Source organism: Planctomycetota bacterium (assembly GCA_021414025.1).
In the GTDB taxonomy this organism is placed as follows: domain Bacteria; phylum Planctomycetota; class Phycisphaerae; order Phycisphaerales; family SM1A02; genus SYAC01.
Genome location: JAIOPG010000002.1, coordinates 744527 through 801157, shown reverse-complemented (window position 1 = coordinate 801157; position 56631 = coordinate 744527). Strand labels below are relative to the sequence as shown.

Here is a 56631-nt window from a genome sequence, read left to right as displayed (position 1 = left end):
TTGGAATCGGGCCCTCAACAACCGGAATATTACGCAAAAGTCTAATGTTGTCCTTTTTGAAAAACCGTATTACAAGCGCGGAGGCTCTCGCCTTGTCGCAAGATGCGATCGAACAACTACAGAAAACAGAACCGAACCAGTTAAAGTACCTCCCAGACATTTTTGCCATAGTAAGCCGAATCAGCAGTAGCGATAGCTCTCTTTGAATGGGTCAACGTGCGCATGGCCAAGTTGTGGCGCGGTCGTAAGGCTGTCACAGAGCGAGATCGCGTTCATCAGGGCGTGCCGGCGAATCACAGTTAGGCTGATCCGCATAAAACTTCACCCTCATCCATGAAGTAGGTGCATGCCAAGTCATGGCAAGCGGTTGCATGTGTGAGCGATTGAATCTTGAAGTGTGTTAGACTGACATGCGATCGGGTTCTGCGGCGTAGGCGGATAGGTCTAATCATTGTCGGGCACCACGAAGGGGATTGCTGTGAAAGACATGAAAGATGAGTTGCGGACTATCTATGCGCAGTGGCAAGAGGCGAGAGAGGTCACGGAAGTGCTTCGCGAAACCTGTGCCGCGATGATTCGTGGAAAGCGTTTGTATTTGCAAGCGGCATCGCTCGTAGGTGTAAAGAGTCAGCAGGCCAATACTCTGCATAGTGAGTTGGTGGTCGCAGCACAGAAGGAGTACTTTGACGCCTTCACGCGCGAGTGCGAACTGTCCGATACGTATACGGCATTAAAGATAGGCATTCCGGTTCCTCCCAATAGGACTAGACGGTAGTGGTGCCCAACAAGGAGCTCCAGAGGACAAGCCTTCGCAGCGGTCACGGTCCGCTGCCGCGTATTGCGCGGCATCGTGAAATGGCTAGCGGATTCATGAAGCGATTGATTGACCTATCCAACGAGGAGGCACGTGCCCACTTCTTGAAGGGCAGCAGCTACTTCAACGGGGATCTACCTAGGTACATTAGTTTCGAACCGATATTGAGTGATGTTGCGACCGTGCTTGATGGGCGTAACTACGCTCAATTTCAGAAGACCAACCCCAGCGATCTTCCGAATGTCAACTATAACTTTATTGCTAACAAGGATGGAAAGTTCGCCTGGCGCCCTTACGAGCTGATGCATCCGGCCATTTATGTCTCTTTGGTAAATGTCATTTGTGAGGAAGAAAACTGGGACAGCATAGGAACACGACTCCGAGCATTTGAAGGTGGAGTAGTCGATTGTTGTAGTGCCCCGGTGATGTCGGTCGATGATCAATCAGATGTTGCTGCGCAGATAAAAAGCTGGTGGCAAAGCGTCGAGCAACGTTCACTGACATATTCTTTAGAGTTCAGCCATCTTCTTCATACCGATGTAACCGACTGCTATGGTTCCCTGTACACGCACAGCATTGCCTGGGCGCTTCACGGCCTAGAAGAGTCCAAGAGGAACAAACGTAACAACTCCCTTCTCGGCAACATAATTGATTCACATATCCAAGCTAGTCGCTACGGCCAAACCAATGGCATCTCGCAAGGTTCAGTTCTCATGGACTTCGTGGCAGAGCTTGTCCTTGGATTTGTAGACGAACAGATCAATGACGCGATCAAGGCTAGCAGGGACATTCGAATACTCCGATACAGGGATGACTATAGGATTTTTGCAAATAGCGACGAGCGCGCAGAAGCAGTTTTAAAAATCGTGAGCGACAAGTTGCGATTAGTGGGCATGAAGCTCGGAGTATCAAAAACTTTTGTTTGTAGAAACGTTGTCGAAGGGTCTATTAAGCCGGATAAGCTGGCTGGCATCGAGCTTCAAGACCTGGGAAGTGCCAATGCCAAAACTATTCAAAAACAGCTCCTGAGGTTGCACTCTTTTGGTCAACGCTTCCCGAATAGCGGTGCTCTCCGGAGGCTAGTGGGCGAGTTCCACACCAGGATTTCTAAACAGAATGACGCTCCAGAAGATCTAGAAGTACAGGTCGCTATTGCAACTGATATTGCATCTGTTTCGCCGGCAACGTTTCCAGCTGTTGCAGGTATCTTGAGTCATTTGATTTCACTTGCGCCAAGTCAAGAGAAAGTGCGCCTATGGACGAAAGTGCGTGGAAAGATGGCTCGCGTTCCCTACAACGGCTATCTTGAAATCTGGTTACAGCGAGTCATACAGCCTAAGGCTGTCGGCATCATGTTCGAAAGCGATGAACCCATTTGCCAGATAGTGAACAGGGGATCGCCGCAGTTGTGGGAATCTTGTTGGATTTTCAACGATGCGCTGAAAAAATCTTTGGAGGTTACGAAGATTGTAGTATCAGATGCGAGCGAAGTTGAGGAAGTAGTTCAGCCTAAAGAAGTGGAATTGTTCAAACAGAATGCATTGGCGTACTAAATCACTCGAAAGTACTCGCCAGTGCTATTGACGCCGAACAAAGCGTTACAGGTGACAAGACTCATGCAGATCCACTACCTGGAAATAGTGACCCGGTATGTCGACGCAGTGTGCGTGGCCTTTGGCAACTTTAGTTCCGCCCACGCGACAGCCGCCACTTCTCGAACTTCTTCCATGGCCACGCGTTGACGCAGCCCTCCGGCGGCAAGCCCGCGCGCCGCGCCGTCAGGATTCCGTACCTCAGAAAATCAAAGTGCTCGCTCGCGTGGGCGTCGGTGTTGATCGAGATCATCGCGCCGCCTTCATGCGCCGCCCGCACCATCGCGTCGCGCAGGTCCAGCCGCGCCGGGTTTGAGTTGATCTCAAGAGCCACCTTGGCCTTGGCCGCCGCCGCGATGACCTGCTTCATGTGCGGCTCGAGACCCGGCCGCCCATTGATGATCCGCCCCGTCGGATGTCCGATCACATGCACGTATGGATTGGCGATGGCCTTGAGAAGGCGTTCCGTGGCCGCATCCGGCGTCTGCTTGAGAGCAGTATGCGGACTGGCGACCACCCAATCCAGCTCCGCGAGCACTTCGTCGGGATAGTCCAGATGCCCGTCGGCCAGGATGTCCACCTCGCTGCCGACCAGCACGTGGATGTCCTTTGCCTTCTTCGCGGCCTTGCGGATGGCCGCCGCATGCTCGCGCAGCCGCTCGATCGACAGCCCGTTGGCCTGGGCGCTGGACCTGCTGTGATCGGTGATGGCGATGCAATCAAAGCCGCGGCTCCTGGCCTCCTCGATCAGCTCCTCGATGGAGAGCCCGCCGTCGCTGGCCGTGGTGTGGGCGTGCAGCTCGCGGCGGATGTCCTTGATGTCGATCAGCCGCGAGGTGAGATTCTTCTCGCACTCGTCGCGGCCCTGGCGCAGCTCGGGGGCGATCCACTCCAGCCCGAGCTTGGCGTAGATCTCCTCCTCGCTCTTGCTCGCGACCGCCTTCACGCCGCGCTGCTGCGGCGGAGTCTCGTTACCGTCGTCGGGGAAGAGGCCATATTCGTTGAGGCGCATTTTCTGCGCGATCGCCCTTTCGCGCAGGATCACGTTGTGGTCCTTGCTGCCCGTGAAGTAGAGCAAGGCCGCGCCCCAATCAGCGGGGGGGATGGCGCGAAGATCGACCTGCATGCCGTTGTGCAGGCGCACGCTGGACTTGGTTTCACCCGAGGCCAGCACCTTGGCGACCTGCGGGTGCTTGCAGAGGAACTCCATCGCGGCGGCGGGCTTGAGCGTGGCCGCCAGCAGGTCGATGTCGCCGATGGTTTCCTGCCCTCGCCGCAGGCTTCCCGCGTAGTCCGCCTGCTTGACCCCCGGCACTTTCCGCAGCTCCTGCACAAAGGCCTCGGCGATCGGCAGGGCGTCGCCCAGTCTCGCCCGCTCTCCGGCCGTCTCGAGAAACGCAAGATTCTCCGCGATGTTCTTGAGGGTCTTCTCGCCCATGCGCGGCAGCTTGGCCAGCGCGCCGCTTGCAAGCTGCTTCTTGAGCGTGGCAAGATTCGTGACACCGCCCTGTTCCCAGAGCAGCTTGACCGTCTTGGGCCCCAGCCCCGGCACGCGCAGCACGTCGATCAGCCCGGGCGGCAGCTTCGCCAGCAGCTCGTCGTGTCCCTTGATCTTTCCGGTCTTGACGAACTCCTCGATTTTCTGCACTGTCGCCGCGCCGAAGCCCTCGATGGCACGCAGCTTCTCCGGATCGCCCTTGACCAGATCCGCGACATCGTCGGCCAGGTCTTCCAGCACCCGCGCCGCCTTGCGGTGGGCCAGCACCTTGAAGGGGTTCTCGCCCAGCACTTCGAGGGCGTCGGCCATCTGGAAGAAGAGTTTGGCAATCTCGGCGTTGACGCTCATCGGACTTCCTCAGCTGTGTCCGCCGGATTCACGCGGTGAAAGAAAGCGCGGCTGGCAGGACTCGAACCTGCAACCCCAAGCTTCGTAGGCTTGTGCTCTATCCAATTGAGCTACAGCCGCGTGGGCGAAGAGTGTAGCGGAAGTTTCACCTTGGGCTTGGCCGTGGTGAGCGGGCGGGCCGGGTCGCCGCCGGCACTGCTGGCCAGGATCCGCGACGAGAAGATCGGCAGGACAATCACCAGCACGGCCGCCACTGCTGCGGCGAAGCGCGGCCATGAGCTGGGTCCCTTGAGCACGCCCTCGGAAGATGTGCCCGGCGGCGAGAGGATCGGCACGCCGACCAGCCGCAGGTAGTACCAGACGCTGATGGCGCTGTTGAGCGCGGCGATGATCACCAGCGGCGTGTGGCCCGCCTCGATGCCCGCCATGAAGAGCATCAGCTTCGCCCAGAACCCCACCAGCGGGGGCATGCCCATGAGCGAGCCGCTTCCGATGGCCAGCCACGACGCGAGCCCTGGGTAGCGCCGCCCGATGCCGCTGAGTTCCTCGAAGCTTTCGACGTCCTCGCCGCGCTTCTGCAGCCCGGAGAGGGCGCCGAAGATGGCGAGGTTGGTGACGCCGTAGGAGATCATGTAGAAGAGCAGCGACTGGAAGCCCAGGCCGGGTCCCGCGATGATCGCCAGCACCATGTAGCCCGAGTGGGAGATCGAGCTGTAGGCCAGCATGCGCTTGACCGACTTCTGCAGCAGCGCGCCGATGTTGCCCAGCGTCATCGTGAGCGCACAGATCATCCAGAGCGTGGCCAGGATCGGCGCCGGCAGACCGGCGATCACCTGTCCATTGGTGGAGAGTCCGGCGTGGCCCGCCCATCCCACCGTGCTCAGCAGCACCGCCAGCGCGGAGAAGCCCGCCATCTTGGGAATAAAGGAGAGGAATCCGGTGACGGGGTTCGCGGCACCTTCGTACACGTCCGGCGCGTAGAAGTGCATCGGCGCCGCGGCCAGCTTGAAGCAGAAGCCCAGGATGCAGAAGATCAATCCCGTGATGCCCAGCGCGTCGATGCCGCCGCGGGCGGTCTGGTCGGCGAAGACCTCGCGGATGGTGGAGAGCTGCAGCGAGCCGGTGCTGCCGTAGATCAGGGCGAAGCCATACAGGAAGATCGCCGTGCTCATGGCGCCGAGGAAGAAGTACTTCACCGCGGCTTCCTGCGCGCGGCGCGTGCCGCGGCTCATGGCCACCATGATGTAGGTGGGCAGGCTGGTCAGCTCCAGGGCCAGGAAGAACCACACCAGATCGGGGCTGCCCGGGATCAGCATCGCGCCGCAGATGCTCAGCAGCATGAAGGCGTGGAACTCGCCGCGCACCACGCGGATCGGATCAAAGGCGGTGACGCCGCGGGCGACGGCGTCCTCCATGCGGCGATCGACGTGGCCGACCGCGATGGCCACCAGGCCCAGTCCGACCACAAGGATTATGACCTTGATGATCTTGTTGAAGCCGGGCATCAGCACGCCCGCCTGCTCAGCGGCCTCGTTGGAGTAGCCGGTGGCCAGTGCGGCCAAGGCGGCCAAGAGCGTGAAGGCGGCGATCATCGGAACGCTTTTGCGGATCGTGCGGCTCTTGCTCAGGCCCAGGATGCTGACCACAACGCTGCCGCCGAAGACGATGATCTCCGGCATCAGCACCGCGATCTTCGGGCCCATGGGAAGGAAGGCGCTCATCGCGGGGCCTCCGCGTGCACGGTGGGCTTGTTCGGGTTGGGCGTGCCCAGCTTGGCGTTGTGGGCGTCGATCACCTTGGGGAAGCTCGCCAGGGTTTCCTTCACGTTGGGCTCGACCGCGTTGAGAATCGGCTGCGGATAGAGGCCGATGGCCAGGCAGACCAGCGCGATCGGCGCCAGGATGGCGATCTCGCGGAAGTTGAGGTCGCGCGGCAGTTCGCTGGCGGCGTGCTCGCCGTGGTGGCCCGCGTGTCCGTCGCCGTGCGGTTCACGAAGTGGACCCCAGACGATCTTGCCCAGCATGATGAGCAGGTACATCGCGCCAAGAATCAGTCCGATGGCCGCGATAACCGCATACCAGGGGCCGAGCACGCCGGGATAGCCCGCGGGCTGGTCATGCTCGGCTACGAAGGCGCCCATCAGACAGAGGAACTCGCCGATGAATCCGTTGAGGCCCGGCAGGCCAACGCTGGAAAGCGTGAAGACGATCATGAAGAAGCTCCACACCGGCATCCGCGCCACCAGTCCGCCCAGTTGCTCCATGTCCTTGGTGTGGTATCGCTCGTAGATCATGCCGATGCAGAGGAACAAGGCGCCGGTGCTCAGGCCGTGGTTGACCATGTACATCACCGCGCCCTGCAGGCCGATTGGGTTGAGCGCGAAGAGTCCCAGCACCACGAAACCCATGTGGCTGACCGATGAGTAGGCGATCAGCTTCTTGATGTCGGTCTGCACCCAGCAGACCAGGCTCATGTAGAGGATGGCGATGATGCCCAGGATCGCGAAGAAGGTGGAGCACTCCACCGCGCCGATCGGCGACATCGGCAGCGCGAAGCGGAAGACGCCGTAGGTGCCCAGCTTCAGCAGCACGCCGGCCAGGATCACGCTGCCGCCGGTGGGGGCCTGGTCGTGGGCCAGTGGCAGCCACGAATGGGTCGGGAAGAAGGGGGTCTTGATGGCGAAGCCCACGATCAATCCCACGAAGACCCAGAATTGCTCGCGGTCGCTCAGCTGCGTGCTGGAGAACTTGACCAGCTCCTCGATGCCGAAGGTCCAGGTGCCGGCGCTCTCAAAGTGGCGCACCGCGACGAAGATGACCGCGGTGAGCGTGAAGACGCTGCCCAGGAAAGTGAAGATGAAGAACTTGATCGCCGCCGGCCCGCGCATCGGGCCGCCCCAGATGCTGATGAGGAAGAACATCGGGATCAGCGTGAACTCGTAGCCGATGTAGAAGAAGATCAGATCGCGGCTCATGAAGGCCAGCAGCATGCTGGTCTCCAGCACCATGAACCAGGCGTAGTACTCGCGCTGCCGCGTGCGGATGGCGCTGAAGCTGCCGGCGATCGAAAGCGGCGTGAGGAAGACCGTCAGCAGCACCAGCAGCATGCTGACCGAGTCCACGCCGATCTTCAGATCCACGCCGAAGCTGCCAAGGATTGAAGTGCTGCCCTCGTTGGGCCAGAAGCCGCCGGTGCTCCAGTTGGGGAATTGCACCGCGAAGACCGCGCCCGCGATGAACGTCGCGGTGGAGCCGGCGAAGGCGATCCACTTCGCGGAATGCTGCGAGCTGAACGCAATGGCGGCCGCGGTGAGGATTGGCAGGATGAGGAGGAGGTGATGGATCAAGTCGCGCCTCCGCTGATCCAGCGATAGACGATCCAGGCGATGACCAGGGCCGCGCCGCCGGCCATTGTGGTGGCATAGCCCTGCAGCACGCCGTTGTAGAGCGGCTGGAAGAGTCGGCCAAAGGCGGCGGGAATGCGGCCGAAGCCGTTGACCAGCAGTCCGTCCACCACATGCTTGTCGGTGAAGTGCAGGATGTGTCCGGTGATCCACGCGGGACCGCGGAAGAGCGCGTGATAGATCTCATCCACGTACCACTTGTTCTCCATGGCCACCGGGATCCAGCGCACGGAGTTGTGGGCCAGCAGCCAGGCGCGAAGGCGATCAGCGGCCCGTCGCTGCAGCAGATGGAAGTACATGGCCACGCCGATGCCGCCAAGCGCCGCGATGGTGCCGAAGACCTCGACCAGCTTGTGCGGATTCATGCCAAAGCAGACCGCGTCGTGGACATGGGCTTCGACGCTGCCCGCGACGGCGGAGGAGTGCGCGATCATGACCTGCGCCCAGTTCTCATGTCCTTGCAGCGCCATGTAGCCGGGAATGCCGGTGGCGAAGGCGCCAAGCATGATCAGGATCAGGACGCCATTGATGGCCAGGCGCGGCGCGTGGGGATGGAATTCGTGCGAAGCGTGCTTGTCGTGCGCCCCGTGATGGTGGTCGTCGTGATTGTCGTGATCGTCGTGGCCTTCGTCGCCGGGCATGTAGAAGACCGGCCCCGCGCAGACGCGGAACCAGACGCGGAAGGAGTAGTAGGCGGTCAAGGCCGCGGTGATCAGGCCGATCCAGCCCAGCCAGAAGAATCCGTGATCGGTCCCACCGATCGCCTGCACCAGGATCAGATCCTTGCTGAGCATGCCCGCGGTGAAGGGGAAGGCGCTGAGCCAGAGGCAGCCGATGAGCATGGTCCAGCTGACGATCGCGAAGCCGGGCACGCGGCGCAAGCCTGAGAGTTTGCGAAGATCAAGCTGCCCCGCGAAGCCATGCATGACGGCTCCGGCGGTGAGGAACAAAAGGGCCTTGAAGAAGGCGTGCGTCAGCGTGTGATAGGCGGCGCCGAAGGTGGTGCCCACGCCCAGCCCCATGAACATGTAGCCGAGCTGACTGATGGTGCTGTAGGCGAAGACGCGCTTGAAGTCATATTGCGCCATGCCGATGGTGGCGGAGAAGATCGCGGTCAGCCCGCCGACCCAGGCCACGGTGGCCAGCGCGTCGGGATGCAGCGCGAAGAGCGGATACATGCGGGCGATCAGGTAGACGCCCGCGGTCACCATAGTCGCGGCGTGGATCAGCGCCGACACCGGGGTCGGTCCTTCCATCGCGTCGGGCAACCAGACGTAGAGAGGAAGCTGCGCACTCTTGCCGAAGGCGCCCAGCATCAGGCAGAAGGGAATCAACGCGCGGTCGAAGCCGCCCACGCCGCGCGCGGTGTCGTTCCACACCTGGAAAAGCGTGCTGTACTCGATCGAGCCATAGTTCACCCAGATCAGCCAGATGCCCACGGCCAGGCCGAGGTCGCCGACGCGGTTGACGATGAAGGCCTTCTTGCCCGCGGCCACGGCGGAAGGCTTCTTGTAGAAGTAACCGATGAGCAGATAGCTGGCCAGACCGACGCCCTCCCAGCCCAGATAGAGCAGCAGCAGGTTGTCGGCCAGCACCAGCGTGCACATCGCCAGAATGAAGATGCTCACGCCGTTGAAGAATCGCGCGTAGCCCTTGCCGACGTCGGCTTCCATGTACTCGGTGGCGTAGAGCGCGATCAGCGTTCCCAGGCCGGTCACGAAGAGCATCCAGAAGAGTGTGAGTCCGTCGAGGTAGATGCTGACATCCGCTTGAAGCGAGTGCCACTTTGATTGATCGCCCCAGCGGAAGTTCATCCAATCCCAGAGGTGGATCGTGACCGGATCGCCCGCCTCGCCGCGCAGGAAGTAGAGCTTGAGCACCAGCGCGAAGGAGCCCGCCAGCGCCAGCACCGTGATCCAGCCGGGCAGCTTGTTCTTCACCCGAAGCGCGGCGCAAAGGCCGGTGAGCACCACGGAGATCGCAGGCAGCAGCAGGATCCAACCCGCCCAGCGCAGGTCGGGCATGGCGACGGCCTTTGCGACCGCCGTGACGGCGGCGTGAGCGGGGGCCTCATGTTGTGCCAGAAGCATCATCATTCGTGCAGCTCCGACCACGCTTCGCTGTTGAGGGTTTCCTTGCGGCGGAAGAGCAGCACGACAAGACCGAGGGCCAGAGCAGCTTCAGCTGCCGCGACCGTCAGGATGAAGATCACAAAGATCTGCCCGCCGGTGTCCATGCGCATCCGCCCGAAGGCGATGAAGGCCAGGGCCGCGGCCTGGAACATGATCTCGGTGGAGAGGAACATCAGGATCATGTTGCGCCGCACCAGGAATCCGACCAGACCCGTGACAAAGAGCAGCGCGCTCAAGGCGAGCGTGACGGTGACGGCGTGCGAGGCGCCGAACTGAGTCGAAGCCAGCAGGTGCGTCATGCGCCACCTCCCGGAGCAGCACGCTCGTGATCCGGTACGTCCAGCACGATGCGGCGCAGGCCCGCGGCGTCGCGCGCCGAGTCCTCGCCAAACTCGATCTGGCGGCGGGCCAGCACCACGGCGCCGAACATGGCCATCAGCAGAATCACGCCTGCCAGCTCAAGGCTCGCGGGGTAGCGCGCCACCAAGTCCAGGCCGACCATCTGCGTGTTGTCGATCTTTCCGGCGGCATCAATCGGAATGGTCTTCGTCGTGCCGTCGGCGTTGGTGACCTGTGCCTGCACCACGCTGCCCTGGATTCCGGCGTTGGGGGCGACCGTCACGGTCACCGCGGCGGGATCGACGCGCTTGACGAACTCCATCAGGCGCTTGGGCATCATCACCAGGGCTTCGGCCTGCTGCTTCGCCACTTTCTGATCCAGGTAGGACTCGGCAAGCACGGAGGTGCTCGGCACGCGCTCCACCACCGAGGCAAGCGTGGCGAGCAGGATGAAGCCCACCAGCACCGCGGCCAGCGGCTCGCGCGGAATCTTGTCGTAGTCATCTTCGTCCAGGTGGCCGATCGCTTCGCGCGGACCCTGGTCGGCGAGCATCAGCACAAACATGTAGGTGATCAGGATGGCGCCGGCATAGACGATGATCAGGGCGAAGGCCATGAATTCAGCCTGCAACAGCAGGAAAATGACCGCCGAGGAGATGACGGTGACGATGAAGTAGAGCGCCGCGAAGACCGGCCGCGGATGGGTGATGACCCGGACCGCCGCATAGAGGCCGATGCCCGCCAGGGCGACCAGCAGCGGAATCGGCACGCCGCCGGAGGGCGGTCCGGCGAGTCGAAGCGCTTCGCTGATGAACAATCCCGATCCGGCCAGAGCCAGGATCGCGCCGCCGCGCCGCCATGTTTTTCGCCCCGGGCGCAGCACAAAGAGGAGTCCGACGGCTGCTACGGCACTGGCGATATAGAAAGGAAGAAGCGGCATTGCGTGGGACTTGGGATTCGCGATCAGTGCGTTCGAGATTCGGAAATCGTGAGGTGCAGGACTCCTTCCTGCAACGGGCGCAGGAGAATAAGCGGCGATTGTGCGGCTCGCAACCCGAGCAAATGTGGATTCCGCAGGCGATTCGCCGCAGGATTTTCCGCGGCTCGGACGCCTCTGCGAGAGTCCGTTACAGTGCCTCAATGAACTCCGAGTGGTGGCGATTGCTGCCCAATGCAATCACTTCGGCGAGGCTGGTTCTTGCCGCCGCGATGCTTGCGCTCTTGGAAGTCCTCGGCCGAACGCCGCTTACGGAGCGCGGCGCGCTGGGCTGGTGGGTGAGCATCATGTTCGTCACCGCGGCGCTCTCGGATGTGCTCGACGGATGGCTCGCACGGCGCTGGAATGTCGTCACCCCGTACGGGCGCGTGATGGATCCCTTCGTGGACAAGGTGCTGGTCCTGGGGACTTTTATTTTCCTCGCCTCGTCCGGGCTTTCGACGGGAGCGCCGGAGCTTCACATCACCGGTAGCGGCGTCGCGGCGTGGATGGTGGTGGTCATGGTGGCCCGCGAGCTGCTGGTGACCAGCCTGCGCGGCGTCATGGAAGGCATGGGAAAGCCTTTCCCCGCGGACCGCTTTGGAAAAGCGAAAATGCTGATGCAATGCATCGCCATTCCCTGGTGCGTCTTCGCGGCGAGCGAGACCTGGCTCCCGCAGACCGATTGGTGCCGCATCGGCCACCCGATCGTGCTCTGGTCGGCGGTGGTGCTGACGGTGCTCAGCGGCATTCCGGCGCTGCTGCGGGCGGGATCGCTTCTGGCGGGCCCCGGCTCACCGAAAAAGAGTGATTCCAACTCATGAATTCTGCCTTGCTGCGTCCTGCCCTCGGGTCCATGCGCTGGTGCGGCGTGACTGCGTGCGGCCTGGGTCACATGCGACCGGCGTCGGGCACGTGGGGAAGCTTGCCGCCCGTGGTGCTGGCAGGCGTGCTCGCCTTCATCGGCGTCTCGCAACCGGTGTGGATCATCACGATGGTGATCGTGGCCGCGGCGGCGTCCTGGATGTGCGTGCGGTGGGGGACCGCCGCCGAGCAGGCGATCGGCCGGAAGGATCCCTCCGAAGTGGTGATCGACGAAGTGGCGGGTCAGGCCGTGGCATTGGCGATGGTCTGGGATGCGGCGCTCGCCCCGGGCGGCGTCGGCGCGTTTGAACACTCCATTGTCGTGGGCGGCACCGCGTTTGTGTTGTTCCGCATTTTCGACATTGTGAAGCCATGGCCCATCGGCGGATTGCAGCGATTCCACGGCGGCACGGGCATTGTCCTGGACGACCTCGCAGCGGGATTCGCCGCGGGTTTGACTCAGCTGCTGCTGAGATACCTCTTCAGTTTCTGTTGAGATCCCGCAGCGGCGTCCCCGCATTCTCCGCCTGGTCGATGGTCTGCTCCTCGGAAATTTTCTTCGGGCGAATCAGGATCATGGTCACGAAGACGTAGATGCTGGTCACCGCCATCATGGCGGAGAGGGTGACCTGCGTTCCCTGCTTGCCGGTCTCGTAGAGGTCGTAGGCGCGCATCGCCAGCAGCACGGCGCTGATGACCGGCATGACGAGGGCAAGGTGAATGCCGATCATGCCCACCTTGTAGTTGCGCTTGATCATCACCGACATGATCGACAGGGCCAGAGTGAGAATGGCCAGCGACAGGGGCAGAAAGGCGGCGCCCCATCCGGTTTCGTTCTGCGTGGTGAGCTTGAACCCAAGCAGGGTGGTTCCAAAGAGAAGAATGGAGTAGCTGAGGCTGACGAGGGCGAACCAGATGGTGCGAAGTGGGGGCATGGATTCCTTCCGCGGCTAGAGCGGCCGCTCTTTTCTCATATCGACTTTTGCCTCGAGGACCGTTCGAAGATTGCACATGTACCAACGCCAGCTCTCGGCGTCGTTGGCGGCCACAAGGATGGAATCGGCGTTGTCCCGGAAGGGACCGTGACGGTGGATGACGCGGGCGCCTTCCTCAGGCTCCGGCGTGACGACCCATTCAATGGGCACGGCTTCGTCGTCCAGGCCGACCGGCCACGCCCAGGTGACCTTGCCGCCCGCGTCGTAGTCGAGAATGGGCACTTCAAAGGAGCGGCGAAACTTGGCGTCCCATCCCAGCTTCATGGTGCCGCCCTTGCGAAGATCGACCTCCGCGGCGAGCGTGAGCCAGCGCGTCAGGCCGTCGGCGGTGGTGAAGCAGGCGAAGACATCCTCGTAGTGCGCGGCGATGGTCTCCTTCAGCGTGACCCAGATGCCGTCGTTCTCTTTTCGTACCACGGCGGAATGGTAGCGAATCGAAGCGGCGAATCGCGCGCGGAGACACGGAGCTCTCTGTGCATTGCGCGTATCTCTCGCCGCACGCGGCCTTACGGCGCTTCCTTCACCTCGGGGATTTTCCAGGAACCGTCGAGGATCGAGGGCGGCTTCTCCTTGGGCCAGTACAGCCGCATCATCAGGACGAACTCGCCCTCAGGCGCGGGCAGCCAGTTTGATTCCTTCTCCTTGCCGGGTGAGTTGTGCTGGATGTAGAGATCGATCGAGCCGTCGGCATTGGCCGCGAGCGCATTGCGCTGGCTCAGCGTGTAGCGGTTGAGCGGATTCTCCACGAAGAAGTACTCGGCGTTGTACATCGTGAGCGACCAGAAGCCGTCGACTGGCGGCAGATCGCCCTTGGCGAAGTGCATGACATACTTTGTCGCGCCGCTGTACTTCTTCAGGACATCCGGTCCCTCCGAGGTCGGATAGACGGCGTCCTGCGGCCGGTTGGCGCCAAGGCCGATCGCGGTGATGAGCGCGCTGCAGGTATGAAGTGCCGTAGAGGCCGGTCTTGGTGGTGAAGAGCCAGCCGTTCTCCAACTTCACGTCGCCGGCCACGATGCCCGCCTTGAGCCAACTCATGATCAGCTCCTGCGCGGGCTTGGGCGCCGCGGCGATCCCCTTGGCGATTGCCGGCTCGATTTTGGTTGCATCAAAATCCTTTCCAGGGACGATGCCGATCTTGGCGAGCCGCGCCAGCATCGGCGCATCCTCAGCCGCGGGCGGATTCGTCTTCAGCAGTTCGGCGAAGAGCTTGAAGTAGGACGCGGCATCCATGGCGTGGACCTGCGTGCGGACCGGTGTCTTCATGTCGATGGTCGGATCGACGCGTCCGGGCTTCGGCGTGTAGGGCTTGCCGTAGGAGGAGAGCGGCACGATCGACACCTCGTCCTGCACGGCGTGCACGGCCTTGTAGTCCTCGGGCGTGCCCGTGCAGTAGATGCGACCCAGGATCCAGACCATGCCGGTCGGCGATTTGCACTCGGTCACGCCGGTGGGCAGTGTTCCCGACCAGCCTGGCCCGGTGATCGCATATTTCTGAGCGCCCGTACCCGTGGTGCGCTTGCCGGGAACCTGGAAGACCGAGGTCCATCCATCGAGCATCGGGAAGAGGAAATAGCGGCCCTTCATGTCGGGGATGGAGAGGATCCAGGGCTCCTTCGAAACATCGATCCATGAGATCGTGTAGAGCGTGTCGGCGTTGGGCGCGGTGACATCACGGAACGACGCGTCGGGATAGGTCCGGGCCCGCATGAACTGACCCATCGGCGCGTGCGTCCCCTCGGGGCTTGCGACATTGGTCATGACCCGCCGGGTCATCTCCATCGTGACCAGCGGATAGGCGTAGATGTAGCCCTCCACGGCGATCGCCAGCGACTCGGCTTCCTTCGCGTCGGCCACGGCGAGCGACTTGACATGCGCGGCAACCCGTTCGATGAGCGTCTCTTGTTGCGCGGGGCGCGCCGCGATCAGCGTGAGCATGAGTCCTGCAGCCGCGATCGCTCCGAAAGTTCTCCGTGATTTCATGTGATCAGTCTCTCCTAAATGGGGGTGTCAAAATGCGGGGCGGATATTACACCACGCACTGTGAGCGGGAAGCAACGAGGATTGCTGCTGCATCCCGATGGCCGAGTTCGCTGCAGCGCCGCGCTAGGCGGCGCGTGCGAGTCGGAGCTTGGCACCGAGCAGCGCCGCCACCAGCTTGGTGCCGAAGGAGATCGCGAACAAAACGGCGACGCCAAACGTCAGGCCTACCGCGAGCAGGATGAGCAAATCGATCGTGGCGTACGCCACCCAGACGACCCAAGCCGGCCGCATGCCGAGCGCCCGCCGCCACCATCCTGTCACCCACCAACCTGCGGCAAACATCAGCGGGATGCCGGCCACGATGCTGCAATACGGCCCGGCAACCTGAATGTAATTGTGGTAGTGCTGCGGATCGTGTCCAGGGTCGATGATCAGGCTGTAGACGAACATGTACAAAATGCTCGCGGTGACATTGGCCACCAACACCAGCACGGCCACACCGCACAGCAATGCCACGCGGCCGAGTGTCATGCGTCCTGCCTCGGGATCGCCGAACCATTGCGAATGAGTCTGTGCCACGTGCGCCTGCCGCAGTGCGGACACTTCATGTAGGAGAAGGTGAAGGACCGGCTTGCCTTCCAACGGATTCCGCCCATCTCCCAGATGGACCGCGAGACGCCGCAGGAACACCGCATCATCCACATGCGAGAATCCGCCTCCATGCTCGCGGCCCAGCTGCGAGGCAGCAACCAGACAAAGAATTTTTGAAGTGGTGACATCATTGGGGCACGCCGCCACTCATCCCGCACCCTTGCCCGCGTGACCCGCCGGCGCGCCCGCGGAGGCCGCCGCGGGCGCGGACTTCGGCTTGTGCGAAGAGAATAGTTGCACGAAGAATCCCACGAAGCTCAGCACCGTGGTCGCGAAGGCCCACGCCGAGAGGCGCGGCGAACCATCGCCCCAGATCCCCGAGAGTCCCCACGCGATCAGCAGGCTTCCCGCCGTGGCGGTGACGGCCATCTCGGCGCTTCGGTGCATGAAGAATCCCAGGAACAATCCGGCCATGCCCGCGGCGATGATCGAGGCTCCGAAAAGCGTGCGCTCCGGCGGATCCAGCGTGCTCCAGAAGCGGTTGTAGGCATCCATGGTCTGCTCCTGCAGCGTGGCCGCGTCGGAGTCGGCGGGAGTCCAGACCGCCTTGAGTGCCTCGGTGAATCCGCCCGCGCGGGTCTCGGCAATCGCCCGCGCCTGGTCGGAGGCGATCAGCCCGCGGTCGATGACGGCGGCGGAGATGATTCCCGCGGCCAGCATCGCCACAATCGCGACCGTGATCGCCAATGCGAATCGGTAGGCGAGCAGTGCCAGCAGCAGGCCCGCGAAGGCGCCGATGATTGCATTGGCCCAGGGGGGAAGCGTCTCGATCCCCATCGCCTGGCTCAGCAGCACGCCGGCGGGAATGCCGCACACGAATCCCGCCACCGCCACCGCGCGGTGAACGATGCGCCCGCCGAAGGCCCACAGCACGCCTCCGCAGCCGATCGACAGGCAGGATCCAATCCATGAGAGGGCCAGCAGCGGGATGAACACGCTTGATCTATCGGCTCGCGGCTATGCTCGTCGCCACTTCCATGAGCAATTCCAAGCCTGAATCAAGCCCGCGGCCGCCGGAAACGCCGCTGCAGGGATTGCGCGAGCGAATCGACTCCCTGGACGACCAGCTTCTGAAGCTGCTGCAGGAGCGGGCCCGGATCGTGATCGAGGTGGGCAACGCCAAGCGCGCCGAGGGCGTGGCGATCTACTCGCCGCACCGCGAGAAGGAAGTGCTGGACCGCCTGCTGGCGCGGCGCGACGGGCCGCTGCCGCCGCGCACCATCGAGGCGATCTGGCGCGAGTTGATGAGCGGCTCGTTCGGCCTGGAGCTGCCGCTGCGCGTCGGATTCCTCGGACCCAAGGGCACCTTCAGCCACATCGCCACTCTGCGGCATTTCGGTTCCAGCGTGGAGCTGGCGGAATTGGAAAGCATTGAAAGCGTCTTCGAGGAGGTCGAGCGCGGCCGCTGCCACCACGGGCTGGTGCCCTATGAAAATGCGATCGGCGGCGGCATTGTGGAGACGCTCGACGCTTTTCAGGATCACGAGGTGCGCATCTGCGCCGAGGCGATGGTGCTGGTGAATCAGTGCCTGCTTTCGGTGGGCTCGCCTGCGGAGGTCAAGCGAATCTGCTCGCGCGGCGAGGTCTTCGCGCAGTGCCGCAAGTGGATCGCCCAGCGATTTCCCGGCGCGAAGCTGGTGCCCGTGGCCAGCACCGCCGCGGCCGCCATGGAGGCCGCCAACGATCCATCGACCGCGGCGATCGGCTCATCGATGGCGGGGCAGATGTTCGGATTGAACGCGCTCTTCGAGGGGATCGAGGACCATCACAACAACATCACGCGCTTCCTGGTGCTGGGCCGCGAAAGCGCCAAGCCCACCGGCGAGGATCGCACCACGATCATGTTCGCCACCGCCAATCGCCCCGGCGCCCTGGTGGATGTGCTGGATTCCTTCCGCAAGCATGGCGTGAACCTGAGCCACATCGACAAGCGGCCCAGCGGACAGGAGAACTGGACCTACACCTTCTTCATCGACGCCGACGCGCATGAGAGCGATGCGGCGCTGCAGGCGGCCTTGGCCACCGCGAAGCCTTCGGTGTCGACGATGCGCGTGCTGGGCAGCTATCCCCGGGCGACGCGAACGCTCTGATGAAGCCGACTTCGCCATCGAAGGCGCATGGGCCCAAAGGCGAGCCGAATCTTCTGGCCGGCGAGACGAGTCCCTATCTGCTGCAGCACGCCTTCAATCCGGTGCCTTGGCACCCCTGGTCGGAGGCGGCGATCGCGGAAGCGCGTCAGCGCGACGTGCCGCTGCTGGTGAGCACCGGCTACAGCACCTGCTATTGGTGCCATGTGATGGAGCGCGAGTGCTTCGAGGATGAGGAGATCGCGCGCCTGATGGGGAAGCACTTCGTCTGCGTGAAGGTGGACCGCGAGCAGCGGCCTGACCTGGATGCCTTGTGGATGACCGCATGCCAGGTCTTCACCTCGATCACCGAGGGGCATGCGAGCGGGGGATGGCCGCTGCACGTTTTCCTGGAGCCGAAGTCGTTGCGGCCATTCTTCGCCGGCACCTACTTCCCGCCGCGGCCGATGCATGGGCGGAGCAGCTTTCCCGAATTGCTGGGGAAAATATCTGGCGCATGGTTCAGCATGCGGAGCGACATCGAGGCTCAGGCCGCTGAGCTATCGCGGCTGGTGGAATCGCAACTGAAGCTGAGGGCGCAGCGACGACCGCTGGACGATGCGCTGCAAGCAAGCACGGCGCAGGCCCTGCTTTCCTATCACGACTCGATCAATGGCGGATTTGGCGGAGCGCCAAAGTTTCCGCAACCATCGCTTTCGCTCTTCCTGCAGACAGTGGGAGGCGATCGCGCCGATGCGGCCTTGGCCCGCACGCTCGACGGCATGGCTCTTGGCGGCGTGCGCGACCAACTCGACGGGGGCTTCCATCGTTATGCCGTCGACGCCACGTGGACCGTGCCGCACTTTGAGAAGATGCTCTACGACCAGGGGCAATTGCTGCAGCTCTATGCGCGGCAGGCCGGCCGCAGCGGCGATCCATTCCTCGCGCAAGTCACGCGCGAGCTGGCGGAGTTTCTGATCGGTGTGATGCAGACCAAGAGCGGGGGCTTCATGGCGGCGATCGACGCCGAGGTCGATGGCCGCGAGGGGCTCAATTACATCTGGAGCAGGCAGGAGATCCAGCGCACGCTTGAGCTCGCCGGATTGAAGAGCGAAGTGGCGCTGGCCGTCGACGCCTTCGCGATGGAGGGCTCGCCAAACTTCCGAGATCCGCACCATCCGGAGGACGAGCCGAAATTCGTGTTGCAATTGCGGGCGCGGCCGGAGAAGTTGGCAAAGGAACTGAAGGTGGATTTGGATCAGTGGTCTTCGCGATTCGACACCTTGCGTAAGGCACTTCTTGCCGAGCGATCGCGCCGTCCATCGCCGCGTCAGGACGCCACGCTGATCGCCTCGTGGAATGGCCTGGCCATCGAGGGCTTGGCCGAAGCGGGGCGATTGATGAAGGAGCCGCGCTGGGTCGAAGCGGCAACGCGTGCGGCGGACGATGTGATGAAGCAACTTGCTCCCACGGACGGTCTTGTGCATCGTTCGGTGAAGGATGGCAAACTCAGCGGCCCCGGCTACCTCGAGGATTACGCCTGCCTCGCCGCCGGATTGCTGGCGCTCTCGCAGGCCACGAAGAATCCGCGCTGGCTTGAGCGTGCAAGCGAGATCGTGGATGCCGCGTGGACAAAGTTCTGGAATTCCGAACTCGGATGGGTCGAGGCTCTGGCCGACGAGAGCGGTCGTATCGCCTCGATCAGCGCGATCGACGACGGAGCGACTCCATCGGGCGCCGGTGTAATCACCCAATGTCTGGTCGCGCTGGCGAAGTTGACGGGGAACACCAAGTGGGCTGAGCGCGCCTGGACCACTCTTGATCGCGCCAGCGGCGACATCGCCGAGAAGCCGACTTCCGCGGTGCGATCGCTGATCGCGGCGGGGGAACTCGGCGCGATTCTGCCGGGGCGTGTTCCCGGCGGATCGGCGAAGTCGCCGGTGAACATCTCTCTGGTACCGCTGAATCATTCCTTCGATCAGTTCGCGCTGCGTCTGGACATCGACCGCGGCCATCATGTCTTGAGCGACTTCGACATCTCCGCTCGCGACCAAGGCGTGAACCTGGAGTGCCGCTATCCAACCGCGATTCGCTGCACCGACGGCTCGCTCGGCTACGAGGGCCAAGTGGAAGTCGCCGTTGTCGTGACGCGGCCGCGCCCCACGCCGCGGCCGTTGCGCCTGAGCGTGCGCCTGCAAGTCTGCACCGACCGCGAATGTCTGGCGTCCGAGGAGCGCCTGGTCGAGGGCTGATGCGCCGTGCCGACTGCGAAAACTTTCTATCCTCGCGACATGAAGCGCATCGCACTGATTTCCACCGGCGGCACAATCGAGAAGACCTACGAGGAGCTCGGCGGCACGCTGAAGAACCATGTCAGCGTGCTCGATGTCATGCTCTCGCACCTCGAGCTGCGCGGAATTGAATCCGTCACGCGCGTCGCGCTGATGAACAAGGACAGCCTGGACATGGCCGAGGCCGATCACGACCTCATCGCCGAGGAAGTGGTGGCGCGATGCCAGGACCACGATGGCGTGGTGGTGGTGCACGGCACCGATCGACTGGCCCAGAGCGGCGAGCGATCGCTGGCCCGCTTTCGCTCCGCCAAAAAGCCCATGAAACCCGTGGTCTTCACCGGGGCCATGCGCCCGTGGGAGCTGCGCAAGACCGACGCCACGCAGAACCTCACCGAGGCGCTGCTGGCGGTGCAGATCCTGGCGCCGGGGGTCTACGTGGTGATGCACAACCACGTGCTGCAATTCCCCGGCGTGACCAAGGACCTCAAGAGCATGACCTTCGTCAAGGCGGGGGAGTAGCGCCCGCGCGGGCGCGCCCATGTGACTCGGGTCGGCGCGGTGCAGCGGACGCGCGGTGCACCTCCGCGCAAAGTTCTTTACACTTCCTTGACCATGGCCAGCAAATATCGAACCGTCCCCACCGACACCGACAAGATGCCCGGGGGAATCCCCTTCATCGTCGGCAACGAAGCCGCCGAGCGATTCTCCTTCTATGGCATGAAGACCATCCTGGTGGTCTTCATGACGCAGTACCTGCTCTCGGCCAAGGCGATCCCCAACTACATGACCGACACCGAGGCCCGCGAGTGGATGCACCTCTTCGTCGCCAGCGCCTACTTCTTCCCGGTGATCGGCGCCATCATCGCCGACGCCTTCCTGGGCAAGTACGTCACCATCATGTCGCTCTCGATCGTCTATTGCCTGGGCCACTTGTGCCTTTCACTGATCGATCTTCCGCCGGCGGCGCTTGAGGCCTCGATGGAGCCCAAGAGCTGGATGGTGGCGGGCCTGCTGCTGATCGCGATCGGCTCCGGCGGCATCAAGCCCTGCGTCTCCGCCAATGTCGGCGACCAGTTCGGCCATCGCAACAAGCATCTGCTCGAGAAGGTCTACGGCTGGTTCTACTTCTCCATCAACTTCGGATCGTTCTTCTCGACGCTGCTCACGCCGTGGCTGCTGAAGAACCACGGACCGGGCTGGGCCTTCGGCGTCCCCGGCATCCTGATGGCCATCGCCACCATCGTCTTCTTCATGGGGCGCAAGCGCTTCACGCACATCCAGCCGCGCGGCATGCGCTACTTCGGCGAGACCTTCGGGCTCTCCGGGTTGAAGGCCATTTTCAAGCTGGTGCCCATCTACATCTTCGTGGCGATGTTCTGGTCGCTCTATGACCAGAGCGGCGGCGCGTGGGTGCAGCAGGCCCAGCAGATGAACCTGAATTTCATGGGCATCGTCTGGCTGGAGAGCCAGGTGCAGGCGATCAATCCGCTGCTGATCCTGATCTACATCCCGCTCTTCGCCTACGTCATTTATCCGGTGATGGGCAAACTTTTCAAACTCACACCGCTGCGCAAGATCCTGATGGGATTCGCCCTGACCGTGCTGGCCTTTGGAATCACCGGCTACGCCCAGGGGCTGATCGACAAGGAGGAGGCGCACTTTCGCGAGGTCGTCACTCCCGCGTGCCTCGCCGGCAAGATCGACGTCGTGGCGACCTGCAAGGCCATGCGCGAGGGTGAGCAGAACGCGACCGCGGTCGACCTGGAGAAGATCGCGGCCACTCCCTCGGCGAAGCAGCTCGAAGAGATCGTCAATCCCATCGTGACCGCCGGCGTGGCAGTGATGAAGGATGGATCCACGCAGCGGGCCAACTGGCCGACCGTCGGCTGGCAGCTGCTGGCCTACGTGGTGATCACCGCGGCGGAAGTGCTGGTCTCCATCACCTGCCTTGAGTTCAGCTACACGCAGGCGCCGACCCAGATGAAGTCGCTCATCATGAGCTTCTATTTGCTCTCGGTTTCGCTGGGCAACCTGTTCACGGCCGCGGTCAATCGCTTCACCATGGACGCCAACGGCAACTCCACGCTCATTGGAGCCGACTACTACTGGTTCTTCACCAAGCTCATGATCGGCGCCACCGTGCTCTTTGTCTTTGTGGTGCTGCTCTACAAGCCGAAGGAGTATCTGCAGGACGATCCCGACGCCGTCGCGCGGGCGTGACCCGGCCCGCCCACGCGCCTTGTCCAAGCCGCCGCCATCAACGGGCACATCGCAGCGGCTGATCTGGCTGCGCCGGCCGCCGCGCATCGTGGTGGTGGAGGAGCCTTTCAACGCGACGTGCGAAGCGCGGTCAATCGACGACGCCTGGCGGCAACTCTGCCAGGGCAATCCGAAACTGGTCGACGGTCCGGTCTTCCACGTGATTGGCGTCCATCGCGACGGCCACGGCGGCGCCACCATCCACGTGGCGCGAACCACCTACCGCATGAACGCGGTGCGGGCGGCCGGCCTCAAGAGCGGCTTCACGGGTCTGGGCACGCGGGCGGTCGCGCACTGGCAGGGCAAGTGCCTGGTTGGGCTGCGCAGCCAACGCTGCGCCAGCTATCCGAACGAATGGGAATTTGCTCCCGCCGGCAGCGTGGAGCCGGGCGAGGATCCCGCGATCGGCATCGAGCGTGAATTGCTGGAAGAGTGCGGCGTGCAATCCCAGAGCAGAGCCGTCGCGCACGCGCTCTTTCATGATCCGGTCGTCTCGACGTGGGAGATCGTTCACGAGCTCCGAATGGTCCAGCCGCCCGACGCGCCGCCCAACTGGGAGTATCAGAGCATGGAATTGGTGCCCGCCACGGACGTGCCGGAGCCCATGTCCGCCTGCACGCGGCAAATGCTTGAGATCGCCCAGCGCATCCTGGGAAATGTCAGCGGTCCGTCGAAGCCAGATTGAGGTTCGCCGGCGGCGCCGCGTCCACCCAGCGCACCACGCCCAGCTTGTTGGAGATGATCTGGCTCGCGGTGCGCCGCAAGCGGACTGAAGCCTGCTCGTTCATGCTCGCATCGACGGAGCCCAGCATCTCGCCGGGGCTCAACAGGTCGACGAAACCCTTGGTCTTGGCCAGCAGCGAAAGGTTGCTGCCGGTGATCTGAAGCTGCATGTCCGTCTCGCCGGGCGTTCCCTTGGGCCAGGCGAAACCGCCGCCGCCGTAGAGGCCCGCCTCGCCATTTGAAAAAACCAGCAGACGGATCGCCAGATTGGTGGTGGTGGGATCCAGCGGCGTGTAGCCGGGCTTGGGCTCCCAGAGCAGTTCGATGTTGATCACCTGGCCGGTCAGAAACTCGGCATCTTCGAACTCATCCGGTGCCAGGTCGCTCAGGAAGAACGAGGTATGAGCAGGCTCGACCGAGTAAAAGCATTGCTTGGGATCGAAGGGAAGCTTGATCGGATTCTCCGCCAGGCCCGCCGTGATCAAATTCGTGCCCGAGGACCAGGGCCACTGGAAGCTGTAGCAGCCCGCGACAAGGCAGCCGATCAGGGAGATCGCGACGAGCAGCAGGGTTGGTCGGAGCAATTTCATGGGTGGAGTTCTTCGAATGCGCGGAATGAAATTCTCAAAGCAGTGTTTCAGGAATGTCGGAAGCGAGGTCCTTGGGCGCCAGCAGCGGCGGATTCACGCCCAGCGTCTTGAAGATATTCCTTTCCGTGATTCCCCGCAGAGAGGCAGGGCTCAGGCGCGGACCGGCCTCGTTGGCCCAGCGATTCACCGTCAGAATCGTCTGCAGCGCCGCGCTGGGCGAAAGAAAGGGGAATCCGCTGCCGGGAAGGACCTGCTCCAGCACTCCAAGGGATTCGGCGTCGGCCAAAGTCGGCAGCAATCGCCAGGGGCGCCGCACCAGCAGCGACGTTTCGGTGAAGAGTTGCGGGTGGCGCACCAGCATCGCCAGGCACTCGTCGATCCAGGGCCAGCCGAAGCCGCCGATGACGATCTTCAACTTTGGAAACTGCCGCGCGGGTTCATCCCACGCGGTCGGATGGCCAAACTCAATTGGCGTCGAGCCGCTGGCGGAACCCAGCGGCAGCGAGATCACAGGGCGGCCTTCCGCCTCGCACTTCGCCCAGAGTTTCATCGCCTCGGGATGTGTGGGGTGCACGCCCTGCGCCGCGGGGCAGACGCAGACGCCATGCAGGCTCAATTTGCGCGCTGCGGCGAGCTGCTTGATCCAATCACCGGACAGCGGATCGATGCCCGCGAAGCCGATGAGGCGGAAGGGATCCTGCGCGACGGCCTGGGCGATGTCGGCGTGCGGCACGCGCACGCCAAGGATTTCGGAATGGATGCCGCAGACGATGGCGCCGGTCAGCGGCTTCACGGCCTCGGTGAGATGGTCGAAGCTGGTGTCCAGGCGGCTCCAGCCCGAATGCGAATCGGCGGCGAAGCGGCCCTCAAGCGCGGGGCGGAGCAGTTCCGAGTGATTCCACGCGTAGGTCAGCGAGTCGAATGGCATTGCTCGCGGCCATCATAGGGCGGGGCGGCTGGCCAGCGTGAGGGCGCAGGTGCCGAAGGTGAGCGAGTGGTGCTCGATGCGCTCGAAGCCGGAGGCCGCCGCCAGATGCGCAATTCCCTGCGGAGTCAGAAAGGTGCTCACGCTGCGCGGCAGGTACTTGTACGCTCCGGAGCGGTCGCGGGCGATCGCGGTCGCGGTGAGCGGCATGATGCGCTGCGTGTAGAAATTGTGGACGAAGCGCACGAGGCGCGATGAGGGCTGGTCGAATTCGAGAATCGCCATCACGCCGCCGGGCCGCAGCACGCGGAAGAATTCGGCGATCGCCTTGGCGGGGTCGGAGACATTGCGCAGGCCGAAGGCGATGGTGACCGCGTCAAAAGTGGAGGTGTGGAAGGGGAGTTGCGTCGCGTCGGCCTCGACGAAGAGAATGCGAGGGTCCGCGCCGTCGTGCCGGGCGGATTTCGCGCGGGCGATCTCCAGCATCGCCGGCGTGTAGTCGCCGCCGGTGGCCAGAGCGCCAGCCTTGCGGAAGAGCTCAGTGAGGTCGCCGGTGCCGCAGGCCATGTCGAGAACTTTTTTATCCAGCAGCGGCTTAAGTCGCTTGGCCGCATCGCCAGCGGTGCGATGATCCGGCGAGGCGAGACGCTTGGCCACCTCGCGCACGGTGCGCCGTCGCCACGCCTGATCCAGACCGAACGAGTGAATGCGATTGTTCAGGTCGTAGGTGGGGGCGATCGCGGTGAACATGCTCTGCACGCGCTCCGCCTTCGCGGGGTCGGAGTGCGGGTCGGCCTGCAATTGATCGGGGGTCCACGATGGGCCGGCGCTGCTCATGGCGTGATCCTATTTGATCGGACCCGTCAGCGATTCTTCATCTGCGTTTCCAGAGAGTTGGCCAGGGAAAAACTTCCGCCCAAGCCACAGCGACACGCTCACCAAGCCAATCAGCACCGGCACCTCCACCAACGGGCCGATGACAGTGGCAAAGGCCATGCCCGACGTGATCCCAAAGACCGAGATTGCCACCGCAATGGCCAGCTCGAAGTTGTTCCCGCTTGCGGTCAAGGCGAGCGTGGCCGATCGCTCATAGTCCGCGCCCACGCGGCGGGCCATGAAGAACGACGCAAAGAACATGATGACAAAGTAGAGCACCAGCGGCACGGCGATCCGCAGGATGTCCATCGGCGCTGCAACGATGCGGTCACCTTGCAAACTGAACATCACCACGATGGTGAAGAGCAGCGCGACCAGCGTGATGGGCGAGATGCGGGGAAGAAATTTCCGCGTATACCACGCGTCGCCCTTGATCGCCCGGAGGATCATCCGCGTGAACATTCCGGCAATGAAGGGAATGCCCAGGTACAGGAGCACGCTCTTAAAGATGCTCGCCATGCTCACGTCCACGGCCACTCCATGCAGCCCCACCAAAGGCGGCAGCCACGTCATGTACACCCACGCGTAGACGCCGAAAAAAAGTACTTGAAAGATGCTGTTGAAAGCCACTAATCCAACGGCGTATTCCGGGCTTCCCTTGGCCAGGTCATTCCACACCAGCACCATCGCGATGCAAGGCGCCAGACCCACCAGAATCAGGCCAAGCATGTACTCGGGCTTGTCATGTAGAAAGATCGCCGCGAGCGCGAACATGAGCGTTGGGGCGACGATCCAGGTTTGGAAGAGCGATAGCGCGAGGATCTTCCAGTCGCCGAATATCTTCGGAAGTTCCTCGTACCGCACCTTGGCCAGTGGTGGAAACATCATCAGGATGAGCCCGATGGCGATGGGGATGTTGGTGGTGCCGACAGTCACGCAGTCGACGGCGGCTTTCACGCCGGGAACGAATCGCCCGAGCAGCACTCCCGCGGTCATCGCGAGGAAGATCCACAGCGTGAGATACCGGTCGAGGAAGCGCAATCGCGCGGAATGGATGGGCATGCACTGCTCACAAGCCAGCGTGTCTGCCGTCGGTGTCATGAGTTTGCGGCTCCGATCAACTCGTGCGGAGTCGCCGCGCCTGCCGGGGACTCAGCCTGCAATTGATCGGGGGTCCACGATGGGCCGGCGCTGCTCATGGCGTGATCCTATGGGGATTCAGTTAGCAAAGAACTTCAACGCGTGATGTTGCAGGAGCCATCGTGCGCTTTTTCTGTTGTCCCACCAGATTGTTGGACATGCGGCTCATTATCACGCATGCGTAGACGATCAGCAGGACAAGGATCACAAGAATCGTGAGAGTCACGAGGATCTCGGTCAGTGAGAAACCGCGGCGGCTGGGGCTCATGACGAAAGATTACATGGTAAATCGGGGAGGCCGTTACTTCTGATGTCCCGCACCTTCGTAAATCAAAGACTCCAGTGGTACGCGGACCGATAGATCTTTAGGTCGCCCTGTGCTTTCCAGACTAGTTCCTCCCACATGTTCTTGGTCCCGTCCGGTGTCACCTTCACGCTGCCTTTCATGCCGTCGTAGACGCTTCCGGTTATCCAGGTGGCGTAAAATCCGTTTCGCAGTGTGCAGAGCTTGGCTGCGTAATTTGCTGCACGTCCTACCCATACGAGGTCGTTGGAGCCGCGGATGCCAGTGCGGGCGACTAGGACCTTGCTGGTATCAACTCCCACCGAATGGCTCACCTCGTAATCCCCGATCTTCTCCTTATAGTGGTCCTTGAAAGCGGGATTGATGATCTTGACGACCGCGTGATTGATTGCGAGCGCCGACCGCACAGCTGAGGTGTTCTTTGTGTCTCCGATGAAAACAGCCATTACCCGATCGCCATCGAACGCTGTAATCACGCCGCCTTGGCTACCGATGATCCGGCACGCGCAATTTAGGTAACACTTATACACCTCTGCGGCTATCTGCGGATGGAGGGTGTTGACGAGCTTCGTGCTTTCAGCAAGGTCCGCGTACAGGCATGTGGCATCGAGCGTCACGCCTTTGTTGCCGAGTTCGATATTCTCGGCTTCAGGAACAACGCGGCCTTCCGTTGTGGACCAAGTTTCCTTGATGATTTTATTGACTTCGGCACTAAGGTCTTGTGTCATTCCCATCGAAAACCTCTTAGTAGCAGGGGCTCGTGTCCATGTCGCCGCCGCTGCCACGCACGTTTATTGCTGTGATGTATGAGTTGCAACTTCGGATTGAAAATGGTGTCGTTGGGCCGAGTGGAGACGAATTTGTGCCTAGATATAACAGCAGACATGTGAGAACCCCCCATATGGGGATGGCCCACCACATCATTCCCAAGCCGATTTTCAGATGCCCATGCTTTGCCGAAGCGATTTGGCTGTTGCGGTGAACCTGATTCAACAGATCCTCCTGATAGACAACATCGTCGGCATTGGCAGCATCTTTCACAAAGTCTTCGAGCGTTTTCTGGCAGATTTCACCATAGTAGATCAATGATGTTTTTTTTGCGTTGTTATGAGGGATGGTGGTGTGGAGACACCACATCATTTGGAAGACAGGTAACGCGATCGCGGCAAAGGCAATGATCAACATATTGGAATTTCGATACTCCGGCGCTGGAATGCATAGCAACGTAGCGCCAACCATCGCGGTTGCTACCGCCACGAGAATCCCCGTCTTGGTGTCGGCTGCGCGGATTGCCTCCTGGGTTCGATCTAGCACTTTTTCATTTCGATCAATAACTTTGGATATCGGGTTCAATAGTTCTGACATTTACTTTGCTCCTTGTCGCTTCCGAGCGATGTTGTTTGCGCGGCATTGTCGCTGTTCCGACTTGTATTCGATTACGCCCTTAGCCCCATGGCCCCAAAAATCCCATTCAGGCTGCCACTCCTTCAGTCCGCGGAGTTCAGCGTCATAGTGCTTCGCAACCAAAGCAGAAACATTGTTTCGCATCCAATTCCACCCCTCCGACATGATCGATGCGACGGACTTTTGGCGACGCGTCATGCAATCCCGCCAAAGATTTGGCAGCGTCCAGCATAAGGGTGGTCCGTTGTGCCAGTCAGGGCCGGACTTCATCCACGGTTCTAGGCAGAAGATTGTGGGCGGCAGACGCTTTACCTGCTGGAACCGCCATGGCACTTCGATCTTAATACCGACAAGGATGGGACCAATGTCCAGCCTGCCGCTTACGACAAATCCAGCGCCCCTCACCGTCTCAACGGTTCCCTCGCGCAGATCGCGTGCGATGAGATGTGCAAAGGCATAACACCTGTTCATTTGAAGTAGGGTTTTGTCGACACAGGAACCGACGAACGACCCGGGATGCTGATTATTGTTGGGACACCGACCGTAGCAAGCCGAACGCGTTCTGACTGCAGCGCGGCAGTCCGCGCCTGTCGGAACAAAGAAGACTGTGTGCCGTGAGCAGTTGTAGCCTTGTCAAAGGTCTTTTTGTATCCCTCGTCCAGCCGCGCCCAGTCCGGTTCATAGATGACAATCATCCCAGCTTTTGGGTTGACATCACCGAAGGCTTGGGCGCTGCGCCCGAATCCTTCGCCCGCTCCGAGCAGGAAACGGCGTCCTCCCGCTTCGGCTGTAGCGATGTACATGTTTCCGCCCGCGTTACCGTGTACTTCTCCACCGGCGACGCCGTACGCCCATCCGCCGAATCCCACCGCCTTTGCCTGTGTCGCCAATTCTTTCTCGAAGTCAAGGACGAGTTCCGTCAGGCGACGGGGAGCTGAGCGGTCATATTCATCCTTGGAGCCGTAAATTGCACCAACCGTGAAGTTATCGCCGGCCCACGGCAGTTGGGCCAGCGTTTCTTTGTGAGCCATAGTGAAACTCGCAGTGGCTTCCATCAACAACAAAAAATCCGAGGCGAGCTTGGTCAGTCTTGCATCATCGTCGAAGCACTCCTCGACTCGGGCGGTGAATCCGTCGAGATCGGCGCGCATCACCCAACCGAAGTAGGTACGAGGCACGTTTGGATTGACCGCGCCAGGTCCTATCGGCGCAGCATCCGCACGCACACCGCGCTTTGTCGAGATAGCTTCAATGAAGGAGACTCGGGGTTCAATGCGATAAGCCTCTGACGAGGCCCTATGCGCCTCCTTCAGCATCCGGGGAAGCAGACCAAGGTCACCATATTTCCAGGCTGTGGTCCTCGAATCCCACTCGGCGTAGCACCCTCTCTTCAGTTTGCGTTCGGATTCTGGGAGTTCGAGTTGCGCGTAGATGTGCTTGGCCGGGCGATTTGCGGACTTGCCGAGCGAGACATAGGAAGAGTCGCCATGCACGCCGCGACTCGCCACAACCAGCGTCCGACCATTGTCGTAGGCCATCCGCCATCCGTCGACACGTGATCCAACTCTGCTGAACAGGTCGCCCAACGCGGCATGAAGGGAACCCATAAGGCTCTGAGCGTCAAAGGTCGCCGCGGGGAGCGGGACCCCGATGTGGAGCATCGACCCCTGAACTTCCAGCACTTCGCCTCCATAACCTTTCGCCACCAAGTCGGTTGCCAGTGTTGCCCGCGCCACCGAGCGGAAAAACCCCTTTGCATCCTCTGCGGTCTGCGCGCTTTCGAACTTGGACTGGAAATCCAGCTTCACATAGATGTGCGCAAGCTGGGTGGGCACAAAAACGTTGATGCCAGAGCCGGCCAACTTCTGGAACCCTCTAAAATCGAACGCCCGCTCCGTAATCATTTGCTTTGCCATGCCTGAATGCTCCGTTTGAATGCTGAATCACAACACTGGAGCGCCACTTTGCGCCGCCAATTTTTTCGAACCAATATCCAAATCAAACGGCATACCAAACACAACCCTTACAACAAATTGCACGCAACTCCTTTCTGGCATAGTGGTTACGCGACAAGTGTGATTTCATTTGCCGCTTCCGCACCTGTCTAAAAATGCTTTTCCCTAGCCTGGCGAGTTGTCAGATTGGCAGATGTTGGGTGATGCGCGGGGACAATTCTTCCGTCGCCGCCACGCCAGGTCGTGACCGAACGAATGGATCCGATTGTTCAAGCTGGTCACAGACTAAATGCGCATTTCATCGTCGTTGTCTTGATTTACAACCATGTCGTTGGCTGCGACTATGCGAGAAATTTTGTATTTCTTGAGAAACATAACGGGATTAAAGGACATTTTTGATTGGCGTAAACCTTCAATGCCCAAGTCCTGTTCATAGTTGAAGTACGTAAATCCTTTCCATCGTAAATATTTTGCAACTTCGCTGCGTAATAGGGAATGAATTCCGTGATACGCAGTATCAACCTTTTCGAACAATCCGTTCGCATGACCACCTGGAAGCAGAATGCTGGTACAGAACGCTATCAACTCGCTATCCACTGTGATACCGATAGTCAAATAATTGAAATGCTCGGCAGCCGCCAGGAAGCGTGCGTGTGCGCTTGCTTCATGCGGAATTGGGTATCCCCTATTGTCTTCCCACTTCTTGCACAATGTGAGTATTTTCCCTTTCGCATCTTCGTCGTTCAGGTCGAGCGGCAAAGCGCAATAATGTGGATTCTGCTCTAAAAATCCATTGAGGAAGTTACGTCGGCTCTTTAGTTTCCCACCCTCAAAAGTGACATGTTGTTCCAATTCGTAGAGGTAGTCGAAGTGTTCGCGGGTTTCTTCCGCCTTGAAACGAGTGTTGTCCAGTTTGCAGATTGCTACCTCGGGGACAAGGCTAAGAGCGCTGCCATAGCCACATGTTTCGGAAAGGGAGATCAACTGCTCCGCAGTCTCATTAACTTTATTGTCGCCAAGGAAAGTATAAAAAGGTTCGCCACTCACATAATCAGTAAACCGGATTGCAAGATTTCCATTCAAAAAAGAAAACTCCATATCTTCTTTCACATCCCATGCCCAAAGGCTGCCGAATTCGAAATCGGAATAGGGAGGAAATTTTTCTGTAAATGCTTCGAATTTGTCCTTATCAGAAAGTTCGAACTTCTTAAAATGCGGAAAGATTGGAACAAGTCCAATACTTGGATTGGAAACTGATGCAGTTTGCGGACGAATGATTAGAAGAGTAATTAGCAAATTTAGTATCGCCACATACAAGGGATATGCGACCACGACTGTTGTCCATTCGCTAATCGCAAATAGATTCAGTACCCCAGCTACTGCAGCAATGATCCACGACAAACGATTTTCTGTTCTCGGCTCTCGATAAACCTTGCAAATGGTCGGCACAAGTCCAAGGAAGTCGGTAAGGATGAGTAATGTAAGCGCGATATTGGGGGACTTAAGCACGAGCCAGAGTCCAATGCTTAGAATCGCTCCTCCCAAACAAATAAAATCCAACCCGCTTTTGGAATGTGCTCCATATTTTAGAGAAAGAAGCGCGACGCTCAAGAATCCAACACAATAGCTAATGGGTATCCAAATCGCTTCTCGGCCACCGGCAGCGTAATAACTGACAGCGATCGCTCCGTTAAGGATCGATAGGACCCACCAAGTCACCTTACTGGGTTTGGTGTTGCCTTTCAGAATGTCGGCTATGTAAATCGGATAGGCAACAAAGGACAACAGTCCCGCCGCAATACCAAATGCCGAATGATAGGTCATCATGAAGTGCTGTCGATTAGACAATGCGTGAGATCCGCAAAAATTTACTCTGCAATTTCAATTCGGGTTCGAATCGTTTGGAACACTCGCTGAGGCAGTCTTTGTTTTTGTTTTTCTTTTGCGGCGAATTTTCACGGGGCCAATTTGCTCGCGAGCTTCTGCCGTAAACATTTGCTGTATTGAAGAGGCCAACTCTTCTGTGTCAACCAACATCCCGCTGTCTTTGCGAATCTGTCGGCGCAAAAAATTGAGCGCCGAATCGGTAAACAAAGATTTCCCAATCGAACCAGCACTCAGGGCAGTCTCGGTTTCCCAAAACTTCTCTAATAGACCCTTCTTAACAGAGTGTCTGTGAAGGTAACTAAGTTTTTCGACAGCTTCGTCAAATGATTCTTCTTTATCCAAAGAGACACTAAAAGCAATTTCATACTCAATTCCCTCGCCAAAGGTGAGGTGGTAAAGGTTCCATTCGACTCCATTTGTCAAAAGAACCCATGGATAGTTATTGTGTGATGCGTACGCTTGTGCTTGCTCGATATGACGATCACGAAGTTGAACGGGGGCAGCTTTTGCTTCCACAAGGATGCGAATTTGGTCGTCAATTTTTAAGCAAACATCTACAAACTTGTTCTTGAGATTTGCTTCGCGGCTGATGTCCCCAATTGCGTCGTAGCCGAAGACATCTGTAAAGCATTTGCAGAGACGTAGCACAGTATCTGCTTCATTCAACGAAGCCTCACGAGCTTGGATAAAAGTCGGTGCGAACTTTTTTAACGCCCTGCGGATGTCTGCCATATTGTTTGCTCCACGATGTGTTTAAGCGAGAGGCAACTGCCTTTACGGACCTAGTCAGTATTGAATGCGGGCAATATAGCCGAATATTCGCCTCGAATCTCGCCACACCTGCCAATGCGCGTGATCTTTCCTCCTCAACGCAATCGCTGATGCAGTTGCTCGATGAGCAGCAGCTTGCTGAGCATCTTGCGTTCCAAATCCGAGCACAGATCCTCGACATCGTCGATGGTCGCCAGCAAGGTCGGATCGTGAACCCAGCCGATGAAGATCACCGCCAGTTTTCCTATCAACGCAGAGAGTTCTCCGCAGTAGCTCAGGTATTGGAACATCTCCTTGGGAGTGAGAATGGGTTTGTGCGAACGCGTCGCATCGGCGGGGTCCAAAGGATTCGGTGGAAACATGATTGCGACAGGAGATTTCGACAATTGCAGCATGTCGATGACATGCGCCATCTCGCGCAGGAATTGAAGTTTGCTGAGAGCGAGTCGGCGCACCTGGGATTGTTCGATGGATCGCATCGTGAAGAAGCCGGCGGTCGCGCCAGCGAAAACTGTGATCACTGCCGAGAGCGCCTGCAGAAAATTGGGCAGCGTTTCAATGCCGGATTCCGTCTTGACCACATACACGCCAGAAAGAAAGATGAATCCAACAACCGCAAAGCCACCGAGCCAGCTGATGAGGCGAATCCAGCCTGGAACTTTCACCAGCGTTTCACGATCGCGTTCGAGTTCTCGCGCATACTCCAGAAGAAGTGTTGCATTCTTTCGAAGCCCGGATTCAGGAAATCGCTCGACGATGCGAGTGAGTAGTTGTTCGATCGCGTCGGCGAGCCCGGATAGATCAAGAACTTGGCGATTCATCGCGGAGAGTTGTCGTTCACTTCTTCGGACTGGGCACGTGCTGATCGATCAGGATCGGATTGCCGTCGGGATCGGTGAGCATGATGTACGCGGGGCCGGTGGTGGACTCATCGGCGACTGGGTCGGGAGTGATGCCGCGGGCCTTGAGCATTTTCTGCAGCTCGCGGACATCCTCGAAGTCGGTCAGAGTGTTTTTGTTGCCGTCCCATCCGGGGTTGAAGGTCAGCATGTTGCGGGGGAACATCCCTTGGAAGAGGCCGATCCTGGCATCTCCATTCTGGAGGACGACCCAGTTCTTGGATTGGTCGCCGGCGACCATCTTGAAGCCGAGTTTTTCGTAGAACGCGCGGGACACCGCGATGTCCTTGACCGTCAGACTGACTGAAAAGTTCCCGAGCCTCATAGATGGATCTCCTGTTTCTTGAGTGGACTTCGTCGACGTGCAAGCGACGAGCAAACACACGAACATGCAAATGGTGAATCGCTTCACTGGGGGACCTCCAATTCTCTCAACAGCCGCCCGAGGATTTGGGACAAGGGCCGCATCGTAATGGGGCAACAGGATTAGAACCTGCGACCGAATTCAGGCCGATCTTGCGTATCTCCATCTGTTTCCAAGAGTTGTGCAATCCGGGAAAGAAACGTGGTGTCGTATAACCATCGCGATTCGTGTCCGATATTTATTTGTCTGCAACGCGTGGCGAGGCGTGTTCGATGCGTCCGATGGTCACACGCCGCGCGGAGTTGCGGCGAAGCAACCGGGTTCGCAAGACATGAGGTCAACGCGAACACCATTGGAAGTACGAACATGAGCACACCCGTCACCATCGTCGCCCGCCCCGAGCTCGTCATCGATCACCTTCTGCCCAAGCTGATGGAAGGCAATCGCGAAGAGGTTCGCGGCATTGTCGCACGCGGCCTGTCCCGCGGCATCACGAGCGAAATGATGGCGGAGTGCGTGGCGTGGCCGATCCACGAAACGCTGCACAAACTTTCACGGCACGACCAGATCGAGCAGGTCGCCTTCAACTACGCCACCCGCGCCCTGCGCAACGTGGTCGACCAACTGCAGCTTGGATACACCAAGGCCAAGCGCAACGGACAGCGCGTGCTTGTGTTCTGCGGGCCCAACGAGAACGAGGACCTTGGCGGCCAGCTCGCCTCGGATCTGCTCGAGGCCGCCGGCTTCGAGGTGACCTTCGGCGGCGGGGGCGTGGCCCACGACGAGATCCTGCAGGAAGTCCACCAGCGCAAGCCGCACTTCCTGGTGCTCTTCGCTTCGGCGGCCAGCGACGCGCCGGGCATTCGCACCATCATCGACTCCATCCGCGGGGTCAACGCGATTCCCGATCTTGAGATCGTGGTCGGCGGCGGCGTCTTCAATCGCGCCGACGGCCTGGCCGAGGAGATCGGCGCCAGCCGCATCGCCAAGAGTCCGGCGCATCTGGTCGAGACGCTTCTTGCTCCGGCGAAGCAAATTGCCCCGGCAACCCCGAAGATCAAGACCACCAAGCAACGGTCCTATCAGGCGGTCGCCTAGCATCATGCGACCATGACCCACGCACTCGATTGCTCCGCCGCGCCTGACGCGCAAGCCCTGCCATGACAACCGTGCAGGAAATCGAGTTTCCTTCACTCGCCGACGCGCTGCTCAAGGCGTCGCGGCATCCTTCGGCGGCGGTGCTGACCAAGGCGCTCAAGGCGATTCCCAAGGGCGGCACGATCTGCGTCGCCGCCAGCGGGGGGGCGGACTCAACGGCGCTCGCCCTGGTGGCCAAGGCCATTATGCGGCGCGGCGACTGGTCGATGTGTCTGGCGACCGTGGATCACAGCCTGCGCGCCGAAGCCGCGATGGACGCCGACTTCGCCCGGCAATTGGCCCATTGGCTCGAAGTGCCATGCAGCGTGATGAAGGTCCGGCCCGGCGCCGGAGCGGGAGTTGCGGATCGGGCCCGTCGACATCGCTACGAGGCGCTTGCCAAGGCGGCGGCCCAGGCCGGGGCCAGCGCCATCCTCACCGCCCATCACGCCGAGGACCAACTGGAAACCATGCTGCTTCGCCTTGCCCGCGGCGCGGGACCCAAGGCGATCGGCGGCATGCGGGGCAAACGCAAAATGAAATCAGGCGTGCTGGTGCTGCGGCCTTTCCTGGAGCTTTCGCGCAAGGATCTCCGTGCGCTGCTCAAGCAAGTTTCGCTGCCCTGGCGCGAGGATCCGACCAACGCGGATCCGACCAAGCCGCGGGCGCGGATTCGCGCCGGCATCCTGCCCGTTCTCGACTCCATCCACCAGGGTTCTGCGGTGCGCGCCAGCCGGGCCGCAAGGCGATTGCGCGAGAGCGGCCGTCTGCTCGAGAAGACTGCCGCGACGGTGGCGACCGGAGCGGGGCCATGGTCGCGGACTAAGTTGCGTTCATGCGGGCCGGCGCTGCTGGCAACTCGGTTGCAGAAACTGTCACCCGAGGCGAATGAGCGTGAGCTCGAGGACGCGGTTCACGCCATCCGCGACCGCATCAACAAGCCTCGCATCTTTCAGTTGGGCAAGAAATCGCTCAGCGTGACTTCGCGCAAGGTCCACCTCGCGTGATGCCGCGGCGGGATCGCGCAACAATTCGCAATCGCAATCACTTGGGTTGAGGGGCTGCGCGGAAGTTGATCGTGGCTTCCAGGCTTTCCTTATTTTCCGCGTCCTCGCACACGCTCTTGACGATGCCATTCTCGACGGCCATCAGAACGGGCGTGCCCACCACGTATTCCGGCCCCTTGATGAAGGAGGTCACCTTGCAGTCGCTGCAGGGATTGGGCAGGGCCGCGAGGGGATCCGTGTCGGGAATGGCCACCAGCAGTGTGGGCGCCGGCAGTTTGACCGTGAAGTAATTCTCGAGCACGGTATGGCAGTGGTCGCAATCCTCGCGGTAGAACATCACGATCCAGCGGCCCTTCTCCAGATCGGCGGGCAGCGGCTGCTTGATCAGCGCCGCCAGCGGCTGCGACCGAAGCGGCTGGCCCACCCATTGCGCGAACTGCGGCATGTAGTAGGGCTGCAATTGCGCCGGCGGGGTAGGCCATGCCCCGGTGGTCGCTGGCGTTGCTGTTTGCTGTGACTGAGGATTGGCTGGTGGCTTGACTGGTTCGACCACCACCTTGTCGGGCATGCCGAAGGCAAACGCGAAAGAAAACGCGACGGCGGCGACCCACACGCCGACGAACATCTTCTTGACCGGACAGGGCTTGGGCTTGAAGAAAAGCACGCCCGCCAGCAGCGTGGCATCCACAATCAGCACGACAATCGGCGGCGGTCCCTTGCTTCCGAAGCAGCCGCAACTGGCATCGCCGGAAATCACCACGCTGGTCAGGATCACCACAAAAAGCGCGAGCACCAGTCCGGCGAGCCCGCGTCCGAAGCGCGGCAGAAAGAGCATCGTGGCCACCAGCGACATCTCGATGGCGATCGTCGACCGCAGCGCGATGTCGAAGAAGCGGGTGAGGTCCGCCTCCGAGCTCATGCCGACCAGGCCCGCGATCCAGGAGTAGACGCTTCGCACAGGCTTGGGCAGCAGTGCCGGAGTGCGATCGAACAATTTCGCCAGAGCACCGATCAGCAACCAGGTCGGTACCAGGCCCTGGCAGATCACATTGCCGATGCACGCGGAACACTTGGCGGGGGCCACCGGCGAAGCGGTTGATGATGGATTGTGGGTCATGGGCTCTCGCTCAACGAAGCGTCTGTCCGAAGTGTTCGCACGCTTCACACAAGATGTGCAGGATCATCTGATGGGCCTCCTGAACGGCGGCGCCGTCGACCCCCGCGATCACGATGGAGTGGGTGAATTGGCTCAAGGCGGGCCCGCCATCGCGGCCCAAAAGCCCGAGCGTGGAGATATGTAGCCGCTTGGCCGCTTCCAAGGCCCGCAAAAGATTGGGGCTCTTGCCGCTGGTCGAGAAGACGACCAGCAGATCGCCGCTGCGGCCCAGGGCCTCGAGCTGCCGCGCGAAGATCTGCTCGAAGCCGAAGTCATTGGCGATGCAGGTCAGGGCGGTCGGATCGGAGCAGAGTGAAATCGCCCGCAAGGCCGCCCGATTGCTCTTGTAGCGGCCCGTCAATTCCTCGGCCAGGTGCAATGCCTCAGCGGCGGATCCGCCATTGCCGCAAGTGAAGATGGTGCCGCCCGCCTTGATCGTGCGCGTCAGCAGCTCGACCGCCGTCGCCACGCGAGGCTTCAGGCTCGTCAGTGCTTCGACCGCCTTGCGGCTTTCGGCCAAACGCAGATCGATCATCGCGGAGTGCTCCATCAGGAGCGAATCCTACGATCTCCCGCGGGTCTTGTGTGCGCGACGGGTGGGGCGAGCCGCCCGCCGCCTGCAACGAGTAGAGTCTGCGCAGGTGAAGCCGATATGCCCACGCTGAATCGAAGAAGCGAGATGCCCGCGCCTGCCGAGGCGCTCTCCGCGTGGCATTTTCGCGAGGGGGCGCTCGTCCGTTTGATTCCCCCCTGGGAAAATGCCCGGGTCATCGCTTCCTCGGGGCCACTGGCCAATGGCAGCACGGTGGTGATCGAGTTGCGCAAGGGTCCGTTGAAAATTCACTGGCGGGCGGTCCACGACCGTGTCGAGCCGGGCAAGGGGTTCCGGGATCGGCAGGAGAAGGGACCTTTCCACACCTGGATGCACGAGCACCGTTTTCAACGCAAGGCATCAGGGTTGAGCACGCTGGAAGATTGCGTGGAATACCAGGAGCCATTTCCGCCACTGGGCCGATGGCTTGGAGCCGGATTCATTCGCCGTCAGTTGGAGCGGCAGTTTCAGTTCCGTCATGCTCGAACGGCCAACGACCTGCGGAGAAATGCTGAACGAAGGAATCCCGGGAGCCGAACCATCGCTATCAGCGGGGCGACTGGACTCGTGGGCCGACAGCTTGTGGCCTTCCTGAATTGCGCCGGCGATGAGGTGCGCCGAATCGTTCGGCAACAATCAGCGGAGCGAAGCCATGACAAAAATGTGACGAAGCCGGGTGCGGAGTCCCAAGACATTGCGTGGAACCAGGCCAGCGGTGAATTCGACCTTCGATATCTCGAAGGGTGCGATGCCGTGGTGCACCTGGCCGGTGAAAACATCGCGGGCGGCCGCTGGACCGCGCGGCGCAAGGCCGCCATTCGCTCGAGCCGAGTCGACGGCACGCGCCAACTCTGTGAAGCACTGGCGAAATTGAATGACAAGCCCAAAGTCCTGGTTGCCGCCAGCGCCGTTGGTTTCTACGGATCGCGCGGCGACGAGCGGCTAGATGAAACCTCGTCGCGCGGCGAGGGATTCCTCGCCGAGACCTGCCAGGAATGGGAGCGCGCCACCAAGGCCGCAAGCGATGCGGGCATCCGCGTGGTGCACCTTCGGATCGGCGTCGTGGTCACGGCCCAGGGGGGCGTGCTTGGAAAATTGCTCACGCCTTTCAAGTGTGGCCTGGGCGGTCCCGTGGGAGACGGCCGGCAGGGAATGAGCTGGATCGCGCTGGACGATCTTCTGGCGGCCATTCAATTCGCCATTGACACGCCGGGAATCAGCGGGCCGGTCAACGCGACGGCGCCGCCGCCGCTTTCAAACCGGGAATTCGGCCGCGAGCTTGCTCGAACATTGCATCGGCCCTTCGTCTTTCCGCTGCCGGCCTTTGTAGTGCGAACCCTCTTTGGTGAAATGGGAAGTGAGTTGCTGCTCGGTGGCGCCTTTGTGGAGCCAAAAAAATTGCTGGCTCATGGCTTCCGTTTCAATTTACCCACGCTTCGATCCGCGCTTCAATTCGAGCTTGGCCGCATGGATCCCTCCGCATGAGCGGAACGATTGTCTGGTTCCAGCTCGATCTTCGACTGGACGACCAGCCTGCACTCGCCTTTGCTGCCGCAACGGGCGAACCCGTGATTCCGGTGTATTGCCTGGACGATGTGCGTGCGGGTCGCTGGGCCGTGGGCGGCGCCAGTCGATGGTGGCTCCATCAATCGCTGTGTGCGCTGAGCCGCTCGCTCGAAGCCAAGGGCTCGCGCCTGATTCTTCGCCGCGGCGATGCGGTGAAGGAACTCATGGCCCTGGCGAAGGAATCCGGAGCGACCGCGATTGCCTACAACCGCAGATATGAGCCATGGGCGGCTGAACTGGAGGTTGCACTCAAAGCCGCAGCCCAGTCTCGATCGATTTCACTGCACCGGTTCCAGTCATCGCTTATGTTTAACCCTGACGAGATCCGCACCGGCGGCGATTTGGCCTACAAGGTCTTCACGCCATTCTGGAAAACCTGCCGTGCACTCCCATCACCCGAGCAGCCCAGGCCCGCGCCGAGAAAACTTGTGCCGCCGAAATTCTGGCCCCGCTCACTGGCATTGGCGAAGCTGAAACTCATGCCCGACAAGGCCTGGATCTCCGGGCTTGCCGCCGAATGGACTCCGGGCGAAGCGGGTGCCGCGGCACATCTGCGGTCGTTTCTCAAGCGGTCGGTCGGTGCGTATGGCAAAGGCCGCGATCTTCCGGCGGTGCCGGGCACGAGCCGGCTGAGTCCGCATCTTCACTTCGGCGAACTCTCGCCGCGTCGCGCCTGGCATGCACTGGAAACCCGCCTCAAGGGGGAGTCGAAGCCCTTCCGCGGCAACGCTGAAAAGTTCCGCGCCGAGTTGGGCTGGCGCGAGTTCGGCTACCACATCCTGGCAAACTTTCCGCGCACCGCCGAGGAGCCGCTGCGAACGGAATTCAAGAAGTTCCCCTGGCGATCGAACCATGGGCAGCTTCGCGCATGGCAGCGGGGGCGGACTGGATACCCGCTGATCGACGCGGGCATGCGGCAGCTCTGGGCCACGGGATGGATGCACAACCGGGTTCGCATGAACGTCAGCAGCTTCCTGGTGAAGCACCTGCGCCAGCACTGGCTGCGCGGCACCGAGTGGTTCTGGGAGACACTCGTGGACGCAGACTTGGCAAGCAACACCCTGGGCTGGCAATGGAGCGCGGGCTGCGGCGCCGACGCGGCGCCCTACTTTCGCATCTTCAATCCGGTGCTGCAGGGGGAGAAGTTCGATTCCAAGGGCGACTACGTGCGGCGCTGGGTGCCCGAGCTCAAGAACCTTTCATCCGAGTTCATCCATCAGCCATGGGCTGCGTCACCCGATGCGTTGCGAAATGCCGGAATCATTCTCGGTGTAAATTATCCGCAGCCGATCGTGGATCATGCAACCGCCCGCGCGGAAGCGCTTGCAGCGCTGAAATCATTCAATGCAAAGCGCACCGCACTCAATCGATCGTCAATGCATCAGTGAGCTGTGCGGCTGGTTGTCGAGCACGGGATGGCGCCGCCAGCGCCACCATTCGCGCAGGGCCAGCAGCGATGCCAGCCCGGCAACGATGAGCACGCACCAGACCACATTGACGCCGCCACCCAGGGCCACTCCGCCCAGGCTCGCGATCGGACCCATGAGGTAACCGCCGCCCACCAGGGCCTCGAAGGTTCCCGCGGCACCGACGTCGCCGTGACCCACGCTCAGCGCGTAATAAAGGCTGGCGTAATAGAGGATGGCGTGCCCCGCGCCGAAGGCGATCAAGCCCGCCACCAGCACCGGCAGCGAATTCGCCAGTACCGCCGCGGCGAATCCCGCGGTCATCAGTCCGGCGCCCACGGCAAGCGTGCTCCACTTGCCGTGCCAGAAGTGCAGTCGCCACATGCCGGTGATCGCGATCACCCGCATCGTCAGCCAGGTCGCCGCCAGCGGCGTGGCCATCACCGGCGCGATTTCGATGCGCTCGATCACATAGGGCAGCAGCGGACCGATCGATCCGATCAGCAGATACGAAGTCGGAATCAGGAAGCGCGACGCGGTGCGCAGCGGCCGGTAGACGGCGGGGATGAAGGTGGCGTGTGCATCCCCCGAGTGCGGCGCGGGGGCCGCCGGGAACCAGATGAGGCAGATCGCGGCAATGATGCAGCAGGGGCCGATCGCCAGGATGGCCACGCGAGTCTGGTCGGTCGCGAAGAGCGGCGCCATGATGTAGAAGGCCACCGCCACCGCCGCGGTCCAGGTGACGTTGAACATGCCGATGCCGGAGCGCAGCCCATGCCCATGCCGTCCCGCGGAGAGGAAGCTCTCGATCGAGGCCCACATGAAGGCGCTCGCGGCGCTGGTGACGCACGCGGTCACGATGATGCCGGGCACGCCGATCACCATCGGCAGCGGGCAGACCAGCGCCTGCAGAATGAGCGTGGCCAGGATGATGCTGCGCGGCGAGAGATGGGCCCGCAATCCCTTGACGATTCGCCCGCAATAGGCCGCGGCCGCGATGTAGACCACCGCGTCCATGACGGCCAGCCAGAGATTCTCCATCTCGGTGAACTTGAAATCGCGCTGGGTGACGAAGGGCAGGGCGCTCCAGAGCGAGCCCGTGCCCAGCGAGCAGACGAAGGTCAGCACCAGCACGGCGAGCAGCGGCGTGGGCCTCTGCGATGCGGTCGGTGCGGGGCTCTCGGACATCGCCGCAAGCATACGAACCTTCCATTCCGGCGGCGGCAAACGCCGCATTCGAGTGTTACAATTCCGCGCTCGGAGTCCTTGTAGCTCAACTGGATAGAGCGTCGCCCTCCGAAGGCGAAGGTTGTGCGTTCGACCCGCACCAAGGACGCTTCCTCACTGCGAGCGCCGGCCGCCGGCGTGCTAGCCTGCACGCATGCAACTGGCCGAATTTCAACAGCGCATTCGCGACCGCTACTTCGCGACGGACAATGCCCGCGGCATCCCCGGCACCTTCCTCTGGCTGAGCGAGGAGATCGGCGAGCTCGCCCACGCGCTGGGCCAGGCCGCCAAGGGCAAGCCCGACCGCGCCAACCTGGAGGAGGAGTTCGCCGATTGCCTGGCGTGGATGTGCACGCTGGCCAACATCACCGGGGTCGACTTGGAGAAAGCTGTGAAGGACAAGTATTTCGGCCCCGACGGCGGCCCCAAGGGCGAGAAGTGAACCGCAGCGAATCTGTCGCATTGCACGTTTCCCTGGAGGGCGGCGGGCATGTCGCGGTGCAGAAGGACCACGACGGCGCCCATTGGCGATTGCGGCCCCACCCGGCGCCGAGCCCGGTCGCGGGCTGGTGCGTGATCGACCTGGTGCGCCCCGCGGCGAGCCTGGACCTGCTCACGGCGCGGGAGTCGCAGGAATTGGGCCTCATCCTGGCCAGCGTGAGCGCGGCCGTCCGGGTGGCGACCCGCTGCGAGCGTGCCTACGTCACCTGCTTCGCGGAGGCGCATCGGCAGGTCCACCTGCATGTGGCGCCGCGGCACGAATCCGACCCGCGCACCCAGGGCTGGACCATCGCGGATCTCTATCGCAAGGTGCAGAGCGGCGAGACTGCGCCGGCCGCGCAGGAGGCGCATGAAAAAACCTTCGCGGAGATCGCGAAGGTTTTGAATGGCTTGAGGTTGACTTAGCCGCCGACGGTCATGCGCACGAATCGAAGCACGCGCGTCCCGGCGGGAAGCAGATCCTTGATCTTCTTGGTCTCGTCCTTGACGTAGACCGCGCCGAGCAAGGTGACTTCCTCGAGGAACTTGCGGATCTTGCCCTCGGCCATTTTCACGGCGATCTGCTCGGGCTTGCCGGTGGCCTTGGCCTCGGCGACCGCCTCAGCGCGCTTCGCGGCCATCACGTCGGCGGGCACGCCGGACTCGTCGACCGCGATCGGCGTCGGCACGGCGGCGGCCACGCTCTGGCAGATGCCGGTGGCGAGGTCGGGGGCCAGCGTGCCCTCGAACTGCAGCAGCACGCCCAGGCGTCCGTCATGGTGGATGTAGTGGGCGAAGTTGCCGCCCTGCAGGCAGAGCCCGCGGCCGAAGGAGATGTTCTCGCCGGTCTTGATGCGGACCTCGTCCAGTGCCGCCTTCATCGGGGCGGTCATGGCGATCTCGCCGCTCTGCTCGCAGCCGAGCTTGGCGAGGGTCTGCGCCATGGCGCGGAACTCAGTGTTCTTCGCGGTGAAGTCGGTCTCGGCGCGGATCTCGACGATCGCCGCCTTGCCCGGCTGGCTGAACACCGCGATCACGCCCTGGCCCGCGGGCCGGTCGACGCGGGCATCCATCTTGCCCTTGAGCTTCTCGCGCAGCCACGCCTCGGCCTTGGCCATGTCGCCGCCATTCTGGGCCAGCGCGTCCTTGCAATCCATCACGCCCAGTCCGGTGCGCTGGCGAAGGGCCATCGCGTCCTTGGGATTCACTTGTACTGTTGCCATTGGTTTCTCCTAAAAAAGTGGATCAATGATGCGCGTCGAATTCGCCGGTGCCGCGCACGCGAACGACCGCCGCGCGGAAGTCTCAGATCTTGTCGGCGCTGGCGGGGGTCGCCGCCGCGGCGTCGGGCTCGCGGGCCGAATACCCGGCGGTTTCGTCGGCCTGGGCGCGGACGCGGAAGACGCTTCGTCCGCCGCGGCTGGACCGTGGAGCGGGGGCCCCGTCGGTCAATTCGCCTTCGGAGGTCGCCGTCGCGTCGCTGCGCTCGCCCTGGGTGGCGGCGGCCTCGACGCGGGTGGTGCGGCCTTCCTCGACCGCGGCGCAGAGCTCGCGGATCACGATGTCGATGGCCCGCATGCTGTCGTCGTTGCCCGGAATCGGAATGTCGGAGAACTCGGGGTCGCCGTCGGAATCGATCAGGCAGATGGTCGGAATGCCCAGGTTCTTCGCCTCGCGCAGTGCGTTCATCTCGCGGTTCACGTCGATCGCCACCAGGGCGCCGGGCAGCTTGGCCATGTTGCGGATGCCGTTGAGGTTGCGGAAAATCTTCTTCTGCTCGCGACCGAGCTGGCTCTCCATCTTCTTGGAGTAGTTGCGGATGTCGCCGCTGGCCATCAGGGTCTCAAGCTCCTCGAGGCGGCGCAGCCGCTCGCGGATGGTGCGGAAGTTGGTCAGGGTGCCGCCGAGCCAGCGCTCGGTGACGTAGGGCATGCGGGCCTCGGCGCAGCGAGTCTCGATGCAGCCGCGGGCCTGGCGCTTGGTGCCGACGAAGCAGACGTCCTTGCCCTCGGCGACGATGCGGGCGATGAATCGCTTGGCGAGCAGGATGCCCTTGATGGTCTCGCGCACGTCGATCACGTGCACCTGGTTCTTGACTCCGTGGATGTAGGGAGCCATGCGCGGGTTCCAATTGCTTCGGCGTTGTCCGAAGTGGACTCCGGCTTCGACGAGTTCCTGTGCGAGTGAGGCCATGGGGCGATTCCTTCTGGGCGATCTGCAGCGACACCGGCGTTCGTCCGTGGTCCGAATCGCCATCAGGGCGCTTTGGACATGAGATTCGGCTTCCCACTGCGGGTCGCCGAGACAAAACCAGCAAGAGCACCACGGGGTCTCCTTCTGACGCTTCCACAAAAAATCAATTGCGGCGCGAAGGGTGATTGTAACGAAGTTCGCCTCTCCAAGGCAAGCCTGATTTGCCCGCTAGGATCCCCCCTTCAAAATCGCTCTTTTTGGAGAATCCATGCTGGCCAAAGTGTTCAAAGCCTACGACGTCCGCGCCACCTACCCCAAGCCCCTCAATGAGAAGCTGGCCTGGCACATCGGCTATGGGGCTGCGGAATTCCTGCTGACCCAGGCCGCCGCCCAGGGTTTCACCGACCCGATGATGCACCACATTGTCATGGGCCGGGACATGCGCAAGAGCAGCCCGTCGCTGGCCGACGCCGTGGCCCAAGGCATGCAGGACTATGGGGCCAACGTGATCGACATCGGCTTGGTGGACACGCCGGTGGTCTACTTCGCGATCAATCATTTCGGGTGCGCCGGCGGCATCCAGGTCACCGCCAGCCACAATCCCGCCAACTACAACGGCTTCAAGATCAGCCGCATCCACGCCAAGCCCGTCGGCCAGGAGACCGGGCTGAACGACATCCAGCGCTTCGCGGCGATGGTCGAGCGCGAGAAGTGCGTGGCCAAGGGCGGTCGCCGCGAGGCGCGCGACGTGTGGAGCGCCTACAAGTCGCACCTGTTGCGGCTGATGAATCCCAAGACGATCGACGGATCGAAGAAGCTCAAGGTGGTCATCGACGCCAGCAACGGCATGGCCGGCACCATGGTGCCCAAGGTCTTTGGCGGCGTGGCCGGCCTGAAGATCGATCCGATCCACTTCGACAACTCCAGCGGCGAGTTCGTGCACGAGCCCAACCCGCTGGTCGAGGCGAACCTGGCGGAGGTGCGGGCGCGCGTCCGCGAGACCAAGGCGGACTTCGGCGTCTGCTTCGACGGCGACGCCGACCGCTGCATGATCGTCGACGAACTGGGCGAGCCGGTCGGTTGCGATCTGCTGCTGGCGGTGATGCTTGGCCGATTCCTGAAGGAAAAACCCGGCGCCGGCGTGGTCTATGACCTGCGCTCCAGTCGCAGCGTGGCCGAGGCAATTCGCGAGGCGGGCGGCACTCCGGTGGAGAGCCGCGTGGGGCATGTCTTCATGAAGGCCAAGCTGGCCGAGGTGAAGGCGCCGATCGGCGGCGAGCTCAGCGGGCATTTCTACTTCGAGGACATGTTCGCCACCGACTCGGGCGCCCGCGCCTTCATCGCGGTGGTCAACGCGCTGGTCGATGGCGGGGGCAAGTCGCTCTCCGAGCTGGTCAAGCCCTTCCGTCGCTACCGCCAGAGCGGCGAGATCAATTTCGAGAACGAGGACAAACTCGGCGCCATCGCGGCGCTCAAGAAGGCCTACCCCAGGTCCAAGACCTACGAGCTCGACGGGCTCAGCCTGGACGCGGGCGAGTGGTGGTGCAATGTGCGCATGAGCAACACCGAGCCGCTGCTGCGCCTGAACCTGGAGGCGCGGGACCAGGCCACCGTCGACAAGGTGGTGGGCGAGCTGAGCCCGCTGCTCGGCCATCGTGTCGAGCACTAAAAAATGAACTACATTGGGTGCACCCGAAGGGACTCCGCCCAGATGAATCTGTCTGAATTTCTTGGTCGCCACGGACTGGCCTCGAATCCCTTCGTGGCGGAGGAGGCGGCCCAGGATCCGGTGCTGACCCAGTCGGCAGGCGCCTGCCGGCACCCCGATTTCGGCAAGATCTTCGGCGATCCCACCCATCCCTCGCCCGCTGTGGTCTTCGGCGAGCGCGGCTCGGGCAAGACGGCGCTGCGCCTGCAGATGGAGGCGGAGTACCGCGACTTCAACCGGGAGAATCCGCGCAACCGCGTGCTGGTGATCGAGCACAACAACTTCGACGCCATGATCGGGCGCATCGCCCGGCACGAGCGCTCCAAGAACCAGTCCGCGGCACTGGAATCAGTCACGCTGTCGGACCACATCGACATGGTGCTGCATGTGGTGGTGCCGCCGCTGGTGGACCAGCTGCTGGGCAGCGTCGAACAGCCGCGCCTGCAGGTCTCGAACTTCCGGAAGATGCTGCGCAAGGCTCCGACCCTGGTGCGACGCGAGATGCTGCTGCTGCAGATTGCCTACGACCACGCCCCTTCGGCACCCAAGCGGTCGCGCAAACTCAAGTCCGCGCTGGGCCTGGGCGGCGCCAGCGGAAGCAAGGCCGCCGCCAACTGGGCGATCGTCCTGATGGTTTTTGCCGCCATTTTCGGTGGACTGGGCATGTTCCAGGAACCCCGCAAGGCGCTGCTGGGGATGGCCATCCTGCTGGCCGCCGGCGCGATCTACATGAGCTGGACCTGGATCCGCTGCCAGTCGCGCATGGGCTTCATCGCCCGCGGCATGCACCGCAGTGTGCGCTGCATCAGCCGCTCGACGGCGAGCTTCCGCGAGAGCCTGCACAACATCGAGGTGGCCATCGGCAAGGCGACCATGCCCACCGATCGCGGCGACGACTCTCGCTTCGCGATGATCGACCGCTTGCTGGCCGTGCTGCGCCAGGCCGACTATGGCAGCATCGCGATCCTGGTCGACCGGGTCGATGAGCCGACCGCGATTGCGGGGGACGTCGACCACATGCGCAGCATGGTCTGGCCGCTGCTTTCGAGCCGCTTCCTGCAGCACCGCGGCCTTGCGGTGAAACTGCTGCTGCCGGCGGAGCTGGGCGACCGCTTCGCGCGGGAGGATGGCGCCTTCTTCCGGGCCGCGCGGCTGGACAAGCAGAACGCGGTGGAGCGATTGCAGTGGACGGGCAACATGCTGGCCCGGGTCTGCGACGCGAGGATCCGTGCTTCATCCTCGCGACCCTCGTCGGCGGTGCCCATCGAGAACTTGTTTGACGCGAGCGTGGGGCGGCCGCGCATCGAGGAGGCCCTGGCCGGCTGCGGCAATCCCCGCGAGGCCTGCCGCATGATCTACGCCATGATGCAGGAACACATGGCTCACGCCGATTCCAGCGCCAAGACCATTCCCTCATCCATCTTCGAAATGGTCCGGCAGCGCACGCTTGTGCGTGGAACCAAGCGATAAAGGAATGAAGATGCGACGATCCGCGTTCACACTTGTCGAGCTCCTGGTGATGATCACCATCCTTGCGCTGTTGATCGCGATTCTGGTGCCGAGCATCGGCCACGCCATGATGTCCTTTCGCGGCAATCGGTCGATGAACAACCTGCGTCAGCTGGGCATGGGAATTCAGCTGTACATCGCCGACAACAAGGGACACTATCCCGCGGGGGCCTATCCGGCTCCTCCAACGCCGCGCATCCGATGGTCCGACGCCCTCTGGCCCTACATGTCGATCCAGGAGGTCTACCTCAGTCCGCTGCTTACCGACGATGATCGCCAGCGCATGCTGACGCCCTTTGCGCACAATCTGGACATGACCTGGGGCGGCTACGGATTCAACTATCACTATCTCGGCAACGGCCGTCACAACGCCGCCTGGACCGAGCCTTACAACCAGCCTTTCCATGCTCGAACCGGCTCGATGATCGGCGCGCCATCACGGACGATTTGCATCGGAGACACCAACGGCACCAAGGCCGAAGGCATCGATAATTCCGGCGGGCAAACCATGGAGTCGCCCTGGACCAAGAACGGGGTCTATGCCCTCGATCCGCCGCTTGCCTCGAAGGACTTCGGTTCCAAAGGGTGCCGCAGAGTGAATGGCGGCCCCACGGGTTCGAGCAACTACGGCTACCAGGGCGGTGGCGACGGCGTGATGAAGGGGGAGAATGGTGCGACGGCGAGCACGCCCGGCGATCCGATTTGCCGCGCCACACCGGCGCCGCGCAACAGCGGCAAGATCAACATAGTGTTTTGCGACGGGCACACTGAGGCCCTCGATTCAACCGAACTCGACGATTTCAACCAGGACGGTCAAGTGGACAACGGCTTCTGGAATGGACTCGGCCGATCTGATGCGCGGTGAGACCCAGCTGAGCGAAACTCAGCCCTATCGATTGGGATCGTGACGGATCGGCCAAGGCGGCCCGCCGGGTTGATCAGCCGGGCTTCTTGACCGGCGGAGTTGTCGGCGGAGTCGTTGGCGCAGTTGCAGGTGGGGTCGCGGGCGGTGTGCCCGCAGGCAGTTCCCCATCCTTGGGTTTCAATCCGCCACCGGCTTTCGGCCCATCTGCTGATCCTGGATTTTGAACGGTGCGCGGCGTGGCCTTGGGTTTGTCATCGCAGGCAACGAGAGAAAGCATCGAAATCGCGGCAACGGAAAGAATGAATTTCTTCATGGGCGCATCTCCTTCAAAGATGGGATTGAACTCCGAGTGTCCGCGCAGGCAGCGACTTCCGCGAAGCCGTCGCGAGTCTTGGAATCAGCCACCCTTTTTTGTGGTTGCCGGCTCTTCGCCTTCTTTGGCCTTCAATCCGCCGCCGGCGCTCTTGGTGACCTTGTTGGTCGTGTCGACCTTGCGCGGGGTGACGGCGACCTTGCCGCCGCTGCCTCCGCCGCCGCAGGCGACGAGTGAAAGGAGCGAGAGGGTCGTGAGGGCGAGAATGATCTTCTTCATGGTGGGGTCTCCGTCTGAGTATTAAAACCGAATCCAGCGTGGTCCGTCAAGAGTCAGGGGCATCATACGAGAAAGGCAATGCGCGGGCGAACGTTCAGCGATCCGCCGAAGCCGCCAGCGGGGCGAGGCGCTTCTCCGAAACCATCCACCGCCATTGCGTGTGATAGGTCTGGTCATTGTCCGCAACTCCCACGTTGACGGTTCGGGTGGAATCAGGAAGTTCCACCTCGAGCCACCAGCCGGGCGACCCTTCGAGCGAGCCCGTGCGGGTCACCGGCTTCCATTCCTTGCGGCTGGACTCGCTCCACGGTGTGAAGGGTTCAACCATGCACCAGGCCTTGCCCTGGGCGTCCTCCCAGCGGATGTCCACGGCGTCGGCGGCGGGATTCTTCCGCCGTGCCTCCACGTCGCGCTTGTCCTGCGGGTAGCCGCTCTGGATCTGGTCGGGCACCTCGATGCGCAGCACGATCGGCTGGCCATTCACGCCCGAGCTTGAGAAGCGCACGGTGGGATCGTTCTCGAGCGAGTCGAAAGGGGAGGGTTTCCACGAGGAGATCGGCACCTTGCCGGCGGGCTTGCGCGGATTGGCGGACACATTCACAGTGCGCTCGATGTCGGGCCGCAGGGGAATGAAGGTTGGCACGGAGCGCCCCTTGGAGTCTTTCATCTTGACCACGCACTCGATCGTCGGCGGCTGCCGCGGATCCTTGGTCGGCGCGCTCTTGAGCGTCAGCGGAATCTCGATCGATCCCTTGGCGGGCACCACGATGCTCGCCGGCGCCTCAAGCGTCCACGCGGTGCCGGCATCGGTGGTGAAGGGGTTGAAGGCATCGACCGGCGTGCGGCTGACGAACATCTCGCCGTCGACGATCCACGGCGACGGGTCGCGCGCGATGGAGGTCGTGATGGAGATGGTCTTGTCGAGGGGGTTCTTCACCTTCAGCGTGACGGTGCCGCTCACGGGAGTCTTGGCATTCCAGGAGTCGGGCAGCGCGCCTTCGAGCGTCAGGCAGCCGGGATTGTCGCGCAGCTTGTAGACGCACTCCTGATCGGCATGCACCACGAAATCCTCGGGCAGCGTCATGCCGACGGGCTGGTGGTAGATCTCCAGCTTTCCCTCGGGAGCGATCTGCACGAAGGTCAGATGCTGCAATTGCCCGGCCAGCGGGTGCTGGTCGATGGAGCCGCCGCAGGTGCCGACCACCAGGTATTTGATGCCGTCGCGATCGGGCTCATCCAGCAGGAAATGCAGGTGTCCCGCGATCACCGCATCCACGCCCGCCTTGACCAGCATCGGGTGGATCGTCTCCCACCACTTCAAATTGTCGGAGAGCCAGAGCGGACGATGCATCAGCACCATGATCGGCTTGCCGCGCTTCGCCGCGCGGTCCAGCGAAGTCTGCAGAAAGTTGCGCTGGCCCTCGCTGACCTGCATCACGCCGTCGCCCAGGCCCTCGTCGGAAAACATCACGATCACGCTGGCGCCATCGAGCTCCGCCATGTACTGCAGCGGCGCGATGCGCTGCAGGTAGAGGTCGGCGAAGGTGCGGTCGCCTTTCTCGCGCGAGCCGCTGTTCACGTCGTGGTTGCCGGGCACAGGCAGGAAGGGCGCGTTGATCTTGCTGGTGATGGCCTGGTACTGGGCCAGCTGGCGCTCCCACTCGGCCGCGTCGCGGGTGTAGCCCTGCACCATGTCGCCAATGTTGAAGACCGCGTCGGGCTCGATGCGGTTGAGGTCACGCACCGCAGCCTCGAGATAGGGCAAACCCCAGTCGCGGCCGGTGGTGCGGTCGGGAAGGATCGCAATGCGGAAGGGTCGCGGCGGCAATTCCACGGGAACGACCTGCTGGTCGATGTAGGGCTTGCCCTCGCGGATGAAGGGCGGCGGCGAAGCGGGCGCAGCAGCGGCGCACAGCAGCGAGGCGAGAAGCGCGAAAGCGGTTGGTTGCATGACGCGAGCCAACGCCGAGGCCCTGGAAAAAATGCACGGCGACGCGGTTCTCATTCGCATGGCGAGATTAGTACCCGCATGGCCGTTGAATGAACAAACCCCGTCGACAAAATTGCGCGGTCGACGGGGCGGAGGGGAGAAAGATGCTGATTGAGGCGGCCGACGGAATGGACGCACAGAAACATCGGCGAAATCGCGCGGAATGATGCACAAAGTCCAAAGGGGATTTGAGACAACTCGCCGGCTGGAACTGAAGTTGGAACTCGACTCGGCGCCGGTCGCAAGAGTTCCAATGGCGATCAACGGTCGGGAATCCCGCCGAACTCGCTTACTTGGCGTGAGTTGCGCCTCAGGCAGAGGGAATGGGCGGGGCCTGGGCCAGTGACCGCAGGTAAGCCCAGGCAAAGAGCCCCGTGTCGTGTCCATCGGAAAAGCGAATCCGCACGGCATAGTTGCCCACCAGCTCGGCACCAACGGCGGCCAGCGGGCCCGGCGAGGCATGCTTCATGATGTGCAGGGGATTGGTCGCCATCGACTCTCGCTCCTGTCGCGCGTCGGCGCTCTGGCTCATGCGGCGGAGCGTGCCCACATCGATAAAGCCCTGAGTGCCGTCGCGCCACGTCACGGTGAGCCCCCTGGATTTCTCCAGGTGAAGGGCCTTGGGCGGCGGTTCGGAGGTCTCGTCGTGAGCGTGCATGGCTCCATCCTAGGCAAAATCGATCGAAACCCAAGCGGGCACCGACGCGCGATGGATGGGCGAGGCTTCTCGTGGTGCCTCTATCATGCGGGCCATGCCCCATCACATGCACCCCGCAGACCGGCTCGAGTATTGGGTTCACAAGCGAAACTCCCCGGTGTGCGTGGGCATTGATCCGGTCTTCGACCGCCTGCCGCCGACCTGTCAGCGTCAGGATCCGGCGCATGCCTTCGAGCATTGGGGGCACACTTTCCTGGACGCGATTGAGCAGCACGTTCCGGCGGTCAAGTTCCAGTCGGCCTGCTTCGAGCGCTACGGCGCGGCAGGCATGACCGCGTTGATGAAATTGCTGACCCATGCGCGCGGCAAGTTCCTGGTGATCCTGGACTGGAAGCGCGGCGACATCGGCCTGAGCACCGAGCACTACGCCGCCGCCGCCAAGCATGAGTTCCGCGCCGACTGGGTGACCGCCAACACCTATCTGGGCACGGACGGTTTCCTTCCATTCCTGAAGGCGGGCATCGGAGTCTTTGCGCTGGTGCGGACCAGCAATCCCTCGGGCGACGCGCTGCAAAGTCAAAAGCTGGCCGATGGACGCACCGTCGCCGAGAGCGTGGGCGATCTGGTCGCCTCCGCAGGCGAGCCCTTCAAGGGCGAGTGCGGTTTCAGTTCGCTCGGCGCCGTGGTCGGCGCCACCAAGGCAGCCGATGCCGAGCAGTTGCGGCGGCGCATGCCCCACACGCCTTTCCTGGTGCCGGGGTTCGGTGCCCAGGGCGGAAGCATGGCCGATGCGCTGAGCTGCTTCATTCATGGACGCGGCGCCTTGATCTCCGCAAGCCGCTCGGTCATGCAGGCCTTCGACGGGCAGGAGGGCGAGTGGTCGCAGCATGTGGCCAAGGCGGCAAGGGATTTTGCAAAGGAAATGGCGGCGGGCCTGCAAGGGCAAACTTCCAAAGTCGGCAGCGCTTGATGAGCCGCGCATTCCAACGATCCGCATGTGGCCGCCGAGCATGACTCGTCTTGTCCTGCTGGCAGCCGCGTTCGTGGGTTTGCTGGCGACGCCGCTGCTGCTGAGGCCGAGCGGTTCCAACGCACCGGCTTCGGCGCGTGCGACCCGCGAAGTGGTGATCGTGACGCCCAACAACGAGCAGATCCGTTACGAGTTTGCCCGCGCTTTCCGCACCTGGCATGAGAAGAACTACGGCGAGCCCGCCGATGTCCTCTGGAGCACGCCGGGTGGCGCCGTCGAGATCCGCCGGATGCTCACCGCCGCGTGGGAGTCGCGCCTGCGCCAAGGCCTTGAGGTCGGCGGCGACGCGGACCTGATCTTCGGCGGCGGCAGCTACGAGTTCGACACGCTGAAGAAGCCGGTCTCAGTCACGGTCGGCGGTGAGACCAAGACGGCCACCATTCTTGAACCCGTGGAGTTGCCCGCGGCTCTGGTGCAGGGCTGCTACGAGATGACCGACATCGCCGGGCAAAAGCTCTACGACCCCAAGGGCTACTGGTATGGAGTGGCGCTCTCCACCTTCGGCATCGTGATGAACCTGCAAGTGCTCGAGCATCTTCATGTGGAGCCGCTGAAAACCTGGAGCGACCTGGCGGATCCTCGCCTTTTTGGCTGGATCAGCATCGTCAATCCCTCGCAATCAGGAAGCGTGCTCACCGCCTTCGAGGCAATCACGCAGCAGACCAGCTGGCTCGATGGCCTGGCGATCCTGCGCCGCACCGCCGCCAACGCCCGCGGTTTCGCGGCCAGCAGTCCGCGAGTCTCGATCGATGTCGCAGCAGGGGATGCGGCCGCCGGAATCACCATCGACTTCAACGCGCGCTTCCAGACGCAGACCATGATCGAGGCCGCCGTGGAAGCGGGTCGGCCGGGCACCGAGCCGCAGGTCATCTTTATCGCGCCGCTCGGGCAGAGTTCGGTCGATCCTGATCCGGTCGCCATGCTGCGCAACCCGCCGCACCGCGAGACCGCGATCCGCTTCATGGAGTTCTGTCTTTCCAAGGATGCCCAGCGGCTCTGGCAATTTCGTCAGGGCACGCCGGGAGGCCCCGGCCAGTTCGAGCTGCGCCGCATGCCGGTGATGCGCTCGCTCTACACCAGTGAGATGGCGCAATTCATCGACCAGGTCGATCCGGTCGCCATCGCCACGGCGCCCAAGGTGGACAACTCCAGCATGCGCTCGTTCATTCCGCTGCTCTTTCAAACCATGGCGATGGATTCGCACAAGGATTTGAAGGCCGCGTGGCAGGCGATCGCGGCGCATCCGGCTTATCCGAAGGAGAACCACGGATTGGTCCGCGCCTCGGATGTGAGCGACCCGCAGCTCAAGAGCTGGCTGGAGAAATTCGATGCGCTGCCGACGATGGCCACACCCGAAGGTCCGCGCCCGCTGGGCGACATCGACAATCTCAAGATGCTCCGCGACGGATGGCTTCGCGGCGAGTGGAAGGACAAGGGGCTCTGGCCGGAGCAGAACGCCCCGACCGATTCGCTGCGGCGCATCTTCGCCCCCTATTTTCAGGAGAATTACCAGTGGATCGTGGACCAGGCGGCCAGCCACAAAGCGGCGTGAGCGCCGCGATCATTTCCGTCGGCGACGAGCTCATGCTGGGCCAGACGCAGGACACCAACGCCAAGTGGCTGGCGGCGCAGTTCGCCGCCCGGGGCGTGCTGGTCTGCGAGTTCCGCACCGTGATGGATGACCTGGTGGCCGTCGAGTTGGCGCTGCGGGCCTTCGCCTCGCGCTACGACATTGTGGTCATGACCGGCGGGCTTGGCCCCACCGAGGACGATCTCACCCGCGAGGCGCTGCGCCGCGCGATGGATGTGGCCGAGCCTCTGGAGGTGGATGCGGAGGCGTTGCTCTCACTCGACCGCTGGTTCAAGCACCGCGACCGCGCCATGCCTGCCATCAACAAGGTGCAGGCGCTGCGGCCCCGGGGTTCGCGCTGCCTGCCCAATGCGCAGGGAACGGCGCCCGGCCTGAGCGCGAAGATCGGCGCGGCGCAGATCTGGTGCCTGCCCGGTCCGCCCAACGAGATGAAGCCGATGTTCGACGTGGAGGTTGCGCCGCATCTGCCAAGGGCGGCTATGTCGACTTCGGCGGTTCACGCCTTCGGACAGGGGGAAAGTTTTCTCGCCGAACTTCTGGGAGATCGCATGGGCCGCGAGCAGAACCCGCTCATCGGCACCACCGCCAGCGGATCGATCGTCTCGGCACGGATCCGCGGCGTGGGCGAGGCCGCCGAGCCCGGCGCCATGAGCCGCGTGGCCGCTGAAGTCGAGAAATTGTGGGCGCCCTATGCCTTCGGTCGCGATGAAACGACTCTCGCCGGATCGCTGGGAAAATTGCTGCTCAAGCGGGGGGAGCGGCTCTCGCTGGCGGAGAGTTGCACCGGCGGATTGACGGCTGGATTGGTGACGGCGGAGAGCGGATCGAGTGAATGGTTCGCGGGCGGCGCCGTCACATACGCCAACAGCGCCAAGATCGACCTGCTGCAGGTGCCGGGCGACATGCTGGCCGAGCATGGCGCGGTCAGCGCGGAAGTGGCGCTGGCGATGGCGCGGGGGTGCGCCGGACTTCTGAAAACAGAATGGGCCGCGAGCATCACCGGCATCGCGGGCCCGACGGGCGGAAGTGCCGCGAAACCAGTGGGCGACGTTTTCATCGCCATCAGCGGGCCGCGCTTCGAAGCGGTGAAGCACTTCCGCTTCCCCGGCGACCGCGCCTCCATCCGCGATCGCTCGGCCAAGAGCGCGCTGGCCCTGCTGCGATTTGCGTTGCTTGGCAAGGAGGCCTTCGCCGCGCCGATCATCTGGGAGTGGAAGAAATGATTTTTCAAGGCGAATTTGTCGGCATCGCGCTGGGATCCAACATGGGCGACCGGCAGAGCCTGCTGCGGCAGGCTGTGAAGGCGATCATCGATCAACGCGTGCTGACCAGCGTCAACACCAGTTCCGTGTATGAAACGGTCGCGGTGGGCGAACACGCGGGGGGCATGTTTCTCAACGCCGTGGTCACGGGGTGGTCGCCGCATTCGCCGCGGGAGCTGCTGGCCGGCTGCATGCGCATCGAAAAATCTCTGGGGCGAGACCGCGACCAGGAGGGCGAGGGCGGCCCGCGGACCATCGACCTCGACTTGCTGTTTGTCGGCAAGCACCTGGTGAACGAGCCGGGGCTGCAACTGCCCCATCCGCGCATGTTCGGGCGGCAATTTGTGCTCAAACCGCTCTCCGAGCTCGCCGGAGATTTGATACTTCCAACTCAAAAAATGAGCGTACACTCGCTCGTCGAATCGCTGGACCAAACGGCGATCGGTCGCTGTATCGGTCCGGTTTGAGTCGTCACAAAATTTCCATCAGGAGTCTGCAAGTGAAAAAGTCCACGTTGTCCAAGTCGTCCGCGTTCGCCGCTCTCGTTCTCTGCGCCGGTCTGACCGCGGTGCCTTTTGCCATGGCCCAGACCATGCCGAGCTCGACACCC

General features: G+C 62.1%; 54 protein-coding genes, 2 tRNA genes and 2 pseudogenes (2 of these 58 only partly in view). 25 read left to right on the top strand and 33 right to left on the bottom strand.

Annotated features, from left to right (window positions below; all coding sequences use genetic code 11):
* The 3 genes from K8R92_04215 to K8R92_04205 all read left to right on the top strand — a co-directional run.
* Nucleotides 1–206, top strand: partial view of a hypothetical protein gene (locus tag K8R92_04215; GenBank protein ID MCE9619094.1) — the end only. 619 nt of this gene lie to the left of the window's left edge; 206 of the gene's 825 nt are visible here — the last part of the coding sequence; the start codon falls outside the window, past its left edge; it ends in the stop codon at nt 204–206.
* 272 nt (nt 207–478) lie between these two features.
* Nucleotides 479–775 (top strand): hypothetical protein, encoded by a 297-nt coding sequence (locus tag K8R92_04210; protein MCE9619093.1) that lies wholly within the window; start codon nt 479–481, stop codon nt 773–775.
* A 95-nt stretch (nt 776–870) separates the two neighbouring features.
* Nucleotides 871–2367, top strand: a complete 1497-nt coding sequence (locus K8R92_04205; GenBank protein ID MCE9619092.1) for an RNA-directed DNA polymerase — start codon at nt 871–873, stop codon at nt 2365–2367.
* 130 nt (nt 2368–2497) lie between these two features.
* Here K8R92_04205 and polX read toward each other — a convergent pair whose 3' ends face one another.
* The 7 genes from polX to K8R92_04170 all read right to left on the bottom strand — a co-directional run bounded on the left by polX (nt 2498) and on the right by K8R92_04170 (nt 11066).
* Nucleotides 2498–4252 (bottom strand): DNA polymerase/3'-5' exonuclease PolX, encoded by a 1755-nt coding sequence (gene polX, locus K8R92_04200; GenBank protein ID MCE9619091.1) that lies wholly within the window; start codon nt 4250–4252, stop codon nt 2498–2500.
* A gap of 46 nt (nt 4253–4298) precedes the next feature.
* A tRNA-Arg gene (locus K8R92_04195) sits at nt 4299–4372 on the bottom strand.
* Nucleotides 4363–5973 carry an NADH-quinone oxidoreductase subunit N gene (locus tag K8R92_04190; protein ID MCE9619090.1) on the bottom strand — a complete coding sequence of 537 codons (1611 nt, stop codon included), beginning with the start codon at nt 5971–5973 and terminating at the stop codon, nt 4363–4365. Before K8R92_04190 ends, K8R92_04195 begins: the two co-directional genes overlap by 10 nt.
* Nucleotides 5970–7598 (bottom strand): NADH-quinone oxidoreductase subunit M, encoded by a 1629-nt coding sequence (locus K8R92_04185; GenBank protein ID MCE9619089.1) that lies wholly within the window; start codon nt 7596–7598, stop codon nt 5970–5972. The genes K8R92_04190 and K8R92_04185 overlap by 4 nt, the downstream gene beginning before the upstream one ends.
* Nucleotides 7595–9751 carry an NADH-quinone oxidoreductase subunit L gene (nuoL, locus tag K8R92_04180; protein MCE9619088.1) on the bottom strand — a complete coding sequence of 719 codons (2157 nt, stop codon included), beginning with the start codon at nt 9749–9751 and terminating at the stop codon, nt 7595–7597. Before nuoL ends, K8R92_04185 begins: the two co-directional genes overlap by 4 nt.
* The gene (gene nuoK / locus K8R92_04175) at nt 9748–10086 is read right to left on the bottom strand and encodes an NADH-quinone oxidoreductase subunit NuoK (protein MCE9619087.1); all 339 of its coding nucleotides are present in this window, start codon (nt 10084–10086) and stop codon (nt 9748–9750) included. The genes nuoL and nuoK overlap by 4 nt, the downstream gene beginning before the upstream one ends.
* The gene (locus K8R92_04170; GenBank protein MCE9619086.1) at nt 10083–11066 is read right to left on the bottom strand and encodes an NADH-quinone oxidoreductase subunit J; all 984 of its coding nucleotides are present in this window, start codon (nt 11064–11066) and stop codon (nt 10083–10085) included. The genes nuoK and K8R92_04170 overlap by 4 nt, the downstream gene beginning before the upstream one ends.
* A 200-nt stretch (nt 11067–11266) precedes the next feature.
* Here K8R92_04170 and pgsA point away from each other — a divergent pair, with 200 nt between their 5' ends.
* On the top strand, nt 11267–11926 hold the full coding sequence (gene pgsA / locus K8R92_04165; GenBank protein MCE9619085.1) for a CDP-diacylglycerol--glycerol-3-phosphate 3-phosphatidyltransferase: 660 nt from the start codon (nt 11267–11269) through the stop codon (nt 11924–11926).
* Nucleotides 11923–12462: a phosphatidylglycerophosphatase A gene (locus K8R92_04160; GenBank protein ID MCE9619084.1), complete on the top strand. Its 540-nt coding sequence runs from the start codon at nt 11923–11925 to the stop codon at nt 12460–12462. The genes pgsA and K8R92_04160 overlap by 4 nt, the downstream gene beginning before the upstream one ends.
* Here K8R92_04160 and K8R92_04155 read toward each other — a convergent pair.
* The 5 genes and pseudogenes from K8R92_04155 to K8R92_04135 form a co-directional block, all read right to left on the bottom strand.
* Complete coding sequence (locus K8R92_04155) at nt 12449–12901, bottom strand: hypothetical protein (protein MCE9619083.1); 453 nt, start codon at nt 12899–12901, stop codon at nt 12449–12451. The genes K8R92_04160 and K8R92_04155 overlap by 14 nt on opposite strands.
* Nucleotides 12902–12916: 15 nt before the next feature.
* A complete protein-coding gene (locus K8R92_04150) occupies nt 12917–13378 on the bottom strand; it encodes an SRPBCC domain-containing protein (protein MCE9619082.1) in 462 nt (153 codons plus the stop codon).
* Between the two features lie 89 nt (nt 13379–13467).
* Nucleotides 13468–14899: pseudogene (locus K8R92_04145) on the bottom strand (DUF1254 domain-containing protein).
* Nucleotides 14900–15067: 168 nt separating this feature from the next.
* On the bottom strand, nt 15068–15742 hold the full coding sequence (locus K8R92_04140; GenBank protein MCE9619081.1) for a hypothetical protein: 675 nt from the start codon (nt 15740–15742) through the stop codon (nt 15068–15070).
* Nucleotides 15743–16531, bottom strand: coding sequence for a hypothetical protein (locus K8R92_04135; protein MCE9619080.1), 789 nt, complete (start codon nt 16529–16531; stop codon nt 15743–15745).
* Nucleotides 16532–16572: 41 nt separating this feature from the next.
* On the opposite strand from K8R92_04135, the gene pheA reads away from it, so the two are divergent.
* From pheA to K8R92_04110, 5 genes and pseudogenes are all read left to right on the top strand, one after another.
* Nucleotides 16573–17685 carry a prephenate dehydratase gene (gene pheA, locus K8R92_04130; protein ID MCE9619079.1) on the top strand — a complete coding sequence of 371 codons (1113 nt, stop codon included), beginning with the start codon at nt 16573–16575 and terminating at the stop codon, nt 17683–17685.
* Nucleotides 17685–19913 (top strand): thioredoxin domain-containing protein, encoded by a 2229-nt coding sequence (locus tag K8R92_04125; protein ID MCE9619078.1) that lies wholly within the window; start codon nt 17685–17687, stop codon nt 19911–19913. The genes pheA and K8R92_04125 overlap by 1 nt, the downstream gene beginning before the upstream one ends.
* A 39-nt stretch (nt 19914–19952) precedes the next feature.
* Nucleotides 19953–20474 (top strand): asparaginase, encoded by a 522-nt coding sequence (locus tag K8R92_04120; protein MCE9619077.1) that lies wholly within the window; start codon nt 19953–19955, stop codon nt 20472–20474.
* Between the two features lie 93 nt (nt 20475–20567).
* Nucleotides 20568–21566 (top strand): annotated as a pseudogene (locus tag K8R92_04115) (MFS transporter).
* 628 nt (nt 21567–22194) lie between these two features.
* Complete coding sequence (locus tag K8R92_04110; GenBank protein MCE9619076.1) at nt 22195–22899, top strand: NUDIX domain-containing protein; 705 nt, start codon at nt 22195–22197, stop codon at nt 22897–22899.
* Here the strand turns inward: K8R92_04110 and K8R92_04105 are convergent.
* The 12 genes from K8R92_04105 to K8R92_04050 form a co-directional block, all read right to left on the bottom strand.
* A complete protein-coding gene (locus tag K8R92_04105; protein MCE9619075.1) occupies nt 22874–23527 on the bottom strand; it encodes a hypothetical protein in 654 nt (217 codons plus the stop codon). The genes K8R92_04110 and K8R92_04105 overlap by 26 nt on opposite strands.
* Before the next feature lie 34 nt (nt 23528–23561).
* Nucleotides 23562–24455 carry an amidohydrolase family protein gene (locus K8R92_04100; GenBank protein ID MCE9619074.1) on the bottom strand — a complete coding sequence of 298 codons (894 nt, stop codon included), beginning with the start codon at nt 24453–24455 and terminating at the stop codon, nt 23562–23564.
* 12 nt (nt 24456–24467) lie between these two features.
* Nucleotides 24468–25289 carry a bifunctional demethylmenaquinone methyltransferase/2-methoxy-6-polyprenyl-1,4-benzoquinol methylase UbiE gene (ubiE, locus tag K8R92_04095; protein ID MCE9619073.1) on the bottom strand — a complete coding sequence of 274 codons (822 nt, stop codon included), beginning with the start codon at nt 25287–25289 and terminating at the stop codon, nt 24468–24470.
* Between the two features lie 9 nt (nt 25290–25298).
* Nucleotides 25299–26429: an ACR3 family arsenite efflux transporter gene (gene arsB, locus K8R92_04090; protein ID MCE9619072.1), complete on the bottom strand. Its 1131-nt coding sequence runs from the start codon at nt 26427–26429 to the stop codon at nt 25299–25301.
* Nucleotides 26430–26550: 121 nt separating this feature from the next.
* The gene (locus K8R92_04085) at nt 26551–26736 is read right to left on the bottom strand and encodes a prepilin-type N-terminal cleavage/methylation domain-containing protein (GenBank protein MCE9619071.1); all 186 of its coding nucleotides are present in this window, start codon (nt 26734–26736) and stop codon (nt 26551–26553) included.
* Nucleotides 26737–26798: 62 nt separating this feature from the next.
* The gene (locus K8R92_04080) at nt 26799–27506 is read right to left on the bottom strand and encodes an adenylate/guanylate cyclase domain-containing protein (protein ID MCE9619070.1); all 708 of its coding nucleotides are present in this window, start codon (nt 27504–27506) and stop codon (nt 26799–26801) included.
* Between the two features lie 10 nt (nt 27507–27516).
* Complete coding sequence (locus K8R92_04075; protein ID MCE9619069.1) at nt 27517–28137, bottom strand: DUF5706 domain-containing protein; 621 nt, start codon at nt 28135–28137, stop codon at nt 27517–27519.
* A 506-nt stretch (nt 28138–28643) separates the two neighbouring features.
* The gene (locus K8R92_04070) at nt 28644–30092 is read right to left on the bottom strand and encodes a hypothetical protein (protein MCE9619068.1); all 1449 of its coding nucleotides are present in this window, start codon (nt 30090–30092) and stop codon (nt 28644–28646) included.
* Between the two features lie 324 nt (nt 30093–30416).
* Nucleotides 30417–31958: a phosphatidylglycerol lysyltransferase domain-containing protein gene (locus K8R92_04065; GenBank protein MCE9619067.1), complete on the bottom strand. Its 1542-nt coding sequence runs from the start codon at nt 31956–31958 to the stop codon at nt 30417–30419.
* Between the two features lie 54 nt (nt 31959–32012).
* Complete coding sequence (locus K8R92_04060) at nt 32013–32750, bottom strand: type I restriction enzyme HsdR N-terminal domain-containing protein (protein ID MCE9619066.1); 738 nt, start codon at nt 32748–32750, stop codon at nt 32013–32015.
* Between the two features lie 134 nt (nt 32751–32884).
* A complete protein-coding gene (locus K8R92_04055) occupies nt 32885–33610 on the bottom strand; it encodes a hypothetical protein (GenBank protein MCE9619065.1) in 726 nt (241 codons plus the stop codon).
* Between the two features lie 16 nt (nt 33611–33626).
* Nucleotides 33627–34013: a VOC family protein gene (locus K8R92_04050; GenBank protein MCE9619064.1), complete on the bottom strand. Its 387-nt coding sequence runs from the start codon at nt 34011–34013 to the stop codon at nt 33627–33629.
* A gap of 405 nt (nt 34014–34418) precedes the next feature.
* Here K8R92_04050 and K8R92_04045 point away from each other — a divergent pair, with 405 nt between their 5' ends.
* The gene (locus K8R92_04045; GenBank protein ID MCE9619063.1) at nt 34419–35150 is read left to right on the top strand and encodes a cobalamin B12-binding domain-containing protein; all 732 of its coding nucleotides are present in this window, start codon (nt 34419–34421) and stop codon (nt 35148–35150) included.
* 62 nt (nt 35151–35212) lie between these two features.
* Complete coding sequence (gene tilS, locus K8R92_04040; GenBank protein MCE9619062.1) at nt 35213–36196, top strand: tRNA lysidine(34) synthetase TilS; 984 nt, start codon at nt 35213–35215, stop codon at nt 36194–36196.
* Nucleotides 36197–36233: 37 nt separating this feature from the next.
* Here the strand turns inward: tilS and K8R92_04035 are convergent, their stop codons facing one another.
* Together K8R92_04035 and K8R92_04030 are read right to left on the bottom strand one after the other, a co-directional pair.
* The gene (locus tag K8R92_04035) at nt 36234–37313 is read right to left on the bottom strand and encodes a hypothetical protein (protein ID MCE9619061.1); all 1080 of its coding nucleotides are present in this window, start codon (nt 37311–37313) and stop codon (nt 36234–36236) included.
* Nucleotides 37314–37323: 10 nt separating this feature from the next.
* A complete protein-coding gene (locus tag K8R92_04030; protein MCE9619060.1) occupies nt 37324–37902 on the bottom strand; it encodes an SIS domain-containing protein in 579 nt (192 codons plus the stop codon).
* A 102-nt stretch (nt 37903–38004) separates the two neighbouring features.
* Here K8R92_04030 and K8R92_04025 point away from each other — a divergent pair, with 102 nt between their 5' ends.
* The gene (locus K8R92_04025; GenBank protein MCE9619059.1) at nt 38005–39429 is read left to right on the top strand and encodes a TIGR01777 family oxidoreductase; all 1425 of its coding nucleotides are present in this window, start codon (nt 38005–38007) and stop codon (nt 39427–39429) included.
* Nucleotides 39426–40898 (top strand): DNA photolyase family protein, encoded by a 1473-nt coding sequence (locus tag K8R92_04020; protein ID MCE9619058.1) that lies wholly within the window; start codon nt 39426–39428, stop codon nt 40896–40898. The genes K8R92_04025 and K8R92_04020 overlap by 4 nt, the downstream gene beginning before the upstream one ends.
* Here the strand turns inward: K8R92_04020 and K8R92_04015 are convergent.
* Nucleotides 40884–42104: an MFS transporter gene (locus K8R92_04015; GenBank protein MCE9619057.1), complete on the bottom strand. Its 1221-nt coding sequence runs from the start codon at nt 42102–42104 to the stop codon at nt 40884–40886. The two genes, K8R92_04020 and K8R92_04015, sit on opposite strands and share 15 nt — an antisense overlap.
* 74 nt (nt 42105–42178) lie before the next feature.
* On the opposite strand from K8R92_04015, the gene K8R92_04010 reads away from it, so the two are divergent.
* From K8R92_04010 to K8R92_04000, 3 genes are all read left to right on the top strand, one after another.
* Nucleotides 42179–42252 (top strand) — tRNA-Arg (locus K8R92_04010).
* 45 nt (nt 42253–42297) lie between these two features.
* Nucleotides 42298–42585 (top strand): nucleotide pyrophosphohydrolase, encoded by a 288-nt coding sequence (locus K8R92_04005; GenBank protein ID MCE9619056.1) that lies wholly within the window; start codon nt 42298–42300, stop codon nt 42583–42585.
* 20 nt (nt 42586–42605) lie between these two features.
* The gene (locus tag K8R92_04000; protein ID MCE9619055.1) at nt 42606–43049 is read left to right on the top strand and encodes a diadenosine tetraphosphate hydrolase; all 444 of its coding nucleotides are present in this window, start codon (nt 42606–42608) and stop codon (nt 43047–43049) included.
* Here K8R92_04000 and tsf read toward each other — a convergent pair.
* Both tsf and rpsB read right to left on the bottom strand, forming a co-directional pair.
* Entirely contained in the window at nt 43046–43846 is an 801-nt protein-coding gene (gene tsf / locus K8R92_03995; GenBank protein MCE9619054.1) for a translation elongation factor Ts, read from the bottom strand. The genes K8R92_04000 and tsf overlap by 4 nt on opposite strands.
* 82 nt (nt 43847–43928) lie before the next feature.
* The gene (gene rpsB / locus K8R92_03990) at nt 43929–44879 is read right to left on the bottom strand and encodes a 30S ribosomal protein S2 (GenBank protein MCE9619053.1); all 951 of its coding nucleotides are present in this window, start codon (nt 44877–44879) and stop codon (nt 43929–43931) included.
* A 205-nt stretch (nt 44880–45084) separates the two neighbouring features.
* Here rpsB and K8R92_03985 point away from each other — a divergent pair, with 205 nt between their 5' ends.
* Genes K8R92_03985 through K8R92_03975 form a run of 3 tightly spaced genes read left to right on the top strand, consistent with a single transcriptional unit; the run spans nt 45085 to nt 48898 of the window.
* The gene (locus tag K8R92_03985; protein MCE9619052.1) at nt 45085–46485 is read left to right on the top strand and encodes a phosphomannomutase/phosphoglucomutase; all 1401 of its coding nucleotides are present in this window, start codon (nt 45085–45087) and stop codon (nt 46483–46485) included.
* Between the two features lie 42 nt (nt 46486–46527).
* The gene (locus tag K8R92_03980; protein MCE9619051.1) at nt 46528–47994 is read left to right on the top strand and encodes a hypothetical protein; all 1467 of its coding nucleotides are present in this window, start codon (nt 46528–46530) and stop codon (nt 47992–47994) included.
* A gap of 10 nt (nt 47995–48004) precedes the next feature.
* Complete coding sequence (locus tag K8R92_03975; protein MCE9619050.1) at nt 48005–48898, top strand: DUF1559 domain-containing protein; 894 nt, start codon at nt 48005–48007, stop codon at nt 48896–48898.
* Nucleotides 48899–48971: 73 nt separating this feature from the next.
* On the opposite strand, the gene K8R92_03970 is transcribed toward K8R92_03975, so the two are convergent.
* The 4 genes from K8R92_03970 to K8R92_03955 form a co-directional block, all read right to left on the bottom strand.
* Entirely contained in the window at nt 48972–49211 is a 240-nt protein-coding gene (locus tag K8R92_03970; GenBank protein ID MCE9619049.1) for a hypothetical protein, read from the bottom strand.
* A gap of 84 nt (nt 49212–49295) precedes the next feature.
* Nucleotides 49296–49490 carry a hypothetical protein gene (locus tag K8R92_03965; protein ID MCE9619048.1) on the bottom strand — a complete coding sequence of 65 codons (195 nt, stop codon included), beginning with the start codon at nt 49488–49490 and terminating at the stop codon, nt 49296–49298.
* A 94-nt stretch (nt 49491–49584) separates the two neighbouring features.
* A complete protein-coding gene (locus tag K8R92_03960) occupies nt 49585–51441 on the bottom strand; it encodes a metallophosphoesterase (GenBank protein ID MCE9619047.1) in 1857 nt (618 codons plus the stop codon).
* Nucleotides 51442–51790: 349 nt separating this feature from the next.
* Nucleotides 51791–52138, bottom strand: a complete 348-nt coding sequence (locus K8R92_03955; protein ID MCE9619046.1) for a DUF971 domain-containing protein — start codon at nt 52136–52138, stop codon at nt 51791–51793.
* A 94-nt stretch (nt 52139–52232) separates the two neighbouring features.
* Between K8R92_03955 and pyrF the strand changes: the two genes are divergently transcribed.
* The 5 genes in view from pyrF to K8R92_03930 are tightly spaced (at most 40 nt apart) and all read left to right on the top strand, a layout consistent with a single transcriptional unit that may run on beyond the window.
* Nucleotides 52233–53108 carry an orotidine-5'-phosphate decarboxylase gene (pyrF, locus tag K8R92_03950; GenBank protein MCE9619045.1) on the top strand — a complete coding sequence of 292 codons (876 nt, stop codon included), beginning with the start codon at nt 52233–52235 and terminating at the stop codon, nt 53106–53108.
* A gap of 40 nt (nt 53109–53148) precedes the next feature.
* A complete protein-coding gene (locus K8R92_03945) occupies nt 53149–54720 on the top strand; it encodes an extracellular solute-binding protein (GenBank protein ID MCE9619044.1) in 1572 nt (523 codons plus the stop codon).
* The gene (locus K8R92_03940; GenBank protein ID MCE9619043.1) at nt 54681–55982 is read left to right on the top strand and encodes a CinA family nicotinamide mononucleotide deamidase-related protein; all 1302 of its coding nucleotides are present in this window, start codon (nt 54681–54683) and stop codon (nt 55980–55982) included. Before K8R92_03945 ends, K8R92_03940 begins: the two co-directional genes overlap by 40 nt.
* Entirely contained in the window at nt 55979–56488 is a 510-nt protein-coding gene (gene folK / locus K8R92_03935) for a 2-amino-4-hydroxy-6-hydroxymethyldihydropteridine diphosphokinase (protein ID MCE9619042.1), read from the top strand. Before K8R92_03940 ends, folK begins: the two co-directional genes overlap by 4 nt.
* Before the next feature lie 32 nt (nt 56489–56520).
* Nucleotides 56521–56631, top strand: partial view of a TlpA family protein disulfide reductase gene (locus tag K8R92_03930; protein MCE9619041.1) — the 5' end (the start) only. 1284 nt of this gene lie beyond the right edge of the window; the window shows 111 of its 1395 coding nt (coding positions 1–111); its start codon is at nt 56521–56523; its stop codon lies off the right edge, out of view.

Bases quoted from the DNA above. Each gene is read 5' to 3' on its own strand.
- K8R92_04015 (MCE9619057.1), bottom strand. From the start codon at position 42,104: ATGTCCGAGAGCCCCGCACCGACCGCATCGCAGAGGCCCACGCCGCTG.
- K8R92_03970 (MCE9619049.1), bottom strand. From the start codon at position 49,211: ATGAAGAAATTCATTCTTTCCGTTGCCGCGATTTCGATGCTTTCTCTC.
- K8R92_03955 (MCE9619046.1), bottom strand. From the start codon at position 52,138: ATGCACGCTCACGACGAGACCTCCGAACCGCCGCCCAAGGCCCTTCAC.
- K8R92_04035 (MCE9619061.1), bottom strand. From the start codon at position 37,313: ATGACCCACAATCCATCATCAACCGCTTCGCCGGTGGCCCCCGCCAAG.
- arsB (MCE9619072.1), bottom strand. From the start codon at position 26,429: ATGACACCGACGGCAGACACGCTGGCTTGTGAGCAGTGCATGCCCATC.
- nuoL (MCE9619088.1), bottom strand. From the start codon at position 9,751: ATGATGATGCTTCTGGCACAACATGAGGCCCCCGCTCACGCCGCCGTC.
- tilS (MCE9619062.1), top strand. From the start codon at position 35,213: ATGACAACCGTGCAGGAAATCGAGTTTCCTTCACTCGCCGACGCGCTG.
- K8R92_03965 (MCE9619048.1), bottom strand. From the start codon at position 49,490: ATGAAGAAGATCATTCTCGCCCTCACGACCCTCTCGCTCCTTTCACTC.
- K8R92_04085 (MCE9619071.1), bottom strand. From the start codon at position 26,736: ATGAGCCCCAGCCGCCGCGGTTTCTCACTGACCGAGATCCTCGTGACT.
- K8R92_04055 (MCE9619065.1), bottom strand. From the start codon at position 33,610: ATGAATCGCCAAGTTCTTGATCTATCCGGGCTCGCCGACGCGATCGAA.
- K8R92_04070 (MCE9619068.1), bottom strand. From the start codon at position 30,092: ATGGCAAAGCAAATGATTACGGAGCGGGCGTTCGATTTTAGAGGGTTC.
- tsf (MCE9619054.1), bottom strand. From the start codon at position 43,846: ATGGCAACAGTACAAGTGAATCCCAAGGACGCGATGGCCCTTCGCCAG.
- K8R92_04125 (MCE9619078.1), top strand. From the start codon at position 17,685: ATGAAGCCGACTTCGCCATCGAAGGCGCATGGGCCCAAAGGCGAGCCG.
- polX (MCE9619091.1), bottom strand. From the start codon at position 4,252: ATGAGCGTCAACGCCGAGATTGCCAAACTCTTCTTCCAGATGGCCGAC.
- K8R92_03980 (MCE9619051.1), top strand. From the start codon at position 46,528: ATGAATCTGTCTGAATTTCTTGGTCGCCACGGACTGGCCTCGAATCCC.
- pgsA (MCE9619085.1), top strand. From the start codon at position 11,267: ATGAACTCCGAGTGGTGGCGATTGCTGCCCAATGCAATCACTTCGGCG.
- K8R92_04205 (MCE9619092.1), top strand. From the start codon at position 871: ATGAAGCGATTGATTGACCTATCCAACGAGGAGGCACGTGCCCACTTC.
- nuoK (MCE9619087.1), bottom strand. From the start codon at position 10,086: ATGACGCACCTGCTGGCTTCGACTCAGTTCGGCGCCTCGCACGCCGTC.
- rpsB (MCE9619053.1), bottom strand. From the start codon at position 44,879: ATGGCGATTCGGACCACGGACGAACGCCGGTGTCGCTGCAGATCGCCC.
- pheA (MCE9619079.1), top strand. From the start codon at position 16,573: ATGAGCAATTCCAAGCCTGAATCAAGCCCGCGGCCGCCGGAAACGCCG.
- K8R92_04005 (MCE9619056.1), top strand. From the start codon at position 42,298: ATGCAACTGGCCGAATTTCAACAGCGCATTCGCGACCGCTACTTCGCG.
- K8R92_04045 (MCE9619063.1), top strand. From the start codon at position 34,419: ATGAGCACACCCGTCACCATCGTCGCCCGCCCCGAGCTCGTCATCGAT.
- K8R92_04160 (MCE9619084.1), top strand. From the start codon at position 11,923: ATGAATTCTGCCTTGCTGCGTCCTGCCCTCGGGTCCATGCGCTGGTGC.
- K8R92_04080 (MCE9619070.1), bottom strand. From the start codon at position 27,506: ATGGGAATGACACAAGACCTTAGTGCCGAAGTCAATAAAATCATCAAG.
- K8R92_03960 (MCE9619047.1), bottom strand. From the start codon at position 51,441: ATGCAACCAACCGCTTTCGCGCTTCTCGCCTCGCTGCTGTGCGCCGCT.
- K8R92_03945 (MCE9619044.1), top strand. From the start codon at position 53,149: ATGACTCGTCTTGTCCTGCTGGCAGCCGCGTTCGTGGGTTTGCTGGCG.
- K8R92_04170 (MCE9619086.1), bottom strand. From the start codon at position 11,066: ATGCCGCTTCTTCCTTTCTATATCGCCAGTGCCGTAGCAGCCGTCGGA.
- K8R92_03985 (MCE9619052.1), top strand. From the start codon at position 45,085: ATGCTGGCCAAAGTGTTCAAAGCCTACGACGTCCGCGCCACCTACCCC.
- K8R92_04120 (MCE9619077.1), top strand. From the start codon at position 19,953: ATGAAGCGCATCGCACTGATTTCCACCGGCGGCACAATCGAGAAGACC.
- K8R92_04075 (MCE9619069.1), bottom strand. From the start codon at position 28,137: ATGTCAGAACTATTGAACCCGATATCCAAAGTTATTGATCGAAATGAA.
- ubiE (MCE9619073.1), bottom strand. From the start codon at position 25,289: ATGAGCAGCGCCGGCCCATCGTGGACCCCCGATCAATTGCAGGCCGAC.
- K8R92_04065 (MCE9619067.1), bottom strand. From the start codon at position 31,958: ATGATGACCTATCATTCGGCATTTGGTATTGCGGCGGGACTGTTGTCC.
- K8R92_04190 (MCE9619090.1), bottom strand. From the start codon at position 5,973: ATGAGCGCCTTCCTTCCCATGGGCCCGAAGATCGCGGTGCTGATGCCG.
- pyrF (MCE9619045.1), top strand. From the start codon at position 52,233: ATGCCCCATCACATGCACCCCGCAGACCGGCTCGAGTATTGGGTTCAC.
- K8R92_04100 (MCE9619074.1), bottom strand. From the start codon at position 24,455: ATGCCATTCGACTCGCTGACCTACGCGTGGAATCACTCGGAACTGCTC.
- K8R92_04020 (MCE9619058.1), top strand. From the start codon at position 39,426: ATGAGCGGAACGATTGTCTGGTTCCAGCTCGATCTTCGACTGGACGAC.
- K8R92_04105 (MCE9619075.1), bottom strand. From the start codon at position 23,527: ATGAAATTGCTCCGACCAACCCTGCTGCTCGTCGCGATCTCCCTGATC.
- K8R92_04155 (MCE9619083.1), bottom strand. From the start codon at position 12,901: ATGCCCCCACTTCGCACCATCTGGTTCGCCCTCGTCAGCCTCAGCTAC.
- K8R92_04030 (MCE9619060.1), bottom strand. From the start codon at position 37,902: ATGGAGCACTCCGCGATGATCGATCTGCGTTTGGCCGAAAGCCGCAAG.
- K8R92_03975 (MCE9619050.1), top strand. From the start codon at position 48,005: ATGCGACGATCCGCGTTCACACTTGTCGAGCTCCTGGTGATGATCACC.
- folK (MCE9619042.1), top strand. From the start codon at position 55,979: ATGATTTTTCAAGGCGAATTTGTCGGCATCGCGCTGGGATCCAACATG.
- K8R92_04050 (MCE9619064.1), bottom strand. From the start codon at position 34,013: ATGAGGCTCGGGAACTTTTCAGTCAGTCTGACGGTCAAGGACATCGCG.
- K8R92_04060 (MCE9619066.1), bottom strand. From the start codon at position 32,750: ATGGCAGACATCCGCAGGGCGTTAAAAAAGTTCGCACCGACTTTTATC.
- K8R92_04025 (MCE9619059.1), top strand. From the start codon at position 38,005: ATGCCCACGCTGAATCGAAGAAGCGAGATGCCCGCGCCTGCCGAGGCG.